Origin of the sequence: uncultured Microbulbifer sp. (assembly GCF_913055755.1) — a bacterium.
Classification (GTDB): domain Bacteria; phylum Pseudomonadota; class Gammaproteobacteria; order Pseudomonadales; family Cellvibrionaceae; genus Microbulbifer.
Window position 1 is genome coordinate 1 of the sequence record NZ_CAJXKH010000021.1, and the last position, 42,182, is coordinate 42,182.

The window sequence follows — 42,182 nt, forward strand, 5'->3', positions numbered from 1 at the left end:
TGGACCTGGATTCCATCGACCTGGGAGATCTGGAGCTGGGCGATGACCTGGCTGCGGGTGGCTCTGCGGATATGGCGCAGGCCAGCGAGGCCGAAGCGGACCTGGATTTCGACCTGGCGGTGGAAGAAGAACCCGCGGCTGCGCAGCCGGTTTCCGAACCCGCGGCAGCGCAGGGCGCTGAAGAAGGGGCGGAGTTTGAGGACCTGGGATTCAACCTGGAAAGCGATCTCGATTCCGAACTGAACCTGCTGGAAGGTAGTGACGAAGTCAGTACCAAGCTGGAACTGGCCCAGGCCTATCTGGATATGGGTGACAAAGACGGCGCCCGTGAAATCCTTGGTGAAGTGGTCGATGAGGCCGCCGGTGAACAGCAACAGCGGGCCAGGGATATGCTCGAGCGCATGGCCTGATATTTCCCAGCTGTCTACAACAACACTTTTGACCCCGCATAACTGCGGGGTCTTTTCTTTTCTGGCGCTGGCTCTCTAAGCTTGTTGGGGAGCTTTTTAGTTGTATGCCAGATGAATCTGCGACATCCATGAAAAAGTACGAATACAAACCCAACGGAGAAGTACCGCCGGGAGAGACCCTGCCCGAAGGGCTGCGGCGGGTGGCGCTCGGTGTGGAATATTGCGGTACCCGTATGCGGGGGTTCCAGAAGCAGAAGCACGATCGCCTCACCGTACAGGAAACCCTGGAACAGGCTCTGTCCAGAGTGGCGGCGGAACCGGTGACGCTGGTGTGTGCGGGGCGCACCGACGCCGGGGTGCACGCCACCGGTCAGGTGATTCATTTTGATACCCGCGCGGCGCGCCCCACCAAGGCGTGGGTCCAGGGGGTCAATACACAGATGCCCTTCGACGTGCGCGTGCACTGGGCACAGGAAGTGCCGCCCCAGTTTCACGCACGCTTTTCCGCGCAGCGTCGCACCTACCGCTACCTGATTCACAGTGCGCCCACCCGTTCCGCCCAGGCCGCCAGCGAGGTGACCTGGACCGAGCGCCATCTCGATCTCGATGCCATGCGTGCCGGCGCGGCACACCTGATCGGCGAACATGACTTCAGCAGTTTTCGCGCGGCCCAGTGCCAGGCGAAGTCGCCGGTGCGGCGCCTGATCCAGCTGGATATTGGCCGGGTAGGGCAGTTGATCGTGCTGGAAGTGAGCGCCACCGCTTTCCTGCACCACATGGTGCGTAATATCGCCGGAGTATTGATGGCGGTCGCCCGCGGTGATCACCCGCCGGAATGGGTGGGTGACGTACTGGCGGCGCGGGATCGCAGCGCGGCCAGTGTTACCGCGCCGCCGCATGGTCTCTATCTGGTCGACGTTCAGTACCCGGAAAGCATTGTGTTGCCGCAAACGGAGCCGGGCCCGTTGCTGGTGCCGCTGCCCCTGGGGGGCGTGGGGCGGGGTTGAGTCGCGACAGCGGCGAGGCCGCCGACTGCTGCGTTTCGTCAGCTTCGTCTATCTGCTAGTATCGCGGGCTCTCTGATCATCTCTGCTGTCGGGATCCCGGATTGCCGGCGCCCCGGTTGTGGAGGCCTGCCCGGTAGTTGCAGTGGCCGGCAAACCAGCGGTTGAAGGATTATGCGCGTAAAAATCTGCGGAATTACCCGAGTCGAAGACGCCCTGCTGGCGGTAGAGGCCGGTGCAGATGCGCTCGGTCTGGTGTTTTACCCTCCCAGCCCGCGCAATGTTTCCCCCGAGCAGGCAGTGGAAATTGCCCGCGCGGTGTCCCCGTTTGTGGTGCTGACCGGCCTGTTTGTGGATGCGCACCCACAACAGGTGGAGCAGGTGCTGGGGCAGGTGCCGCTGAACCTGCTGCAGTTTCACGGCAGCGAAACCGCCCCCTATTGCCGCCAGTTCCACCGCCCCTATATCAAGGCCCTGCGCATGAAGCCGGAGCTGGATCCGCTGGAGGCAATGGCAGCCTACGCCGATGCCCGTGGCGTTTTGCTGGACGCCTACCGCCCCGGGGTGCCCGGGGGCACCGGCGATACCTTCGACTGGCAGCGGGTGCCGCAGGGCGTTGATCGCCAGATTGTACTCGCCGGAGGGCTTACCCCGGACAATGTTGCACAGGCTGTGCGCAGCGCGCGGCCGGATGCGGTGGATGTCAGTGGTGGTGTCGAATCCGCGCCGGGGAAAAAAGACCCGCAAAAGGTGCGCGCATTCATCCGTGCGGCGCGCTCGGTAGCCGCGGAACAGAATTTACACAAGGAGTTTGAGCAGTGAGTAAACCTTCTTCGCCGATCGATTACGGTGCCTACCCGGATGCCCGCGGGCACTTCGGGCAGTTCGGTGGCCGCTTTGTTTCCGAGACTCTGATCAGTGCCCTCGACGAACTGCAGGCAATGTATGCGCGCCTGAAAGACGACCCGGAATTCCTCGCCGCATTTGATTACGACTTGGCCCACTATGTCGGCCGCCCGTCACCTTTGTATCTGGCGGAGCGATTGACAGCGGAGGCCGGCGGTGCCCGCATCTGGCTCAAGCGTGAAGACCTCAATCACACCGGCGCGCACAAGGTGAACAACACCGTGGGCCAGGCCCTGCTGGCCAAGCACAGCGGCAAGAGCCGGGTAATTGCAGAGACCGGTGCCGGCCAGCACGGCGTGGCTACCGCCACCGTCGCTGCCCGCCTGGGCCTGAAGTGCGCCGTTTACATGGGGGCCGAAGACGTAAAACGGCAGTCGCCAAATGTGTACCGCATGAAGCTGCTGGGCGCGGAGGTAATTCCGGTAGAGTCCGGCTCCAAGACGCTGAAAGATGCGATGAACGAAGCCATGCGCGACTGGGTAACCAATGTGGATGACACCTTCTACATTATCGGTACCGTCGCCGGCCCGCATCCGTATCCGCAGCTGGTGCGGGACTTCAACTCGGTGATCGGCCGCGAGGCCCGCCGCCAGAGCCTGGAGGAGTTCGGCCAATTGCCGGACGCGCTGGTTGCCTGTGTCGGCGGCGGCTCCAATGCCATCGGCCTGTTCCATCCGTTCCTCGGCGACGAGTCGGTGAAAATGTATGGCGTGGAAGCTGGCGGCGACGGCCTGGAAACCGGCCGCCACGCGGCTCCGCTGAACGACGGCGTGCCGGGCGTACTGCACGGCAACCGCACCTACCTGATGGAAGATGAAGACGGCCAGATTATCGAGACCCACTCGGTGTCTGCGGGTCTGGATTATCCGGGGGTAGGGCCCGAACACGCCTGGCTGAAAGACATCGGCCGGGTGGACTATGTCACCGCCAACGACGACGAAGCGCTGGCAGCCTTCCGCACCCTGACTCGCAGCGAGGGCATCATTCCCGCGCTGGAGTCCAGCCACGCCGTGGCCTATGGCCTCAAGCTGGCGGCGAGCATGTCGCCGGAGCAGAACATTGTGGTGAACCTGTCCGGTCGCGGCGACAAGGACATTTTTACGGTAGCGGCCATTGACGGCATCGAAGTGTAAGGAGCGGCATCGTGACACAACAACAGAACAGAATTGACCGTCGCTTTGCCCGGCTCCGCAGCGAAGGGCGCAAGGCGCTGGTGACCTATATCGTGGCCGGCGACGGCGGTCTTGAAAACACCGTGGACCTGATGCACCAGCTGGTGGCCAGCGGCTCCGACCTGATCGAGCTGGGGGTGCCGTTTTCCGACCCGATGGCGGAGGGGCCGGTGATCCAGAAGGGGCACGAGCGCGCGCTGGCCAACAAGGCCTCTCTGCGCAAATGTCTCGCCCTGGTTAAAGAGTTTCGCAGTAAAGATGCCGATACCCCGGTAATCCTGATGGGCTATGACAATCCCATCGAGCGAATGGGGGCAGAGGCTTTTGCAGATGGCCTGCAGGAGGCCGGGGCCGACGGCGCCCTGACCGTGGACCTGCCGGCGGAAGAGGCGGGCCCCCTGAACGAGATGCTGGAGGCGCGCAACCTGCGCAATATTTTCCTGCTGACGCCCACCACCAGCGACGAGCGCATCGCTGAAATTACCCGGCTGGCCAGCGGCTTTGTCTACTATGTATCTCTGAAAGGTGTCACCGGGGCAGGCCACCTGGACCTGGATTCCGTGCGCGAAAACCTCGCCCGCATCCGCCGCCATACCGACCTGCCGCTGTGTGTGGGATTCGGCATCAAGGACGGCGCCTCCGCCAAATCGGTCAGTGCCGATGGCGACGGTGCTGTGGTGGGCAGTGTGCTGGTGAGTGCGGTGGCCGAGGCGACGGATGGCGCCGCGGCCAAGGACCGGATAGGTGCCATTGTCAGTGAGATGCGCACCGCTCTGGATAGCTGAGTACAACCGTGCCTAGCCTGATGTTTTTGGCCAGAACGCCCTATTTGGCGGCTTGACTGGCCAAGAGCAATGTTTTTGAAAGTGGTTTAATTCGCGGTTTCAGAATTACTGGTCACTTAATATTTGCTTGGCTGCAGGGCGGTTTTTTCTCGCAGGTAAAAATTTGCAAGTAAATGCCCGCAACACGTAAGACGGTCACGCATCGGATATTGGAAACAGAATGAGCTGGTTAGAAAGAATTGTTCCCGCGGTAATTCGCACCGAGCGCCGTGCCGGCGCGAGCAAGGTTCCGGAAGGTGTATGGAAAAAGTGCGTCAAGTGCGACGCCCAGCTGTACCTGCCTGAGCTGGAGCGCAACCTGGAGGTATGCCCCAAGTGCGAACACCATTTCCGCATCGGCGCGCGCAAGCGTCTGGATATGTTCCTGGACGTCGAGCACCGCGAAGAGCTGGCTACCGACGTGGAGCCGGTGGATCGCCTCAAGTTCAAGGATGTTAAAAAGTACAAGGACCGCCTGACCCAGGCGCAGAAGGCCACCGGCGAGAAAGACGCGCTGGTTGCCATGCAGGGCCTGCTGGAAGGCAAGCCGCTGGTGGCGGTGGCTTTCGAGTTCGCTTTCCACGGTGGTTCCATGGGGTATGTGGTGGGTGAGAAGTTTACCCGTGCAGCCCAGCGCGCGCTGGATGAGAATATTCCGCTGGTCTGCTTCTCGGCGACCGGTGGTGCACGTATGCAGGAAGCGTTGATCTCCCTGATGCAGATGGCGAAGACCTCTGCGGTACTGGAGAAACTGCGTATGGCCGGTGTGCCGTATATCTCCATTATGACCGACCCGGTGTACGGTGGTGTTTCCGCATCGCTGGCGCTGCTGGGGGATATCAATGCCGCGGAGCCGGGCGCCCGCGCCGGTTTTGCCGGCCCCAATATCATCGAGCAGACCATCCGCCAGAAGCTGCCGAAGGGCTTCCAGCGCGCGGAATTCCTGCTGGAGCATGGCGCCATCGACATGATCATCCCGCGCCACGACATGCGGAATACGGTTGGTCGCCTGCTGGGTAAGCTCACCAATAGTTGATCTGTAGTCGCTCTGTTCACGTGGACCCGGTGGCGACCGTTGTGGCGGTACCGCTGCCGGGTGTGGTCTTGCGAGACACGGACTAGGCGTCCCCCCTCAACCCATCCCTGGGGGCTCTTCGAAAACATCCCTGTTTTCGAAGGTCTCGCAAGACCACCCCCGGCATCGGCACCTTCGCGTCACGCACGAACCGGTAAGTAAGCGCTGGCGCGGTTTAAGTGCTGCTTTTCTGCTGTTTCCTCTGATGCTTCGCGACTAGAATTCCCTCCATATTTCCAAAAGTTTGAATCTCCCCATGCGTGACCTTCAATCCTGGCTGGCCCGACTGGAGCAGCTGCACCCCACGGAAATTGAGCTGGGCCTCGAGCGGGTTTCCGCAGTGGCCCGCCAGCTGGATGTTACCGACCCCGCGCGGCGGGTGATTACCGTTGCCGGCACCAACGGCAAGGGCAGTTGTGTGCGCACCATGGAGGCGCTGCTGCGGGCCGGCGGCCACAGTACCGGTGCCTACAGTTCGCCACACCTGCTCGACTTCAATGAACGGGTGCGGATCGACGGCGAGGAGGTGAGCGATCAGCAGTTGATCGAGGCGTTTGCGGCGGTTGAGGCGGCGCGAGGTGAGATCAGCCTGACCTATTTCGAATTCACCACGCTGGCGGCGTTCTGGCTGTTCAAACAGGCAGAAGTCGAGTTCGCGCTGCTGGAAGTGGGGCTGGGTGGCCGGCTCGATGCGGTCAATCTGGTGGATGCGGATATCGCCATCATTACCAGTGTCGCAGTGGATCACGAGGCCTGGCTGGGTAGTGACCGGGAAGTGATCGGGCGGGAAAAAGCCGGCATTCTGCGGGCGGGCAAGACCTTCGTGTGTGCAGATCCACACCCGCCGGCATCGGTGGTGGATATTTCCCGTGAGCTCGACTGCGACAGCTACTACTTCGGGCACGAGTTTACACTGCAAAACCAGCACTATGAGCTCACTGCTGAACCCCGGCTGGCATTCGGTCTGCCCACCGTGCACCTGCCGCCACCCAGTGTTGCTGCGGCGATCACTGCATTGGCGCTGGCGGGCGAGTTGCCGGGAGCGGAGGAGATTTGTGAAATTCTGGAGAGCCTGCACATGCCCGGCCGCTGCCAGCAGCTGCGCTGGCGCGAGCGGGACCTGCTGCTGGATGTGGGGCACAATCCCGCCGCGGCGGAGTACCTGGCACAGTGGCTGCGCGCCCATCCGGTAGCGGGGCGCACCCTGGCTCTGATGGCCGCCATGGGCGACAAGGATATCGCCGGGCTCGTTGCCCCGCTGTCTGAACTGGTGGATCACTGGTATCCGGCGCTGTTGCCGGGTAACGAGCGCGCGGCAGACTGCCCGCAGCTGACCGGTGGGCTGGCTGCGGCTGGGGTGGCGCCGGAGCAGGTCGGCGCGGACTGTATCCCGGTCACAGAGCGCCTGGAGCAGGTATCGCGGGAGCTGGAAGCGGGCGACAGGTTGCTTGTCTTCGGTTCTTTCTTTACCGTTGCAGCAGTACTGGGCTTTATACGAGACAACAGTGATGGCCAGCCGGGATCCTGAATCTGCCGCTTACTCCTCCGGAGCGAAATCTCCGCGCCGCCTCAATGACGGCGTAAAACAGCGTATTGTCGGCGCACTGGTGCTGGCGGCGCTGGCGGTCATCTTCCTGCCGTCCCTGTTTGACCGCGAAGGGGTGCGCTATATCGACGTGACCAGCCAGATCCCGCCGGCCCCGGATATCGAGCCTATCGTCATCGCCGAGCCGACGCCGGTCGCGGATATCGAGCCAGCGCCGCCGGTCAACGAGGTTTTCCAGCCCGAGTTTGTCGAACAGTCTGGCACTGCGCCGGATCCCGATGCCCCCCTGAACAAGCCCGCGGAGCCGGTGGCGGAAGCGCAAGACCCGGAACCTGAAGCGCGGGCGGCGCCCAAACCGTCGCCACAGGTCGCGGCCAAGGAAGAGATCAAAACGGCCAAGCCTGCGGCAACCGACAAGGCCGAGCCGGCCAAATCGGCGCTGGACGAATACAACCTGCCTGAGGGCTGGGTGGTGCAGGTGGGCGCGTACCGCGAGGCCGCCAGTGCCGAGCGGATGCGCGCCAAATTGCTGGATGCCGGCTTTCGCGCCTATACCCGTGCGGTAGATACCCAGAACGGCCGCCTTGTTCGGGTGTTTGTGGGCCCCAAACTGGACAAGGCGGACGCCCAGTCAGACAAGGGCAAGCTGGACAAGTTGCTGAACGCCCAGACCCTGGTGCTGCGCTACAAAGCCTGATCGTGCTATTGAATGCCTGTGACTGCCCGGCCTGCGATATTGGGAAGCGGGTTGGGGAGAAAGATTCCGCCTAAAGTAACTGGTTTTGGTGAACTGCTTCACGGGCTCCGGTCGGTAAGTTAGAATGCGCGCTCTTCGCGGCGGCCGCCGCGTAGCAGGTAGGGTTGAATGAACTGGGCTGACTGGACCATCCTGGCAATTGTCGCCATTTCCACGCTGATCGGCTTGAGCCGAGGCTTCGTGCGCGAAGTCTTGTCGCTGCTTACCTGGGTGGCGGCGTTCGTGGTGGCGATGATGTTCCGCGACCAGCTGGCGCCACTGCTCTCCAACCTCGTCGATACACCTTCACTGCAGGCCATCGCCGCCTTTGCCATCCTGTTCATTTTCACTCTGCTGGCGGGAGCCGGCCTGAATATGACCCTGTCCGCCTTTGTTGAGGCCACCGGTCTGTCCGGTACGGACCGGGTGCTGGGGATGGTATTTGGATTGTTCCGCGGCTGCATCATCGTGATGGCGCTGCTGATCTTCGCCCCGGCGCTGGCGCCGGTGAATGAGGACAACTGGTGGCAGGAATCGAATCTGATTCCGCACTTTCTAGAATTTGAGGATCGCGCGCGCGAAGCGGCTGGCGCGATCAAGGATTTCTTCGCAGGTCAATTTGACTGATCCTCGGGCTGCGGGAGGCGGCGCCGGATCTCACTGTTATTGTTTCGAAACTGTCTCTATATGACTGGGGTTATCTGAAATATGTGTGGCATCGTTGGAATCGTAGGTAAGAGTGACGTCAATCTGCAGCTGTATGACGCGCTCACCCTGTTGCAGCACCGGGGCCAGGATGCCGCGGGTATCGTCACCTGTGACGGTGACCGCCTGAATCAGCAGAAGGCCAATGGCCTGGTGCGCGACGTGTTCCGCGCTCGCCATATGCAGCGCCTGACCGGCAACTTCGGTATCGGCCACGTGCGTTATCCCACGGCCGGCAGCTCCGGCCCGGCGCTGGCCCAGCCGTTCTACGTCAACTCCCCCTACGGCATCGCCATGGCCCACAATGGCAACCTCACCAACGTGAAAGAGGTGAGCGAAGAGATCTTCCAGCAGGACCTGCGCCACATCAACACCGACTCGGATTCCGAAGTCCTGCTCAACGTATTCGCCCACGAGCTGCACAAGCAGCACAAACTCCAGCCCAAGGCCGAAGATATCTTCACTGCCATGCGCGCGGTCCACAAGCGCGTGCGCGGCGGCTACGCCTGTGTGGCGATGATCGTCGGCTACGGCGTCGTCGCCTTCCGCGATCCCAACGGTATCCGCCCGCTGGTCTACGGCAAGCGCGACACCGACAAGGGCACCGAATACATGGTGGCTTCCGAGTCTGTAGCGCTGGACGTGCTGGGCTACACCCTGGTGCGCGATGTGGCGCCGGGCGAATGTATCTACATCGAACTGGATGGCACCGTGCACTCTGAGCAGTGTGCGGATAACCCGAAACTGACCCCGTGCATTTTCGAACACGTGTACTTTGCCCGCCCGGACTCCATCATGGACGGTGTTTCCGTACACAAGGCGCGCCTGCGTCAGGGCGAGCACCTGGCGGAAAAGATCCTGCGCGAGCGCCCGGACCACGATATCGATGTGGTCATCCCGATTCCGGATTCCTCCCGCTCCGCGGGCCAGATGGTGGCACACCGTCTGGGGGTCAAATTCCGCGAAGGTATGGTGAAGAACCGCTATATCGGCCGTACCTTCATCATGCCGGGCCAGAAGCAGCGCAAGAAGTCCGTGCGCCAGAAGCTGAACCCGATCGAGCTGGAGTTCCGCGGCAAGAATGTATTGCTGGTGGATGATTCGATTGTGCGCGGTACTACCTGTAAGCAGATTATCCAGATGGCCCGCGAGGCGGGTGCCAACAAGGTGTATTTCGCTTCTGCGGCACCGGCGGTGAAGTACCCGAATGTATACGGTATTGATATGCCGTCCGCTACCGAGCTGGTTGCACACGGTCGCACCACCGAGGAGGTGTGTGAGGAGATCGGTGCGGACTGGCTGATCTACCAGGATCTGGATGAGCTCATTATTTCTTCTGGTGAAGGCAATAGTGAGATCGAGGCATTTGATTGTTCAGTGTTTAATGGGGAGTACATCACCGGTGATGTCACCGAGGAGTACCTCAACAGCCTGCATGCGGCCCGCAATGACAATGCAAAAGCGAGTAAGGGCAACGAAAGCTCTCTCTGATCTTTTTTCCCGTTTCCATCTCTAATTTCGGCCCACCAATCGGTGGGCCGAAGTGTTTATGGCGCTGACGCTTCTGAAAGTGGGTGTCGGCCCCTCTGTCTTCAATTTGTAACGTCGTACTGCATACCTTTATTGCTCTTCGTTTCTGCTTTGTGTCGATTCTTCGGTTAAGATGACCGTTTCCAACACACTAACCCGGGACGGTTATTCCATGTTTGAAGACGACGGCTACGCACTGGAAACTCTGGCGGTACGTGCAGGCCAGAGCCGGTCGCAGGAGGGCGAGCACTCCGAGCCCATTTACACCACCTCCAGTTACGTCTTTCCCTCAGCGGCAGAAGCCGCCGCGCGCTTTTCCGGGGAATCCCCTGGCAACGTCTACTCGCGCTATACCAATCCCACCGTGCGCATGTTCGAGGAACGCATCGCCGCGATGGAAGGAGGGGAGGCTGCCGTCGCCACGTCCAGCGGCATGGCCGCCATCCTGAGCCTGTGCATGGCGCTGCTGAAAAGCGGTGACAAGGTCATCTGCTCCCGCAGCGTGTTCGGTACCACCACCGCACTGTTTACCCGTTACATGGTCAAGTTCGGGGTCAAGGTCTCCTTCGTCGACCTGACAGATATCCAGGCCTGGAAAGATGCCCTCGACGGCGAAACCAAGCTGCTGTTTATGGAAACCCCGTCTAACCCCCTGTGCGAAGTCGCGGACATCCGCGCCATGGCCGATCTCGCCCACAGTGCCGGCGCACAGCTGGTAGTGGACAACTGTTTTTGCACCCCGGCCCTGCAGCGCCCGCTGGAGCACGGCGCCGACATCGTCGTGCACTCCGCCACCAAATTCCTCGACGGCCAGGGCCGTTGCGTGGGTGGAGTCGTGGTAGGCAAGAAGGAAGTCATGGCCGAACTGGTGATCTTCCTGCGCACCTGTGGCCCCAGCATGAGCCCGTTCAACGCCTGGGTATTCCTCAAGGGGCTGGAAACCCTGAATCTGCGCATGCAAGCGCACTGTACCAACGCACTGGATGTCGCCTGGTGGCTGAACGAGCAACCGCAGGTGGAAAAGGTCAACTACGTCGGCCTGCCCAGCCATCCCAACCACCAGCTCGCCGCAGCACAGCAGAGTGGATTCGGTGCCGTGTTCAGCTTTGCAGTGAAAGGCGATCGGGCGGCGGCGTGGAAAGTGATCGACGCCTGCAAGATTTTTTCCGTCACCGCCAACCTCGGCGACGCCAAGAGCACCATCGTGCACCCGGCCACCACCACCCACGGTCGTCTGAGTGACGAGGAAAAGGTCCGTGCGGGCATCACCGAAAACCTGATCCGGGTTTCCGTCGGCCTTGAAAATGTTGAAGACCTGAAGGCGGATCTGGCGCGAGGCTTGTCGGTGCTCGCATAATGCGGTCACAATGGCGTGGAATATGGCTTGATGCGTAGTTCCGGCTTCCGCTGTGCCTATCATTAAAATCTAGTGGCCAATTTTTGAGCGTATTGCTCGATGCGCAGGTGCGAATCACCATCGCTAGCAGCGCCGCCCCGTAACCGGCCACTGGCAGTACTACTGCTCTGTGCGGCAGGTAAAGCCTAAAGCAGCAGTGGAAGAAAAACCGAGCAGTAATGGATTCGCCGTGCAAAAAGTTATTTCCGCCATCGTCGCCGATATCGGCAAGGTGCTTCTGGGCAAAGAGCACCAGGTAAAACTGGCGTTGGCCTGTCTGCTGGCCCGTGGCCATCTCCTGATTGAAGACCTGCCGGGCATGGGCAAGACCACCCTGGCCCACGCCCTCGCGCAGGTACTCGGGCTGTCCTACAACCGCGTGCAGTTCACCAGCGACATGCTGCCCGCCGACATCCTCGGGGTCAGTGTATTCGAGCGGGACAGCGGGCAATTCCGCTTCCACCAGGGGCCGGTATTCAGCCAGCTGCTGCTCGCCGACGAGATCAACCGCTCCTCCCCAAAAACCCAGAGCGCCCTGCTCGAAGCCATGGAAGAGCGCCAGGTCAGCATCGACGGCGAAACCCGCCAACTGCCCGAACCGTTTTTCGTCATCGCCACCCAGAACCCGCTGCAACAGTCCGGCACCTTCGTCTTGCCAGAATCCCAGCTCGACCGCTTCCTCATGCGCATCAGCCTCGGCTATCCCACCCGGGAAGCGGAACGGGCCCTGTTCCAGGGCGTTGATCCCCGCGCACAGCTTGCGCAGCTTAACCCGCGTATCAACAGTGGTGGTCTGAAAAAACTGCAGGCCCTGGTGGGCCAGGTGAAAGCTTCGGACTCACTGCTCGACTACCTTGAACGCCTGGTGCAGCACACCCGCCAGAGCCCGGAATGTGCGGTGGGGCTGTCGCCCCGCGGGGCGCTGGCACTGCTGCACGCCGCGCGCGCCTGGGCGCTGATTCACGGTCGCGGCCACCTGTTGCCGGAAGATCTGCAGGCAGTGCTGCCGGCAGTGGCCGGCCACCGGCTGCAAAGCGACGGTACCGACGGCGGGCAACTGGTGGAACGCATGATGCACCAGGTAGATATTATTGCGGCCTGACCTTATGTCACCGCAATCCCCCTCAATGAGTTTCAGTGCCCGCTGGCGACGCCGTTGGGCGCCGCTGCAGGAGCGCTGGCTCCGGCGGCGACTGCCAGCGGCCTCCAGTGTCACCCTGGATCACCGCAAACTCTTCGTACTGCCCACCGGCGTCGGCCTGGGGTTTCTGCTGGTGATTTTCCTGTTGTGGCTGCTCGGCACCAACTACGAAAACAATCTGGTATTCGCACTGGCGTTTCTGCTGGTGGGACTGTTCGTCGTGCTGCCGGTACACACCTTCGCCAACCTTTCCGGGCTGCGTTTGCGCCTGATGGAAGCGCAAACGGCATTTGCCGGGGATTACGCCCAGGCCAGAATCGCACTGGAGCGCACCGGCAAGCGCCTGCACGAGCGGGTCCGGATTGCCTGGCCGCCGGAAGAGGGCGTGACCGTGGATCTGGACGACACCAGCGAGCGTATCCGGGAAATCACAATCGCATTGCCGGTGGTTTGCCGCGGCCGTGTACCCGCGCCCCGGATTCGCGTCGAAAGCCGCTTTCCCCTGGGGCTGTTCAAATGCTGGAGCTGGGTGGACCTGGATGTGACCTTCCTGGTCTACCCGCAACCAAAGTCCGCCGGTCCGCTGCCCATCGGTGCCGCCGCAGGCGAGGGCGACCAGCAGCAGGTGAGCACGGCGGGGGGCGACGATTTTGCTGGCCTGAAAAATTACCAGCCCGGTGACTCCCTGCGCCACGTGGCGTGGAAGCAATTTGCCGGCGGGCGCGATCTGTACACCAAGGAATACGCCTCCGGCAGCGACGTGCGCCTGTGGCTCGACTGGGACCTGCTGGGTGGGCGGGATGTGGAAACCCGCCTCAGCAACCTGTGCGCCTGGGTGCTGGATGCCGAGCGCGCCCAGATCGCCTACGGGCTGCGCCTGCCGGGGCAGACCATCGCGCCCGGGCTGGGCAGTGCCCACCGGCAGCAGGTGCTGACGCAGCTGGCCCTGTTCCCTGTGCTGGGGATGGCGGGGGCGACACAGTGAGTGCGGCCCACAGCCAGTTGCAGTCGCTGCTGCCGCGGGAAAGCCTGTTGTGGATCTTTGCCGCACAGCTGGTGGTGCTGTTGCCCCAGTTTACCCATCTGCCCCTGTGGCTGGTGGGCGCCTGGTGCCTGGCAGTGTACTGGCGGCTGGAAGTCTTTTACGGTCGCCGGGAAATGCCCGGCAGACTGGTCAAGCTGCTGGCGGTAACCCTGGCGGTGGCGGGGCTGGCGCTCACCTACCGGCGCTGGTTTGCCCTCGAGCCCATGGTGGCACTGCTGGCGGTGTCTTTTACCCTGAAGAATATCGAGCTGGCGAGCCGCCGGGATGCGCTGCTGAGCCTGATGCTCGCCTATTTCCTCGCCGCCACCCTGTTTATCTTCGAGCAGACCATTCCCTACGCCCTGTACGGGATTTTCAGTGTGGTGATCATCACCGCCGCGCTGGCGGCGCAGCAGGGCAGGCGCTCCGCGCGCCCCGGGCGCGCGTTCGGGCTGTCGGCGAAATTGCTGGCGCAGGCGGTGCCGGTCATGCTACTGCTGTTCGTGGTGATTCCGCGTCTCGGACCGCTGTGGGCAGTGCCGCAAAATGCCGGCGGCGCCTCCACCGGTATCAGTGACTCCATGAGCCCGGGGGATTTCACCCGCCTGTCCAAATCCGGCAAACCCGCCCTGCGCATCACCTTCGATGGTCCGGTACCGCCGCCGGAGCAGCGCTACTGGCGCGGGTTGGTGTATACCCACTTCGACGGCCGCCGCTGGAGCGAGCCCGGTGCCGGCGACGGGGTGGTCCACTGGGGCCGGGGGCGCAGCGGCTTTCACGGGGGGGGCGGTGAAGACGCGCAGCCGCTGCCGGCGGTGGGGCCGCGCTACCGCTACCAGGTGATTCAGGAACCCAGCCACAGCCCGTGGCTGTTTGCCATGGCGAGACCCGAGTCGGATACCCGCGGCGTGCGCAAATCCGGCGACGACACCCTGTTTTACCGCAGCCCCCTGGCGAGCCGCTTTGCCTACGAGGTGCGCTCCTGGCCCCGCGACAGCCTGCCCGTGGACGTGGGCCTCGGCAGCCGGGCGTTGCAGCGCCACCTGCAGTTGCCGGAGCGGGGCAATGCCCGCGCGCGCCGCTGGGGCGCAGAATTGCGCGCTCGCGGGCTTGGCGCCGAACAGATTTCTGCCGAAGTCCTGAAACGTTTCAACAGCAGTTTTGTGTACACGCTGCGCCCGCCGCCCCTGGGGCAGGACTCGGTGGACGAATTCCTGTTTTCCACGCAACAGGGCTTTTGTGAGCATTTTGCCAGCAGTTATGTATTTACCATGCGCGCGGCCGGTGTGCCGGCGCGGGTCGTGGCGGGCTACCAGGGGGGCGAGTGGGTCGCGCGGGAGAAGTACCTGCTGGTGCGCCAGTACGACGCCCACGCCTGGGCGGAAATCTGGCTGCCGGAGCGGGGTTGGGTGAGGGTGGACCCCACCGCGGCGGTGGCGCCGCAGCGCATTCGCGACGGGCTGCAATCCGCAGCGGCGGATGAATTTATGCAGGACGCGCTGTTGCCGCTGCACAAGATCGCTTTTCTCAGCCGTCTGCAACTGCAGTGGGACATGATCAACTACCGCTGGTACCAGACGGTGGTGAGTTTCGACCAGGAGCGCCAGCAGGGCATGCTGCAGCGCCTGCTGGGGGAAATTTCTCCGACCCGGCTGGCACTTTTCATTGGGGCCCCGGTTATTGCCGGACTGCTGCTGTTATGGGGGTGGCTGAAACTGTCGAGCCGCGGACCGAAGCTGCCGGTACCCGGGCGGCTGTATCTGCGCTTCTGCCGGCGTATGGCGCGGGTGGGACTGGTTCGCCAGCCTGGCGAAACACCGGGGGAGTTTGCCCGCCGGGTGGAGCGGGAGTTTCCCCGCCTCGGCCCGATGGCTGAGAGAATCACCTCGGCCTACGAAAAGGCCGCCTACGGCGACGATCCCCGGGCGGAGCGGCAGTTGCGCCGTTTGCTGCGCGGGTTCTGGCCCCTGCGCATTGCCCGCTGAGTAACCCGCAAGCGCAACCGTATTCGCAACCGGGGGGCGTTCTGGGGGACGTTCTGTGGGACAATGGCGCCCCGATCGCACGTACAAGATTTTCCGGATTCTGTAATGGCATTTCCCGCACTGGTGGCACGGCTGCGAACATTCCTGCTCGGGTACAGTGGTACCTCCCTGGCCACCGGGCTACAGGTGGTATTGCTGCCCTGGATTGCGGTATCCCTGGTGGACCTGCCGGCACTGCAGCTGGGTTGGGTACAGGCGTCGGTGTTGTTGCCCAACCTGTTGTTCCTGCTGTTTGGTGGCGCCCTGGCGGATCGATTTGATTCCGCGCGGGTAGCGGCGCTTTCCTGTATCGGGTTGGCTCTGTGTCACGGGTTTCTGGCGTTTTTTCTGCTCTCCCATTTGCCCAGCCTTTCCCTGCTGCTGATCTACGGTATCAGCCTGGGCGTCTTTACCGCGTTTTTGCAGCCGGCGCGTGACAACCTGGTTCAGCGGTGCGCGCGGCAACCCAGGGGTGGCAGCGCACGCATCAATGAAAGCCGTGTGCAGCACACGGTGACCTGGATGATGCTGGCACAGTACGGCGGGCAGGCGGTGGGCATGCTGTTGGCGAGCCGCTTCGACCAATGGGGTGCAGAGGTATTGCTGCTGATCCAGGTGACGGTACTGTGTGTAGCGGCGGCGTTTTTCTTCAGCATGCGCCACCTGGGGCCGGCACCGCAATCCGCGCGGCAAAAATTGCCGTCGGCACTGGTGGAAGGTTTTGCCGAGCTGAAAAAGAGCCGCGCGATTTTCGAGCTGGTTTTGCTGGTGGGGTTTAACGGCCTGGTGCATATCGGCGTGTTTCTGGTGGTGCTGCCGCTGCTGGCGGAAGACTACGGCCGCGGCGCTGGCTACTATGCCACCCTGCAGATTGCGTTTATCGCCGGTACCGTGCTGGCCACGGTGGTAATGTTGCGGCGGGGGCAGGGCAACCGTCCCGGGCGCGGTGTCCTGATGTGCCTGCTGTACAGCGCGGCGTTGATGATCGCCATCAGCTTCGGTCCCACGCCCGTGGGGCTGATGATTCTGTGTGCCTGCTGGGGGGCGGTGGCAGCGGCATCCGCGGCCCTCGGCAAGGCAATTGTGCAATTGCTGGCGCCGGAGCAGGTGCGCAGCCGCATCATTTCCATCTACCAGTTGTCGCTGTTCGGTTCCGCCGCGGTGGGGGCTCTGGCGGCGGGGGTGATCAGTGAATTTGCCGCGCCACTCTCCACCCTGTGGTGGGCGGGAATATTCAGCCTCGCAGCCTTTGTGCTGGCCTGGTTCAGCGGCGCCCTGCGCCAACTGAGTTTCCATCAGTCCGAACAATCCGAAATCTCTGAGCACTGATTTACCATGCAATCTTCTCTGAACTGGCGCCGTCCAGAAATACTGCTGTTGTTACTGGCGCTCGCCATGCCGCTGTCATTTGGCGTGTGGCAAGCGTTGCTGAACAACTTTGTCATCGAGCGCGCGCAGTTTACCGGGGCGGAAATCGGGCTGTTGCAGAGTGTGCGCGAAATTCCCGGATTCCTCGCATTTACCGTGGTATTCGTGTTGCTGCTGGTGCGTGAACAGCGGCTGGCCTTTATCTCGCTGATTGCCACGGGGATCGGGGTGGCGGTTACCGGCTTTTTCCCCTCCACCCTGGGACTGCTGTGCACCACCTTGCTGATGTCCGTTGGCTTTCACTATTACGAGGCCCTGAAGACGTCCCTAGCCCTGCAGTGGCTGCCCAAGGAGAGTTCGGCCATCTGGCTCGGTAGAATCATGGCCGCGGGCTCATTCGCCTCGCTGGCGGCCTACGGTCTGGTATGGCTGACCTCGGACCTGCTGCAGCTGGATTACTTCTGGATCTACCTGCTGGGTGGCGGCGTTACGGTAGTGATCGTCGCGGCGTTATGGATCGCGTTTCCGGCGTTTCCGCAGCCCCATGCACAGCACAAGAAGCTGATTCTGCGCAAACGCTACTGGCTTTACTACGCACTGACTTTCATGAGCGGTGCACGGCGGCAGATTTTCGTGGTCTTCGCCGGATTTCTGATGGTGGAAAAGTTTGGCTATACGGTAGCCGAAGTGGCGCAGTTGTTTATCGTCAACCACCTGCTGAACCTGTACCTGGCGCCAAAGATCGGGCGCCTGATTGTCCGCTTTGGTGAGCGTTGGGCGCTGACTCTGGAGTATATCGGGTTGATCCTGGTATTTAGCGGCTATGCCCTGGTGGAGACCGCGACGGCTGCGGCGGCGCTGTATATCATCGACCACCTGTTTTTCTCCATGGCCATTGCCATCAAGACCTACTTCCAGAAAATTGTCGACGAGCGGGACATTGCCTCCTCTGCCGCGGTCAGCTTTACCATCAACCATATTGCCGCTGTGGTTATCCCGGTGTTGTTCGGGGTCTTGTGGCTGGTGTCACCTGCGGCGGTGTTCTGGTGCGGTGCGGCGATGGCAGTGGGCTCACTGTTGCTGGCTCAGAATATTCCGGTGCTGCCGGCGGCGGGTAACGAGGTCCGCTGGGGCAGGGTTCCGCGGGCGGAGCCTGCGGTGTAGGGCAGACGCGGGGCTTCCCGGGGATCCTGGAACGGCAGCGCTGCAGGGCAGTGCCAGAATAGATCCGGTTCAACAGAGCAGCGCGCAGAGAAGAGTGGGGGGAGAGTTTGGGATTTATCCGTGAAGTGCGTGCGTATCTGGGGATCGAGCGCAACACTACCAGTCACCGGGAAAAGTTGCTGTCGGCACTGGGCGCGGCGCTGGCTATCGTTGCGGTATTCTGGGCAACCCAGCGCACCCTGGCCGCGGGGCTGATCGATATTTCTACCAGTTATTTCATCATTGCCTCCATGGGCGCCAGTGCGGTGTTGCTGTTCGCGGTGCCCCACGGGGCACTCTCTCAGCCCTGGTCTCTGCTCGGCGGGCACCTGGTCTCGGCTGCGGTCGGGGTGCTGTGTCACAAATTGATCCCGTTGCAGTTGCTGGCGGCAGGTGCCGCGGTCGGCCTTGCAGTGGCTGCCATGTATTACCTGCGCTGTATCCACCCGCCCGGGGGGGCGACCGCGCTGACGGCGGTGACCGGAGGCGATGCGGTTTTCCAGCTGGGATTCGATTTTCTCCTGGTGCCGATCCTTACCAATGTACTGCTCATTCTGGCCGTCGCTATCGCCTTCAATAGCCTGTTTTCCTGGCGTCGTTACCCGGTGCATTTGGGACGGCGGAGCAAGCGGGTGGTGCACTCCGAGCCGTTGGTGCGGGAAACGGAAATTACCCAGGAAGATTTTGCCGCGGCAATCCAGGAACAGGACTCATTTGTCGACATTACCGCAGAGGGTTTGACCGAGTTGCTGGAGCTCGCCAAGCAGCATGCGGAGCGCAATGTGGTGCACCCGCGGGAAATCGTTGCCGGGCGTTGCTACAGCAACGGCAAATTGGGGCGCCTGTGGAGTGTGCGCCAGGTGGTGGACGAGTCCCGGGAGCCGCCGCCCGTTAAAGACCGGATCATCTACAAGGTACTGGCCGGCAACGGGGCCTTTGAGACGGATATTTGTATGCGCGACGAGTTTCGCCAGTGGGCGCGTTTTGAAGTTACTTTCAAGCAGGGACACTGGGTCAAATGTGCGGAAAGCATTGACGAGGAACACCCGGCCTGACACCTTTATTGCAAGCGCCGGGCCAGGGGCGGATATCTCCCATCAAGAGCGATTACTGATCCACAGGGTCTGGTAGGGATCCAGGGTCACCGAACTCAGCATATCCTCGAAGGTGGCGCCGCTGATCAGATCGCACCATTCATCGGTACCGATCAGGTTGATGGCATTCAGGGAAATGGTCTGCGGCTGATCGGAGATATTGTTGAGGCAGAAAATGCTCTGCCTGCGGTCCAGGCTCTGGCGCCAGAAGGCGAATACCTGCTCCCCCAGATGCAGGGTGAACTGTGTTGCATTGGGGTGGAAGGCCGGCTGGTCCCGACGCAACTGGATCAGCTGGCGCAACTTGTAGAATACCTCGTGGTGATGGGATTCCGGGTCTGCCAGTTTCGCATTCAGTTCCTGTTCCTGCCACTGGCGGCGGTTGATCGCGCGGTTGTGGCCGTGCTCCTTCATGCGCTCGTAGTCATTGGTGGTGCCGACCAGGCTGTGCAGGTAGAACGCGGGAATCCCCTCCAGGGCCAGCATGATGGCGTGGGCACAGAAGAATCGCTGCATTTGCCAGCTGTCTTCTCCGGCCGTGGTGCCCTTCAGTGCGTCGTACAGGGATATATTGATTTCATAGGGTTTGTTGCTGCCGTCGTCCAGGGTACGCCAGGAAATCTGCCCGCCGAAATTCTCCATGGTCTGGATCAGTGCTTCCTGTTCGTCGTCGTCCAGCAGTCCCTCTACCGGGCGCAGGCCGATACCGTCATGGGAAGCGATAAAATTGAAATATGTCGTGCCGTTCTGTGCCGGCGGCATGCTCATCAGCCAGCTTTTCAGGTGGCGGCAGTTACCGGACACCAGGGTGTTTACCAGTAGCGGTGGCAGCGAGAAGTTGTAGATGCAGTGGGCTTCATTGGCATTGCCGAAATAGGAAAGGTTTTCCCGGTTGGGAATATTGGTTTCGGTAATGATCACCGCATTGGGGTTGGCGTGTTCAATCAGGGTACGCAACAGGCGCACAATCTCGTGGGTCTCCTTGAGATTGATGCAGTTGCTGCCGGCGCGCTTCCAGATAAAGGCGACCGCATCCAGTCGGAAAATTCGCACACCCATATCCAGGTACAGGCGGATAATATCGACGAATTTTGCCAGCACCTTGGGATTGCGGAAATTCAGGTCGACCTGGTCGTGGCCGAAGGTGCACCAGACGTAGCGGGTGCCGTTGGGGGTGGTGGTGGGGCGCAGTAGCGGCGTAGTGCGCGGGCGCACCACCCGGCTCAGGTCTTCCTCCGGGTCCACTTCCAGGAAAAAGTCCCTGCCGGGGTCTGCCCCCTGCTGGTAGTTGCGGAACCATTCGTGCTGGGAGGAGCAGTGATTGATCACCAGGTCCGCCATCAGGTGGAAGTCGGTGCTGATCCGCAGAATATCGCTCCAGTCCCCCAGTGGTGGATCTACCTGCTTGTAGGCGGACACCGCAAAGCCATCGTCACTGGTATAGGGAAAGAACGGCAGGATATGCACGCTGTTGATCAGCATGGGAAAGTGGGTCTGCAGGAAGTGATGCAGGGTCTTGAGCGGCGGCTGGTCCTCGCTGAGGATGGTATTGCCGTAGGTGATTACGGCGATATCGGTCTGGTCCCAGAGGTTTTTGTGGGCGAGGGGGGTCTGGCAGTCCTCGTCCAGGCGCATGTTGATGATCAGCTCGTGAGCGATGGGCTGCAGTTCCTGGTCGGGATAGATCACCGCCAGGTGATCCACCACTTTCTGCTTGAGTACTTCTCTGATCGGTAAATCCGCCGAAGGACTGGTCACTGTGTCTCCCCTTGATGTCAGGCCGGATAGTTGTTTTGGTCCACTGTTAGCGATTGAATTCTTCGTAGTCCGCTTCCACCGCGTGCTTGAGTTGTTGCAGGAATCCCGGCTCCGCACTGGTTACCCGGTTCCAGCTGGGGATGAACGGGGTTTCCATGGGATTGTCCAGAAACGCCTGCCCGGCTTTTACCAGGTTGCTGGCGAATAATTCCACGGTCTGTTCTTCCTTGTGTATATCAAAATTCAGGCCATTTATGATGGCGTCATTGCGATAGGTCTCGACAAAATCCAGGGCAACGCGGAAATAAGTGGCCTTGATACTGCGGAAGGTCTCGGAAGAAAAGACGATGCCCTGGGTCGCCAGCTTGCGAAACAGGGATTTGGCAATATCGATAGACATTTTGGATAGCCCGCCGTGGTCGTCGTCGAAGGAGACATCCTGGTGCTTGTGGTCATAGGCGTGGGCGATATCCACCTGGCACAGGCGGTTGGTGGAATAGTTGCGGTGCATTTCCGACAGCACACCGATTTCCAGACCCCAGTCGCTGGGGATACGCAGGTCATTGATCACGTCGCGGCGGAAGGAAAACTCCCCGGCCAGGGAGTAGCGGAAGCTGTCCATATAATCCAGGTATTCGGTGTGGCCGTAGATTTTCATCAGGGTGCGAATCAGCGGTGTCACCAGTAACCGGCACACGCGGCCATTGATCTTGCCGCCAGCCACCCTGGAATAGTAGCCCTTGCAGAATTCGTAGCTGAAGTTGGGATTGGCAACCGGATAGAACAGCCGCGCCAGCAGCATACGGTCGTAGGTGACGATATCGCAGTCGTGCAGGGCGACCGCCTCGCCGCGGCCGGAAGCGAGGATATATCCCAGGCAGTACCACACATTGCGTCCCTTGCCCGCTTCCTTGGGCGCCAGCCCGTCGCGCTGCAATTGCGCATCCAGTTCCCGCAGCCGCGGACCGTCGTTCCAGAGTACGCGCACGTGCTGGGGCAGGACGCTGAATTGTCGCAGGGCGTCGCGGTATTGGGATTCATCTGCTCGGTCGAGGCCGATTACGATCTCGGAGAGATAGGGGACTTCCGCGAGTATTTCGAGAATACGCGGCAGTGCTTCACCCTCCAGCTCGGAATAGAGTGAAGGCAACAGCAGTGACATGGGACGCTGGCGGGAAAAACGCATCAGTTCCGCTTCCATGTCATCGAGGCTGCGATTGCAAAGATTGTGCAGGGTGGTAATGGCGCCGTTCTGGAAAAAATCAGTCACGGGATTATCCCTCTGTTGGAGTGCTAGCGAATATCTGCGGAAAAATTTCGCGGATGGCCTCGGCCCACCCTAGTGGTCCGAGATTGCGGGTGACAATAAGCCTGGGGTGGCCGCTCAGTGTGGGTGGTTTGTGTGCCGGCGAGCGGACGATGATGGCAATTTCTGCCACTTTGAGCATATCCAGGTCGTTGGGGCCGTCACCGCTGGCGACCAGGCTGCACGGGCGGCCACTGTATTGCTGGTAGGTTTTTTTCAGCAGCTGAATGGCCAGCCCCTTGTCGGTCTGACCAAGCAAATGCAGAAAACGGCCGCCCTGCAGGGTGGCAAAACCGGCGGCATTGGCGCGGGCGATAAAGGCCTGTTTCTGCAGTTCATTCCCCTGCCACAGCAGCGGTTCGGAGTAGCCTCGAGTCTGTGCCTGTTGCGCCTCTGCGGTTGTAAGCCCGGTAGCGGAAACGATTTCGTCGGTGGTGGCAGCGTGAAAGTTCAGGTAGGCGGCGGGGTGCTGTTGCTGGTCGCGTGCGAGGAATTCGAGTAATTGCGTGCGTTGCGCACCCGGTTCAAGAACCCAGTAATCGCCGGCTTCCCGTGCGGCATCCGGCTTGTGCGGAAAGTAGCCGCGGGGAATGAAAATGGCAGAACCATTTTCCACGATAAACGGGTGTCGATTGTCGAAGGATTTGCGCAGCGCCAGCATTTCGTCGCGGGTCTTGCTGCTGTTGAGGATAACCGGAATGCCGCTGTTTTCCAGCAGCTTTAGCGCTGCGTCGGCGTCGCTGTGCGAGTAGGTGAAGTGATCCAGCAAGGTGCCGTCCAGGTCACTTACGATAAGCCACTGTGTATTCTGTTGATCCTGAAACCGCCCCTGAAGCTGCTTTTTTTGCGTCATCGTACCCGCTATCTGTTTTTATCCATGGGGTGCCAAACTGCGCCCGTTTTCCTTATGTAATCCAAAAATAGTGCCAGTCCACCGGATTGTGAGCCACTACGGTGCTTGTAGAGGGGGATTTGGCGGCATTTTCCTCTCTTTGCTCAGGGGGACAGAAAATGTCCCGGCAAAGTGCATTGAAATGGGGAGCGAGTTGCGGCGCTGACCAGGCTCGGCACCATTATGGTGCGACCGGCTGGTCTGGCGGGGTCTAGGGGAGAGGTGGGGAGATGGGAAGGCGGGCTGCCGCTACTGGCCGGCAGCCCGTATTGCTCTAGTGACAGCAGGTCAGAGGGCCTGAACCCAGGTGCCGTCCTGCTGGCGGCAGGCGGTGCCTGCAGTGCGCCTGTCGTCACCGTGACCGAATACTTCGGTGGTGAAAGAGCGGCAGTACTGCTGTCCGCGCATTTCGATTTCACCGGGTGTAACGGCATATTGCTGGTTGCTCTGGGAGTCCTGCCAGGTAATGCGCTCGCCTTCCGGGGCGAATTCCAGGGCCTGGGCGACACACGCCTGATTGCGCTGGTCCATGCGGCGGCCGATTTCCCCGCCGACCAGAACCCCGGCAATGGCACCGCCAATGGTGGCCGCGGTATTGCCGCGCCCGTCGCCGATCTGGTGACCGATAACACCGCCGATCAGCCCTCCCAGTACACTGCCTACCTTGTCGCTGTTGCAGCGGGTGGCAGTGGTGCGGGGGGCGGGACGCCATTCGGGGCGGTATTCCGGTTCTGGCGCGCGCTGGTCAAACCAGGGCGGCAGTACCACTACCCGCACGGGCTCCTGATGGTGGTGATGGCGGTTGTCGGCATAGCGGCGGTTGTAGCACTTGCGCTCTTCCTTGTAGTCACCGTTGCGCTTCCACTTGCGTTCTACCCTGCAGTTGCCGTCCCAGTACTCTTCTTTGTACTCGCGGTTTTTATGGTGTTTTTTCCAGCCGCGGCCTTCCGGGGGATCGGCCTGTACGGCGGTAGCGAGACTGCCGCAAAACAGGGCGATGAGCAGGGAGGAGTAGATTTTCATAGCGGGTCACCTGATCCCATTCGAGTTGTTCTGATTCAATGGGGGCAGTGTATCGGCGCAGATCTGAACCGAAAGTGAATACGTCAAAGTTTTGGAATCTGGTGACCCGTTGGCAGTTGGAAATGGGCGGTTGCGGAAACCAAAAAAAGCCCGGTGAATGCTACACCGGGCTACGTGGTTATTTTTTATGCCGTATGGATGTTGGCGCTCCAGTTGGCGGCCGCTATCATCCTCAAAAACTGGCAGATGGGCTTTGGTTGCTGCCGGAACTGAAGGTGTTATTAGCCCCGTTCTGCCACTCTATACCGGCGCCGGCATTCTGCTCCTCGCGCTTGAGGCATTTCCATTCCACATCCGTATCTGTGGGCAGCGCTAGACTGCCGTTCCACGTGGGGTAGTTGGCAGGGGCGAGCTTGCGCGCCTGCGCGGGATTCCAGTTCCCCAGCTCATTGATATCGCCTACCACGTAAACGCTCTGTCCCCAATAGGTGTAACCGTTATTGCAGGTGAACGCGACATCGATGTTGCCACCGGAACTACTGGAGCCTCCACTGGAGCTGCTACTTGAACTGCCGCCGGAGCTACTGCCATTGCAGTCTGTACAAATGTCGCCGACCCGGGCACCAACGTGGATAGCCGATGCATTGTGGGAGGCAATGTCAAAGCCTGCGTCACCGCTGCTGTCCACGGTAATGGTGGAGCCGCTGCAGCTGCCGGTTGCGGAGTCGAAGTCGCCATGGATGATGTCGCAGTAGACGCCCGCCGGCATCCCGGTGTCGAATTGCCGGTTCAGGCTGCCGGATTCCATATTGATTGCCACAAACCCCAGTCCGCCGCGCCCCCAGGCCATTTGATGGTTGCCGTTATCCCAGTAATTAGATACACCGAAGTAGGCTGCGGTGTGATTGCGAAAGCCCACCATGTTGGCAATTTCCCGATGGCGGTGCTCGCACAGCCAGCCATTGCTGCAGCTGCTGGCGCCACTGGACGGCGGGCCCTGGTCGTGATCGCTCCAGTCGTAGCTGGACATTACCTTGGGGTAGCCATAGGGCCAGCCGAGCATAAACACATGGGCCATATTGTTGGCATTGTTGCCGTCTTTGTGGGTGATGATGTTTCCGGTGTTCTGCCGCTGGTTGTCGTGGTTGGCAACAAACACCACGGCATCATCACTGGGCAGCCAGCCGGACCAGGTGCCGATATTGCTGATCTCCCGCAGGGGGCCGCGCAGTTTGAAATAGTGCCCGAGGGTATTGGAGAAATTGAATTCCGTGACGTCGCCAATCCAGTTGTAGTCGGTGGTCTGTACTGGCTCGCCACCGGCACCAATTACTTCCTGGAAAATATACGGGTTGCCGGCAAGGCGACTCTTGATGCCGTTAATGTCCGCAGCGGGAATATGTTTGGCGGCGTCAATGCGGAAGCCGGCAACGCCCAGGCTGCTCAGGTCGTTGAGATAATCGGCAATTTTTTGCTGTACGTAATCCGATTCGGTTTTGAGGTCGTTCAGACCCACCAGGTCGCAGTTCTGGATCGACCAGGCATTGCCGTAATCAATATCGTCGGTACAGGTGTGGAAATCGTTTACACCGTAGGGCACTTCGGGGAAGTTGCGATCCCAGGCCGCCATATGGTTGATCACCGCATCCACATAGATATCGACGCCGGCGGCGTTGCAGCGTTTTACCATGTCGGCAAACTGCTGGCGACTCCCCGAGCGCCCCTCTATCTGGTAGCTCACCGGCTGGTAGCGAGTCCACCACTGGCTGCCACTGACGGATTTCTGCGGTGGAGAAACCTGGACCGCGGCATAACCCTTGGGCCCGAGTACGTTTTCGCATTCACTGGCAACGTCATCCCACTGCCATTCGAACAGGTGCACGAATGCCGTGCGTGGAACTTCGGCCAGTGACAGTCCTGGAGCCGTAAGCAGCAACGCGCCGATCATCGCTAATAAGTGACGCATGAATTTCACCTCGTTGGTTGGTCGTATATTTATTTTTTTGACCGAACACCGGAACAGGGAAATGTCTCCGGATACAACTGGGGACGGGAAATATTCGGTGCCGGCTTGCACCTGAACAACACACTTCTCAGGAGGGCTACTCCAGGTCGGGAGTAGGAAGCGGATGTTATGGAGAGGGGATCGGCCGCTCATCCTCCCTCAGGGGGGAGGAGCTGTGCCAGTGGGGGAGCCAGAGGCAAACAAGCGCCGTTTCAAGTGGGGAGGGGATCTGTTGCAGCAAAGTTCGTTTTGCTGCAACAGATCAAGTACGGGTTGATTACGGTGCCGTGCAGCCCATACAGCGTACATACAGTGCGCGGGGATCCTTGAATGTGCGCAGTTCCCGCAGTGGGTCCAGGGCCGGCTGCAGGCTGTTGAGCCAGGCACCCAGTGGCAGGTTTTGCTCGACACTGGCGGCGATGCGCGCGTCCACGTTGTCCGCCAGGGCGCGCATCAGCTTTTCACTGGTGGTCAGCTGGCGCTGGATTTCCACCACCTCATATTGGTCCAGTTTGGCCACCTGTGCGGCGTCGGCAATGGCTTCCTTGAGGTTGCCGAGCTCATCCACCAGACCCAGCTCCAGCGCCGCGCGCCCGGTCCAAACCTGGCCCTGGGCGATCTTGTGGACTTCCTGCGGGGTGCTGTTGCGGGCTGCCGCCACCAGCTGCAGGAATTGCGCGTAGGTATTTTCCACACCTTGCTGGATCAGGCTGGCAGCGGCTTCCGGCAGGGGGCGGTCCAGGCGCATGGTGCCGGCGAGTTCCGTGGTACCGATACCGTCGTTGTAGATGCCCAGGTGCTCGAGGGAATCCTCGAAGGTGGGGAAGGCACCGAATACGCCGATGGACCCGGTAATTGTGGAAGGGGAGGCCCAGATGCGGTCACCGCCGGCGGCAATCCAGTAGCCACCGGAAGCGGCCACGCTGCCCATGGAAATAATCACCGGGATGCCCGCTTCGCGGGTGGCCAGCAGCTCCTGGCGGATGGCCTCGGAGGCAAATGCGGAGCCGCCGGGGCTGTCGATACGCAGCACCAGCGCCTTGACCTTCTTGTTGCGGGCTTCCGCAATCAGGTCACCGAGGGTCTCGCTGCCAATCTGGCCGGCGGGGGCCTCGCCATCGACGATGGCGCCGGCGGCGGAAATCAGGCCGATTTTCGCGGTCTGGGTGCCGGGGTTGGGGATTTCGGTCAGTTTCTTGTGACGCAGGTAATCCATCGCGTTGATAAATTTGTAGGTGCTGTTGTCTGCCTCACTGATGCCGATGGACTGTTGCAGCTCGGCAACCGCTGCCCGGCGGCTCGCCAGGGTGTCGACAAATTTGTGCTCCAGTGCGGCCCTGGCCCAGCTGCCGCCCTCAGCGCGCAGGTTTTGCGGAAGATCGGCAATGAAACTGTCGATGCTGTTGGGGGGCAGGTTGCGCAGGCCGGTCACCTGTTCGGTGTATTCGTGCCACAGCCCGTGCAGCCAGCGCTGGTTGTTTTCCCGGGAAGCGGGAGACATATCGTCGCGGGTATAGGGCTCGATAAAATCCTTGTAATCGCCGACGCGGAACACATGGAAGTTGATCTTCAGTTTTTCCAGCGCACTCTTGTAGTAATTGCGATAGCTGCCGAAACCGGTCAACAGCAGCGACCCCATGGGGTTCAGGTAGATTTTCTCGGCGTGGCTGGCGAGGAAATACTGGGCCTGGGTGAAGTTGTCGCCGATGGCGTAGACCGGCTTGTTACTGGCCTTGAAGCGCTGCACCGCTTCACCCACTTCCTCCAGTTTGCTGAGGTTGGCGCCCACCAGGTAATCGAGTTCCAGCACCAGGGAGGAAATGCGATTGTCACTGGCGGCGGCGTCGATGGCGTCCACCAGGTCTTTCACCCGGGTTTCCGGTGGTGTCCGCGGGCCGCCCAGGAACGTGGGGATACCGGCGGGCTGGCTCAGCTCATCCACCAGGAAGCCGCCGGGAGCCACTTTCAGCGCGGCCCCCTGGGGCACGGTGATGCGTTCTTCGCCACCGAAAATGGCGGCGCCGATAAACACCAGAAGCAGCAGAAACAGCAGGTTGGTAAATACCCGGCGCAGCCAGGTGATGGCACCGCCGATGGCACCGAAAAAGCGGCGAATGAAACCTCGGTTATGGGTCGACTCTGTCAAACCAGGAACTCCTTGTTGAACGGTCTGGCGGGTTGTCTGTGTGCGGAAGCCTGTTCAGCCTCCGGCGGACTGGACTTTCACCTGCCAGCGACTGGTCATCATGGCAGAAACGAACAGGGTAAGGCTGAGTGCCGTCAGTACGCCATGCTGCCAGCCGCGTGTAGGCATCATTACATCGACAATCCCCGCGGTGATGTACAGCAGCAGGATAAAACACAGCCAGAGGTAGCTGCGGTGATTGCCTTTCAGCAGCCCCGGCAGCACCAGCAGCAGGGGGATCGTCTGCAGCAGCCACCACTTGATGGAGCCGCCGGGAAGAAACAGGTTCCAGACCGCAAACAGGAGCAGCAGGGCGATATAGCAGAACCAGTTGAGGCGCTTGGCCCGAGCCAGTTTACGCTGCAATGGGGCGATGTCCGCCTGCGCTTCACTCATCGCGGTCCTCCAGTTTGTGTGCCAGTTGGGCCAGGCGTTGCCCCTGTGCGCGACACAGGGTGATCTCGTCTTCGCTCAGCGCACCGTCGTTACCGCCGGCCCAGTGCGAGGCGCCGTAGGGCGTGCCACCGCTGCGGGTATGCATCAGTGCGGCCTCGGAATAGGGGATGCCGGCAATGACCATGCCGTGGTGCAACAGCGGCAGCATCATTGATATCAGCGTAGTTTCCTGTCCGCCGTGCAGGCTGCCGGTAGAGGTGAACACGGCGGCGGGTTTTCCACTGAGACTGCCGTCGAGCCACATGTCGCTGGTCTGGTCGAAAAAGTAGCGCAGTGGCGACGCCATATTGCCGAAGCGGGTCGGGCTGCCGAGGAGCAGCCCGGCGCAGTTGCGCAGGTCGTCTGCGGTGCAGTAGGGCGCCCCGGTATCCGCTACCGGTGGCAGGCTCGCTTCGGTGTCCGGCGACACCGGTGGCACGGTGCGCAGCCGGGCGCTGAGGCCGGCGGATTCGACACCGCGGGCCATCTCGGCGGCCATGCGCGCGGTGGCACCGTTGCGGCTGTAGTACAGAATCAGGATGTAACTTTCTGTGTCCCCCACCATTTACAGCAGCTCCAGAACATTTTCCGGTGGGCGGCCGAGCACCGCGCGATCGCCTTTGACCACGATCGGGCGTTCAATCAGCCTGGGGTGGGCGTGCATGGCGTCGATCAGCTGGTCCTCGGACAGGGACGGGTCTTTCAGGTCCAGCGCCTTGAATTCGTCCTCGCCCTTGCGCAGCAGGTCGCGGGCGCTGATGCCGAGTTTTTGCAGCAGGGCTTTCAGAGTGGCTGAGTCCGGGGGCGTTTCCAGATAAAGAACCACTTCCGGTTCAATCTGGTTTTCCTGCAGCAGCTGCAGGGTCTGGCGGGATTTTGAACAGCGGGGATTGTGATAGATCGTCCACATTCGGGCAGTATCCTGTTAAGGTTTGGCGTATTCTAACAGCCTGCCGTGACTCGTCTACGCTGGGGTATGGGGTATTTAGCCGGCGAAAAAACGCGCACAGGAAGCCGTTCTGTGGCGCGGGTTACACTGGCTGGTTTATATCAAGAGAAGACCCATGACTGAAATGGTGCACCGCTGGCGTCGTTTTATTACTTCATTGTGGACGCTGTTTAACGAAAAGAACTGCCGCCAGAGTGCCGCTGCACTCACCTATATGACCCTGTTTGCCATAGTGCCACTGGTGACGGTGAGCTATGCGATGCTGTCCCTGTTTCCGGATTTTGCCGGCCTGCAGAGCAAGATCCAGCAGCAGATCTTTGCGCATTTCGTGCCGGAAAGCGGGCGCGAGGTGCAGGAATACATCAGCAACTTTTCTTCCCAGGCCCAGCGGCTTACCGGTCTCGGTATCGGCTTCCTGCTGATCACGGCGGGGCTGACGCTGCGCAATATTGAAGTCACTTTCAATGCAATCTGGGATATTCCCCGCGGCCGCCGCGGCGTTTCCAGTTTCCTGCTGTACTGGGCCATCCTCAGTCTGGGGCCGATCCTGCTGGGTGCCGGCATGGCGGCGAGCACCTATCTGTTTTCTCAGAAGTTTATCGTGCAGAACGACAGTCTCGGGGTGATGCCCATAGTGCTGCGGGTGCTGCCGTGGATGCTGACCGCTACCGCCTTCACCCTGTTGTTTATCGCGGTGCCCAACTGCCGCGTGCCACTGCGCCACGGGGTAGTCGGGGGTGTGGTTACCGCGTTTGTATTCGAAGCGGCGAAGGTGCTGTTCGGGGTCGCCGTCGCGCGCACTTCGGTGCAGGCCATCTACGGTGCTTTTGCGTTTGTGCCGCTGTTTCTTATCTGGATCTTCCTGATGTGGATGATTGTGCTTGCGGGCTGCGTGCTGGTGCGCACGCTCTCGGCCTATCACGCCGCTGCTCAGGGGCGGAATTACTCCGATCTGGTGGCGACGATGCTGTTGATGTGGAAATTTTTCAGCCAGTATCAGAAGGGCCTGCCGGTGCGCGACCAGGATATTTCCCGCGCGGGTATCCGCCCGAGCCAGTGGCGGCGCATCCGCCAGGTACTGCAGGATCGCAACGTCATCACCCAGACCGACCGCAACGATTATGTTCTGGTGCGGGACCTGGATTCCGTCACCATCGAGCAGATGACGGAATGGTTGCACCCGGCACCGGTACCTGAGCACGGGCATCGCGAGCTGGAAAGCCGTCCCTGGTACCGGGAAATGTCCGCGCGCTTCAGCGAATCTCGCGTGCTCTCCCACGAACAAATGTCGCAATCCCTGGGGGAGTTGTTCCGGGCCTCCATGGCCGAGGAACGCGGGCAGGGGACGGACTCGGAGGAACCTGAGGAAAAGACCCCCGACAGCAAGGGGCGCAGTGGCAGAAAACCGGCGAGAAAGAGTAGCGCAAAGAAAAATGACAAGTCAGACAAGAGCAGCAAAGCCGCGGGTAAAGACAGTCGCAGTCTGGCTGTGGTTGGCCCTGGCGATAACAAGCGGGTGTGACTTTTCCGGCCCAGCCGCTACCTCGCCGGAAGGGCAGTTAACCGATCTCAACGGCGAGCCGGTAATTCCACGCGGGCGCATGATGCTGGTGAACTACTGGGCGGAGTGGTGCACACCCTGCCGCGAGGAAATCCCCGAGCTCAACACCTTCCAGCGCAACAACCGGGAACAGGTGCTGGTGCTGGGGATCAACTTCGATCAGTTGCCGCCGGAGCAGGTGCGCGCGCAGGCAGACAAGATGGGCATTGAATTCCCGGTGCTGGCCAGGGAACCTGCACAGCGCTGGGGACAGCCGCGCCCCCAGGTGCTGCCATCCACCCTGATCATTGACGGGGAGGGCAACTGGCTCGGTACTCTTGTCGGTCCTCAGTCCGAGGACAGTCTCAGGGAGGCCGTGTTGCGGTTTTCCCGGGCAGCGAACCCGGAATAGGGGGTTCCCCCGGGGTTCAGCGAAGATTCAGGCTCCCCTCGATACAGTGCTCCCATCGGTCGCCAGACCAGAGAAATCCACGCTGGAGTACCAGCGGGTCACAGGGAGAACAGAGATGGCTAAGCAGCACAAATTCCGCATCTTCAAGCCGCTGGCATTCGCCGGCCTGACTGCGGCCCTGGTGGGGCTCAGCGCCGGCGCTGCCGCTGGCGAAAGCGGTTACTACGCAGGTGACGGTTTCGATTACGCCATAGTGACCGGCGTTACCCCCATCTATAACGATGTCCAGGTGGTTGAGCCCCGCACCCGCTGCTGGGATCAACCGGTGACCTACCAGCAGGCATCTCCTGCGGGCACCATTATCGGCGGCCTGATCGGCGCCGCGGTCGGTCGCAATGCGGCCAAGGGGCGCGGCCACCACCGCCGCTACCACGACCATGGACGCAAGGCGGCGGGCACCGTTGCCGGTGCTGCGGTGGGCGCGATGATCGGCAGTGCCATCAGCCGCAGCAATGCGCCGGTGCAGCACGGTACCCAGCAGCAGTGCCAGGTGGTGGAGGAGGTAACCACCCGTCGGGAACTGATTGGTTATGACGTAAACTACCGCTACAACGGTCAGGAGTTCCTGACTCGCACTGACCGCCATCCAGGCGATAGAATCCGGGTACGCGTGGACGTGACACCGGTCTGGTAATCCCGAGCAGATTGTCACCGGCACTTTGAATTGACAGGAGCAGTAACGTGAAACTCACCGGCGCCATCGTTTTTGTGGTCGCATTGCTTACGAGCCTGGTTGCGGTACCGACACAGGCGCGGGCTGAACGGGCCCAGCCTTTTCCGCAGCGGGTTCTCCTGAGTGGCGACTCCAGGAGTGCAGCGCTACACGGCGCTTACCGGGTGCAGAAAAAGAATGGCATCTCCCGCGACCAGGCCGCGGCACTGGTCAAGCGCAAGTACGGTGGCAAGATCCTGGCAATTCAGGAAACCAATAAAGACGGCAGGGCCATGTACCGGGTAAAGGGGCTTTCGGAAAAGAGCCAGGTATACGTGGTCTACGTGGATAAACAGAGCGGTCGCATTTCCCGCTGAACCGCCGACGTCCCGCTTTTGCGGGGCACAGCTTGAGGAACAACTATGCGCGCACTGCTGGTAGAAGACGAACAGGTCCTGCGCGAGCAACTGGCCGCGTCCCTGCGCAAGGCAGGTTACACCGTCGACGAGGCGCCGGATGGCGAAGAGGCCCTGTACCTGGGACGCGAATACGCTTACGACGTGGCGGTAATGGATCTGGGACTGCCGAAAATTGATGGTATCCAGGTGATCGAAACCCTGCGCAAGGAATCGCGGCATTTTCCCATCCTGATCCTCACCGCCCGCGGCCACTGGCAGGAGCGGGTGCGCGGCCTGGAAGCGGGTGGCGACGACTATCTGGTAAAACCCTTCCACAACGAAGAGCTGCTGGCACGGCTGAATGCACTGGTGCGGCGCTCCGCCGGGTTTTCCTCCCCCACCATCAGCGCCGGCCCGATCAGCCTGGATACCAGCGCCCAGCGGGTGATTGTCTCTGACAGCGAGCTGGAGCTGACCTCGTTCGAATACAAGGTGCTGGAATACCTGATGCTGCACCCGGACGAGGTGGTGTCCAAAACCACACTCACCGAGCATATCTACGAGCAGGACTGCGACCGCGACAGCAATGTGATCGAGGTGTTTATCGGCCGCCTGCGCAAAAAGCTCGACGCGGCCGGTGGTATCAAGCCTATCGAGACCCTGCGTGGGCGCGGCTACCGCTTCCGGCCCGCGGACTGACCCTTGCTGTCCCGCTGGCTGCACTCCCTTTCCGGCCGTCTGTCGCTGATGGCCACGCTAGTACTGCTGGTATTTCTGGTGGTGCTGTCCAGTGTGCTCGAACGGGCCTACCGCACCTCGCTGGACGAGGCCAAGGCCCGCGAGCTGCAGTTGCATATCTACACCCTGCTGGCGTATGCGGAGCCGGAAGGGGACAGCCTGCGGCTGCCGCCGAATCTGCCGGAGCAGCGCTTCAACCAGCCGGATTCGGGCCTGATCGGCGCGGTGATGGATGCCCGCGGGCGGGTAATCTGGCGCTCCCAGTCGGCACTCAGCCTGCCCAATTTTTCCGAGATGCCACTGCCGCTGCCCCTGCGCCAGGGGCAGCAGGTCTTTGCCGAGGTGCGCCTGCCGGATATGCCCACGCCCTTCAGCAGTTTCCGCCAGGGCGTCGCCTGGGGGCTGGACAGCGAAGTGCAGTTTACCTTTGTGGTGCTGGAAGATGCGGCGCCGCTGCAGGCGCAGGTACATCAGTTCAGCAGTACCCTGTGGCGCTGGCTGGGGCTGGGCTCCCTGGCGCTGATCGCGGTGCAGCTGCTGGTATTGCGCTGGGGGCTGGCACCGCTGCGTTCGGTGGCGCGGGCGCTGCAACAGATGCAGCAGGGCGGCAGCGACACACTGCAGGGAAATTTCCCCCGCGAGCTGGTGCCGCTCACCGACAACCTCAACCTGCTGATTGAAAACGAACGCCGCCAGCGGGAAAAGACCCGGCACACGCTGGCGGATCTCGCCCATAGCCTGAAAACACCGCTCGCGGTATTGAAGGGCCTGGACCCGGCTGCTGACCCCAAGGGTACCCAGGGCATTCTGGCGGAACAGGTGCAGCGGATGGACAGCATTATCAGCTACCAGTTGCAGCGGGCGGTAGCCAGCTCCCCCAAATCGATCCTGCGCGGCGTTGCGGTCAAGCCGCTGGCAGAAAAGATTCTCACCGCACTGGACAAGGTTTACCGGGACAAGTCGGTGAATGCCGAGTTGCTGTGCGATGACTCGGTGCTGTTCTACGGCGACGAGGGCGACCTGATGGAAATGCTCGGCAACCTGCTGGACAACGGCTACAAATACGGCGGCGGCAGGTTACTGGCGGAGATCGAAAACACCGGCGAGCAGCGCGGGCTGGAAATCCGGGTGGCGGACGATGGCCCGGGCCTGACCCAGGAGCAGTGGCAGAAGGTGGTGCAGCGGGGCGTACGTGCGGACGAGCAACAGCAGGGGCAGGGAATCGGCCTGGCGGTGGTGGTGGATATCGTGGAAAACTATCACGGTACCATCGGCGTGCGTGCCTCGGAGTGGGGCGGTGCGGAAATCTACATTCGACTTTAAATACGCATCATCAAATAAAAATAATTCAGACTGAATAGGAGCGGCTTAAATGTTGCGTCAAGGATTGCGCTTACTGCTAACAGCGTGTGTTGCGTTGTTTGCGGTTGCCTCGCTGGGAAAAAACGCGAATGACAACAGCAAAAACATTTCACCCTGGCCCGGCGGTGCCGAGGTAGCGGTCGTCCTGACCTATGACGACGCGCTGGATTCCCACCTGGATATTGCCATTCCCCAGTTGAACGCCCACAAACTGCCCGGCACTTTTTACCTGAGTGGTGCCAGGCCATCGATCCGGGCGCGGCTGGCGGAATGGCGCAGTGCCGCCGCGGCCGGCCACGAACTCGGCAACCATATGCTCTACCACCCGTGTCGCAAATCGCTCGCCGGGCGCGACTGGGTAAAGCCGTGGCAGGACCTGGATCACTACACGCTGGAACAGTTTGTCGACGAGCTGCAGACCACCAACAGCCTGCTGGCTGCCATCGACGGCGAGCGCACGCGCAGCTTCGCCTATCCCTGCGGGGACATGCAGGCGGGCGGCGAAGATATTGTTGCCAGCCTCAAGCGCCATGCGGTTGCCGCCCGCTTCGGTTCGGCGGACGGCCAGCACGCTATCGACGATGGAAACTTCTATCAGCTGGAATCTTTTGACGCCCTGGGCAAAAGTGGTGACGAACTGATTGCCGTGGTGGAGGCCGCCCGCGCTGAAAACAGCCTGGTGGGCTTTATGTTTCACGGGGTTGGTGGCGATTACCTGACGACTTCCGCAGAAGCCCATCGTGTATTGCTGGATTACCTGGCGGCGCACCCGGATGTGTACTGGGTGGCGACGGTAAGGGACGCGGTGGCGCAGTTGCAGCGCTTCCAGGGCGGACAGCAGCGGAAATCAGAACCGCTGGCGTCGACCGCCCGGGAAAACTGAACCGTTATTTCAGAACCAATCCTGTTTCATATCGAATGGCAGGGAATTGCCGGTCTGCAGCAGGTGGATCTGCGGGGTGATTTCCGGCAGCTCCCACTTGATATAGAAGCGCGCCGCCTGCAGTTTGCCGCGATAGAAATTGCGCTCTTCGCCCGACAGCTCTTCCTCTGATTGCAGTTGCCGATCGGCAATCTGCGCCTGGCGCAGCCAGATCCAGGCCACCACCACGCGTCCGAAAACATCCAGGTACAGGGTGGCATTGGCCAGCCCCTTGTCGGGGTTTTCTGCCATCTGCTTCAGCAGGCATTCGCTGACCCCGTTTAGTTGATTGAGGGCATCCTTGAGCGCACCGGCCAGGGGGTGCAATGTGGATACGTCGCTGCAGAGGCGGATGGTGTTTTCGATTTCCTCCACCAGTATGCGGTAATTGGCGAGCCCGTTTGCGGGTACCTTGCGCCCCAACAGGTCCAGGCCCTGGATGCCTTCGGTGCCCTCGTGGATTGGATTCAGGCGGTTGTCGCGGTAGAGCTGTTCCAGTGGATACTCGCGGATATAGCCGGAACCGCCCAGTACCTGGATCGCCAGGTCATTGGCTTTCAGGCAGTAGCGCGAGGGCCAGGATTTCACGATGGGGGTGAGCAGGTCCAGCAGGTCTGCCGCGCGCTGGCGCTCCGGTTGTGACGGCGCCGTGTGGGTATCTTCGTGCAGTGAAGAAGCATACAGGCACAGGGCGAGGCCACCCTCCACATAGCTCTTCTGCATCAGCAGCATGCGGCGCACATCCGCGTGCTCGATAATTGCCACCTGTTTCGATTGCGGGTCGCGATTTGATGGATGGCGTCCCTGGGGCCGCTCTTTCGCATACTGCAGCGCGTGCTGGTAGCCGCGATAGCCCAGTACAGCCGCGCCGCTGCCGACGCCGATTCGAGCCTCGTTCATCATCTGGAACATGTATGCCAGGCCGCAATGGGGCTCGCCCACCAGGTAGCCCACCGCACCGCCTGCCTCGCCAAAACTCAGTACCGTGGAGGTGGTATTGCGGTAGCCCATTTTGTGCAGCAGCCCGGCGAGCCTGACGTCATTGCGCCGCGCCGGAGTTCCGTCCGCAGCCGGCAGTATCTTCGGCACCAGGAACAGGGAGATACCCTTTACCCCGGCGGGGGCACCCTGGATCCGCGCCAGCACCATGTGCACGATGTTTTCCGTCAGCGACTGGTCGCCACCGGAGATAAACATCTTCTGGCCGCTGATGCGGTAGCTGCCGTCTTCTGCGGGGGTGGCGGTGGTGCGGATGTCTGCCAGTGCGGAGCCCTGGTCCGGTTCCGTCAGCGCCATGGTGCCGGCGTAGCGGCCGTCCATCATCGGCGGCAGATAGCGTTGTTTCAGTGTATTACTGGCAAAGGCGTGGACCAGGCGGGCGGCGCCCAGAGTGAGGAACGGGTAGCCCGCGGAGCTCACATTGGCGGCGCTGATATAGGCCATGGCGGTGCGCAGAATGACTTCCGGCATTTGCATGCCGCCTTCTGCAAAGTCGTATCCCGCGGCGAGAAAGCCCGCTTCGGCGAAGGCATTCCAGGCCTGCTGGGTCTCTTCGATCAGGCTTACCTTTTCACCGTCAAACGTCGGCTCGCAGGCATCACCCTTGGTGTAGTGGTTGGCAAAAAATTTGTCGGCGATGGTTTTCGCGGTATTCAGGGTCGCGTTGAAAATTTCCCGCGAATGTTCCTGGTAGCGGGGCCGTTCCAGTAGCTGTTCCGCATTTAAAAATTCGTAGAGCAGGAACTCGATATCCCTGTCTCTCAGCAGCCCAATATGCTCGGTCCCGCTCACTATTACCTCCTCACCCGACTCGCTCGGTTTGTGATGTACTTTTTCTGGTTGAGCGAGCCTAGGGTGAGCGCGGGAAGGGGTCAATGATCTATCAGGTAATGGCAACAGCCACTATTCAGTGGCTGTTTGCGTTTCCTCTGCGGTAGCGCCTTCACGCCCCGGTATAACTGCCTCCCACAGGCTGTCGGCCAGCTGCTGGGGGGTGTTGCGGCGGCCGTTGGCAATCCAGTACACGATGGCATCGGCCACATCCGGCCACAGGATCCGCACCCCGCTGGGGTCCTGGTCCAGCCAGTGGCCGATGGTGTCTGCATTGATCCTCGCGGCCACCCTGGCCAGCTGCAGTTCCTGCAGTGCCATGGCATTGGCTTCCTGCTCGAACTGGCCCTGGAGCGGGCGGGTCAGGATTGGTTTGCCGAGGGTCAGGGTTTCCGCAATCAGTTCAAAGCCGCTGTTGCAGATCACCGCGCGGGACCTGGCCACGTCACCGCGGAAGCCGCCGACCGAGGGCGCCTTGAGGATGATGTTATCGGCGTGGGGCAGGTCCAGCGGCAGGCCGTAGACCAGAAACTTGTGCGGCAGCCTGGCCAGTTCCCGCAGCAGGGGGGCCGCGTGTTCGAATGGCAGATACACCAGTACGTGTCCGCTGGATTCGCCGTCGCCCTGTGCTTCCGAAAGATGGGGTTGCGCGATGGGTGGCAGAATCGGATGGCCGAAGTGGTACCAGTGCATCCCCAGGCTCACCTCCACCGGTGCAAATACTTTCATGATGGCGCGCGCGGTCCAGCCGAAAGCGGGGCGGGGAATATCGTGTGCAAACGCATACTGGTGGCCGAGCCCCAGGCTCGGCCGATTGCGCTTGCGCGCGGCCCAGGCGCACACCGGTTCAAAATCACTGATGACCAGGTCGAATTCCTCCACCGGCAACTCGCGAATATCCTTCAACAGGCGGCGGACATTCAGCTGGCGGGTGGTGGCCAGCTGGTCGATCTTGCCCTCCTTGTGCACGAAGGTCAGCCCCTCGCGCCACCAGTAATCCCCGAAATCTTCCATCGCGAACAGCTTTTCCGGCGGGCGGCCGGTGAACAGCCACTGCACTTCCAATTCCGAGTATTTTTGCAGCGCGCGGGCCATTTCGCGGGCGCGGGAAATATGGCCGTTACCAGTGCCCTGGACGCCGTACAGAATTTTCAAAGTGATACTCCAGTGATCATTATTGGCTGGATAAGAATGGCAAACCGGTTACAGCAGGAAGCCGCTGACCGCAAATCCGACGCTGGTGCCCAGTAAAGCGCCGGCACATACATCGGTAGGATAGTGCACGCCCAGACCGACACGGGAGGTGCCCACGCCGGCAGCCCAGAAGTACCCCAGCGCCCACAGCGGATTCAGGCACTGGCTCAGCACGGTGACAAACAGGAAGGCGCCAGAGGTGTGTCCCGAGGGCAGGCTGAAGCGGTCATTGGCGATGATGATCGAGCGCAGTCCGGGGATGGATTGCGGGGGGCGCGCCCGCTTGGTGGTGTTCTTGATGGTCCAGTAGAGGGACCGTTCGAGGGCGAAAGCGGCACCGCAGGTATAGAGAAACTGCATCGCCGCGGCGGTGTTTACCAGTGCTACCAGCAGCGGCGACAGCAGGTAGAGCCAGCCATCCGCTGAGCGGGAAAGCAGCAGGTAGTTCCTGCGGGAGGCTGGCCGCGTCGCCCGTTCCGCCATGCGCAGAACCAGTGACACATCTACCGTTTTTAAAGTGATAGGTAAGCTTCTCATGTAGCTTAAGCTACGAAGCCAATATTGCGCTCACTTGAACAAAATGTGTCAGATCCGTGAATTCTGACGGCGGGGATCGCCAGCCAGGTGGCCGGCGCATCTTGTCTGGGCGGGGCGGGTGTCAGTCGATACTGAATTTGAAGGTGCCGGAGCCGGGCAGTTGCTCCACCAGCTGGTGACCACAAAGTTTCGACGGCGTGAAATAACCACCGGGACCCGTGTAGTTCAGCAAAAACTGCATGACCGCCAGGGAGCCGTGCACGGTAACGTCATAGCCGTTGGCGGTGGTGATGCGGCCTATCCGGCGTTCGCCGCGGCGGTCGTTGCGCACTTCTCCCCACACCCAGGTCTGCTGCTCCGCACGCTGGTTTGCGCTGGGGCCGCGCACATTTTTGTCCACCTTGCCCTTGAGCCAGTTCTGCACCCAGTTCATCCGCAGCAGCCAGCGGAACTTGTTCAGGCCCTGCATCTTCTTTGCCCGTCGCGGGCTCATGGGGATGTACACCTCGATATTCGGAATCTCGGTGGAGTAGTAGGCGGTGGCCACGTCGCCCCAGGGAATGGCCACAGCAAATTTCTCGCCGCGGCCGAAGTTGATTTCCCGGGTGCGCTCGCCGTGGGGAATAACCTCGATCTTGCCGTTGCGGCGCACGGCACCGCCCACACCCAGGCTCTCGATACTGGTTTTGGCGGTGCCGGGGCTGAGGCCGGAATCGGAGTCGAATCCCAGGGTCAGGTGGGTGGCACTGGGCATTTCCCTGTGCAGCGCCGCCGCCATGCAGTCCGTGGGAATCACATCAAATCCGGTGCCCGGGCACAATACCACACCGGCGGCTTTGGCTTCCGCGGCCAGGTCGTTGGCCTGGATATACACGGACATCTCGCCGGTGATGTCCTGGTAGTGGGTGCCGCTGGCAATACAGGCGCGCATCATGGGTTCCGCCGTCGCCGAAAATGGACCGGCACAGTGGATGACCACCGCCACATCCTGCAGGGCGCGGGCCAGTGCATCCTGGTCGTCCAGGCTGACGGCGATGGCGGGCAGTCCCAGCTCACTCGCCAGGGGTTGCAGTTTGCTGGCGCTGCGGCCGGACAGGATGGGTTTCAGGCCCTTGGCCACCGCCTGGCGCGCAATCAGCTCGCCGGTATAGCCGTAGGCACCGTAAATCATGATCTGTTCGTTGTTCACCGGAATTCCTTGTTGTTTTTGCTCTGTCGTCGGTGGGCGGGTGTTGTGTGTCAGTCGAGCGCCTTTTCCAGCGCGAAGCGGGGGATGGTCTGTCCGTCTTTGTCGACGGTTTCCGCAAACATGGCCAGGGGGCGCGCCCAGACGCCGAACTCATCATACAGAGCCCGGTAGATGGCCAGTTGTTCCCCGGTTTCACTGTGGGTGGCAATTTCCATCAAGTGGTAGAGATTGCCCTTGTAGTGGCGATAGATGCCTCTTTGCATGGGATGCCTCGAATGGAGCCTTGCAGAACCGGTGAGGCCTGTCAGGCCAAGTGGTAAGGGGAGAGCTGGATCTGGGAAATACGTTGCCCGTGCAGCACCGCAACGCCGCTGTAGCGTCGTTCGCCGGTCGAGGTGAACTCGAACTCGTACTGGCGGTGCAGGCGCACCTGGCCGCTGCGGTCACGCTTCAGGCGCGTGCGCGACAGCATCACGGTGTCGTCCAGCAGTTGTACGCCGGTTTCCGCGCAGTGTGCCTTTACAATCCGGCGCACCCGGTCCTTCGCCGCCATGCCGGACCAGAGGTACCAGCCGCCAAGAAGTAGCAGGAACACCCAGATCAGATCGCCCAGTGAGTAATACATAACGCCTACAGTTGCTATCATCCAACCGCGCAAGAATACCACCAGAGGAGGGAGTATGCCCGGCACGATTCTCATTACCGGCTGTAATCGCGGTATCGGCCTGGAGTTGACACGGCAATTCAGCGCCGATGGCTGGCAGGTGATCGCCACCTGCCGCAATCCGGCGGCGGCCTGGGAGCTGAGTGAGCTCGCGACAGAGCGGGGGAATATCGAAGTCCATGCACTGGATGTCACCGATTACGGGCAAATGGCGGACTTGGCACAGCAGCTGGACGACAAGCCGCTGGATATCCTGCTGAGCAATGCCGGCTACTACGGCCCCAAGGGAGTCGGTTTCGGCAATGTGGATGTGGAAGAGTGGCGCAAGGTGCTGGAAATCAACACCATCGCGCCCTACAAGCTGGTGGAGACTTTCCGCCCTCACTTGCTGGCGGGCTCCGGCAAGGTGGTGGGTATCATTAGCAGCAAGGTGGGAAGCATCGCCGACAACAGTTCCGGAGGGGGGTATATCTACCGCTCCTCCAAAACAGCGGTGAACCAGGTGGTAAAAAGCCTGTCCGTGGACCTGGCGGAGGAGGGGATCGCGGTGCTTGCCCTGCATCCGGGCTGGGTGCAGACCGAGATGGGCGGCCCCAATGCGCTGATTTCCACCACCGAGAGCGTGAATGGACTAAAAAAACTGCTAACCGAAGCTGATTCCCGGTGCAGCGGCCACTTCTACAATTACGATGGTTCAAAGATTCCCTGGTAATCCGCCAGCATTTCGGGGCCGACCTGGATCAGTTGTTCCTTTCTGGATTTGGGCCAGCGTTTGATCTGCACCTCCAGCTTGAGCGCATCGGACTTGCTGCGCATTGGGCACTGGAATGCCAGAGTCAGCGGCCCGCGCCCGCGCAGGGCCTTGGCCGCCTTGGGACCACCGCTGGCGTGCTCCGCGAAGCGGCGCGCCACGTCCCGGGTGACACCGGTGTACAGGCTGCCACTGCGGGTGCGGATCAGATAGACAAACCAG

The 42,182-nt window shown here is 61.2% G+C and carries 41 protein-coding genes; 25 read left to right on the forward strand and 16 right to left on the reverse strand.

Going from position 1 to position 42,182, the window contains the following annotated elements; translation table 11 throughout:
- From QZ511_RS05690 to QZ511_RS05770, 17 genes are all read left to right on the forward strand, one after another.
- The coding region (locus tag QZ511_RS05690) for a FimV/HubP family polar landmark protein (protein WP_295800266.1) at nt 1-410 on the forward strand (410 nt) is incomplete at its 5' end.
- A 128-nt stretch (nt 411-538) separates the two neighbouring features.
- Complete coding sequence (truA, locus tag QZ511_RS05695; RefSeq protein ID WP_295800362.1) at nt 539-1,417, forward strand: tRNA pseudouridine(38-40) synthase TruA; 879 nt, start codon at nt 539-541, stop codon at nt 1,415-1,417.
- A gap of 171 nt (nt 1,418-1,588) precedes the next feature.
- Nucleotides 1,589-2,236 carry a phosphoribosylanthranilate isomerase gene (locus QZ511_RS05700; protein ID WP_295800269.1) on the forward strand — a complete coding sequence of 216 codons (648 nt, stop codon included), beginning with the start codon at nt 1,589-1,591 and terminating at the stop codon, nt 2,234-2,236.
- Entirely contained in the window at nt 2,233-3,453 is a 1,221-nt protein-coding gene (gene trpB, locus QZ511_RS05705) for a tryptophan synthase subunit beta (RefSeq protein ID WP_295800272.1), read from the forward strand. The genes QZ511_RS05700 and trpB overlap by 4 nt, the downstream gene beginning before the upstream one ends.
- A gap of 11 nt (nt 3,454-3,464) precedes the next feature.
- Nucleotides 3,465-4,277, forward strand: coding sequence for a tryptophan synthase subunit alpha (gene trpA, locus QZ511_RS05710; protein WP_295800275.1), 813 nt, complete (start codon nt 3,465-3,467; stop codon nt 4,275-4,277).
- Nucleotides 4,278-4,497: 220 nt separating this feature from the next.
- Entirely contained in the window at nt 4,498-5,352 is an 855-nt protein-coding gene (accD, locus tag QZ511_RS05715) for an acetyl-CoA carboxylase, carboxyltransferase subunit beta (RefSeq protein ID WP_295800279.1), read from the forward strand.
- A 295-nt stretch (nt 5,353-5,647) separates the two neighbouring features.
- Complete coding sequence (gene folC, locus QZ511_RS05720; RefSeq protein ID WP_295800282.1) at nt 5,648-6,919, forward strand: bifunctional tetrahydrofolate synthase/dihydrofolate synthase; 1,272 nt, start codon at nt 5,648-5,650, stop codon at nt 6,917-6,919.
- Nucleotides 6,900-7,634 (forward strand): SPOR domain-containing protein, encoded by a 735-nt coding sequence (locus QZ511_RS05725; protein ID WP_295800284.1) that lies wholly within the window; start codon nt 6,900-6,902, stop codon nt 7,632-7,634. The genes folC and QZ511_RS05725 overlap by 20 nt, the downstream gene beginning before the upstream one ends.
- A 168-nt stretch (nt 7,635-7,802) precedes the next feature.
- Entirely contained in the window at nt 7,803-8,300 is a 498-nt protein-coding gene (locus QZ511_RS05730; protein WP_295800286.1) for a CvpA family protein, read from the forward strand.
- A gap of 81 nt (nt 8,301-8,381) precedes the next feature.
- Nucleotides 8,382-9,869, forward strand: coding sequence for an amidophosphoribosyltransferase (purF, locus tag QZ511_RS05735; RefSeq protein ID WP_295800288.1), 1,488 nt, complete (start codon nt 8,382-8,384; stop codon nt 9,867-9,869).
- A 211-nt stretch (nt 9,870-10,080) separates the two neighbouring features.
- Nucleotides 10,081-11,265, forward strand: coding sequence for an O-succinylhomoserine sulfhydrylase (locus QZ511_RS05740; protein ID WP_295800366.1), 1,185 nt, complete (start codon nt 10,081-10,083; stop codon nt 11,263-11,265).
- A gap of 229 nt (nt 11,266-11,494) precedes the next feature.
- Nucleotides 11,495-12,406, forward strand: a complete 912-nt coding sequence (locus QZ511_RS05745) for an AAA family ATPase (RefSeq protein ID WP_295800291.1) — start codon at nt 11,495-11,497, stop codon at nt 12,404-12,406.
- Between the two features lie 25 nt (nt 12,407-12,431).
- Nucleotides 12,432-13,430 carry a DUF58 domain-containing protein gene (locus QZ511_RS05750; RefSeq protein ID WP_295800292.1) on the forward strand — a complete coding sequence of 333 codons (999 nt, stop codon included), beginning with the start codon at nt 12,432-12,434 and terminating at the stop codon, nt 13,428-13,430.
- A complete protein-coding gene (locus tag QZ511_RS05755) occupies nt 13,427-15,454 on the forward strand; it encodes a DUF3488 and transglutaminase-like domain-containing protein (RefSeq protein WP_295800294.1) in 2,028 nt (675 codons plus the stop codon). The genes QZ511_RS05750 and QZ511_RS05755 overlap by 4 nt, the downstream gene beginning before the upstream one ends.
- Before the next feature lie 105 nt (nt 15,455-15,559).
- The gene (locus QZ511_RS05760; protein ID WP_295800297.1) at nt 15,560-16,822 is read left to right on the forward strand and encodes an MFS transporter; all 1,263 of its coding nucleotides are present in this window, start codon (nt 15,560-15,562) and stop codon (nt 16,820-16,822) included.
- A gap of 6 nt (nt 16,823-16,828) precedes the next feature.
- Nucleotides 16,829-18,025 (forward strand): MFS transporter, encoded by a 1,197-nt coding sequence (locus tag QZ511_RS05765; RefSeq protein ID WP_295800299.1) that lies wholly within the window; start codon nt 16,829-16,831, stop codon nt 18,023-18,025.
- A 107-nt stretch (nt 18,026-18,132) separates the two neighbouring features.
- A complete protein-coding gene (locus tag QZ511_RS05770; RefSeq protein WP_295800300.1) occupies nt 18,133-19,119 on the forward strand; it encodes an HPP family protein in 987 nt (328 codons plus the stop codon).
- A 42-nt stretch (nt 19,120-19,161) separates the two neighbouring features.
- Here the strand turns inward: QZ511_RS05770 and QZ511_RS05775 are convergent, their stop codons facing one another.
- From QZ511_RS05775 to arsC, 9 genes are all read right to left on the reverse strand, one after another.
- Nucleotides 19,162-20,916 (reverse strand): sugar phosphorylase, encoded by a 1,755-nt coding sequence (locus QZ511_RS05775; RefSeq protein WP_295800304.1) that lies wholly within the window; start codon nt 20,914-20,916, stop codon nt 19,162-19,164.
- Between the two features lie 46 nt (nt 20,917-20,962).
- The gene (locus tag QZ511_RS05780) at nt 20,963-22,186 is read right to left on the reverse strand and encodes a glycosyl transferase (protein WP_295800306.1); all 1,224 of its coding nucleotides are present in this window, start codon (nt 22,184-22,186) and stop codon (nt 20,963-20,965) included.
- Between the two features lie 4 nt (nt 22,187-22,190).
- A complete protein-coding gene (locus tag QZ511_RS05785; protein WP_295800309.1) occupies nt 22,191-23,075 on the reverse strand; it encodes a mannosyl-3-phosphoglycerate phosphatase in 885 nt (294 codons plus the stop codon).
- A 327-nt stretch (nt 23,076-23,402) separates the two neighbouring features.
- Nucleotides 23,403-24,137, reverse strand: a complete 735-nt coding sequence (locus QZ511_RS05790) for a glycine zipper 2TM domain-containing protein (RefSeq protein ID WP_295800311.1) — start codon at nt 24,135-24,137, stop codon at nt 23,403-23,405.
- A 232-nt stretch (nt 24,138-24,369) separates the two neighbouring features.
- Complete coding sequence (locus QZ511_RS05795) at nt 24,370-26,103, reverse strand: carbohydrate-binding module family 20 domain-containing protein (RefSeq protein ID WP_295800314.1); 1,734 nt, start codon at nt 26,101-26,103, stop codon at nt 24,370-24,372.
- A 316-nt stretch (nt 26,104-26,419) separates the two neighbouring features.
- Nucleotides 26,420-28,288 (reverse strand): signal peptide peptidase SppA, encoded by a 1,869-nt coding sequence (gene sppA, locus QZ511_RS05800; protein ID WP_295800315.1) that lies wholly within the window; start codon nt 28,286-28,288, stop codon nt 26,420-26,422.
- A 54-nt stretch (nt 28,289-28,342) separates the two neighbouring features.
- The gene (locus tag QZ511_RS05805) at nt 28,343-28,723 is read right to left on the reverse strand and encodes a DUF2069 domain-containing protein (RefSeq protein ID WP_295800317.1); all 381 of its coding nucleotides are present in this window, start codon (nt 28,721-28,723) and stop codon (nt 28,343-28,345) included.
- Complete coding sequence (gene wrbA / locus QZ511_RS05810) at nt 28,716-29,327, reverse strand: NAD(P)H:quinone oxidoreductase (RefSeq protein ID WP_295800320.1); 612 nt, start codon at nt 29,325-29,327, stop codon at nt 28,716-28,718. The genes QZ511_RS05805 and wrbA overlap by 8 nt, the downstream gene beginning before the upstream one ends.
- On the reverse strand, nt 29,328-29,672 hold the full coding sequence (arsC, locus tag QZ511_RS05815) for an arsenate reductase (glutaredoxin) (RefSeq protein ID WP_295800322.1): 345 nt from the start codon (nt 29,670-29,672) through the stop codon (nt 29,328-29,330).
- A gap of 154 nt (nt 29,673-29,826) precedes the next feature.
- Between arsC and QZ511_RS05820 the strand changes: the two genes are divergently transcribed.
- The 7 genes from QZ511_RS05820 to QZ511_RS05850 all read left to right on the forward strand — a co-directional run bounded on the left by QZ511_RS05820 (nt 29,827) and on the right by QZ511_RS05850 (nt 35,756).
- Complete coding sequence (locus tag QZ511_RS05820) at nt 29,827-31,233, forward strand: YihY family inner membrane protein (protein WP_295800324.1); 1,407 nt, start codon at nt 29,827-29,829, stop codon at nt 31,231-31,233.
- Nucleotides 31,145-31,663 (forward strand): TlpA disulfide reductase family protein, encoded by a 519-nt coding sequence (locus QZ511_RS05825; protein ID WP_295800326.1) that lies wholly within the window; start codon nt 31,145-31,147, stop codon nt 31,661-31,663. Before QZ511_RS05820 ends, QZ511_RS05825 begins: the two co-directional genes overlap by 89 nt.
- 115 nt (nt 31,664-31,778) lie before the next feature.
- Nucleotides 31,779-32,357, forward strand: a complete 579-nt coding sequence (locus QZ511_RS05830; protein WP_295800329.1) for a hypothetical protein — start codon at nt 31,779-31,781, stop codon at nt 32,355-32,357.
- 47 nt (nt 32,358-32,404) lie between these two features.
- Nucleotides 32,405-32,752, forward strand: coding sequence for a PepSY domain-containing protein (locus QZ511_RS05835; protein WP_295800331.1), 348 nt, complete (start codon nt 32,405-32,407; stop codon nt 32,750-32,752).
- Between the two features lie 45 nt (nt 32,753-32,797).
- A complete protein-coding gene (locus QZ511_RS05840; protein WP_295800332.1) occupies nt 32,798-33,472 on the forward strand; it encodes a response regulator transcription factor in 675 nt (224 codons plus the stop codon).
- Between the two features lie 3 nt (nt 33,473-33,475).
- Nucleotides 33,476-34,834, forward strand: coding sequence for an ATP-binding protein (locus QZ511_RS05845; protein ID WP_295800334.1), 1,359 nt, complete (start codon nt 33,476-33,478; stop codon nt 34,832-34,834).
- Between the two features lie 49 nt (nt 34,835-34,883).
- Entirely contained in the window at nt 34,884-35,756 is an 873-nt protein-coding gene (locus QZ511_RS05850; protein WP_295800337.1) for a polysaccharide deacetylase family protein, read from the forward strand.
- Between the two features lie 9 nt (nt 35,757-35,765).
- Here QZ511_RS05850 and QZ511_RS05855 read toward each other — a convergent pair whose 3' ends face one another.
- From QZ511_RS05855 to QZ511_RS05880, 6 genes are all read right to left on the reverse strand, one after another.
- Nucleotides 35,766-37,586, reverse strand: coding sequence for an acyl-CoA dehydrogenase (locus QZ511_RS05855; protein WP_295800340.1), 1,821 nt, complete (start codon nt 37,584-37,586; stop codon nt 35,766-35,768).
- Nucleotides 37,587-37,697: 111 nt separating this feature from the next.
- Nucleotides 37,698-38,780: a glycosyltransferase family protein gene (locus QZ511_RS05860; RefSeq protein ID WP_295800342.1), complete on the reverse strand. Its 1,083-nt coding sequence runs from the start codon at nt 38,778-38,780 to the stop codon at nt 37,698-37,700.
- Between the two features lie 48 nt (nt 38,781-38,828).
- Nucleotides 38,829-39,356 carry a phosphatase PAP2 family protein gene (locus QZ511_RS05865; RefSeq protein ID WP_295800345.1) on the reverse strand — a complete coding sequence of 176 codons (528 nt, stop codon included), beginning with the start codon at nt 39,354-39,356 and terminating at the stop codon, nt 38,829-38,831.
- Nucleotides 39,357-39,477: 121 nt separating this feature from the next.
- A complete protein-coding gene (locus QZ511_RS05870; RefSeq protein WP_295800348.1) occupies nt 39,478-40,545 on the reverse strand; it encodes a saccharopine dehydrogenase NADP-binding domain-containing protein in 1,068 nt (355 codons plus the stop codon).
- A gap of 50 nt (nt 40,546-40,595) precedes the next feature.
- A complete protein-coding gene (locus QZ511_RS05875; RefSeq protein WP_295800351.1) occupies nt 40,596-40,808 on the reverse strand; it encodes a DUF1653 domain-containing protein in 213 nt (70 codons plus the stop codon).
- A 41-nt stretch (nt 40,809-40,849) separates the two neighbouring features.
- Nucleotides 40,850-41,170 carry a DUF3301 domain-containing protein gene (locus tag QZ511_RS05880; protein WP_295800354.1) on the reverse strand — a complete coding sequence of 107 codons (321 nt, stop codon included), beginning with the start codon at nt 41,168-41,170 and terminating at the stop codon, nt 40,850-40,852.
- 55 nt (nt 41,171-41,225) lie between these two features.
- Between QZ511_RS05880 and QZ511_RS05885 the strand changes: the two genes are divergently transcribed.
- Nucleotides 41,226-41,921: an SDR family oxidoreductase gene (locus QZ511_RS05885; protein WP_295800356.1), complete on the forward strand. Its 696-nt coding sequence runs from the start codon at nt 41,226-41,228 to the stop codon at nt 41,919-41,921.
- Here the strand turns inward: QZ511_RS05885 and QZ511_RS05890 are convergent.
- Nucleotides 41,894-42,182: GIY-YIG nuclease family protein (locus QZ511_RS05890; RefSeq protein WP_295800359.1), on the reverse strand; the 289-nt coding region annotated here is incomplete at its 5' end. The genes QZ511_RS05885 and QZ511_RS05890 overlap by 28 nt on opposite strands.

Coding starts and splice junctions, on each gene's coding strand:
- QZ511_RS05865 (WP_295800345.1), bottom strand. CDS start 39,356: ATGAGAAGCTTACCTATCACTTTAAAAACGGTAGATGTGTCACTGGTT.
- QZ511_RS05875 (WP_295800351.1), bottom strand. CDS start 40,808: ATGCAAAGAGGCATCTATCGCCACTACAAGGGCAATCTCTACCACTTG.
- QZ511_RS05805 (WP_295800317.1), bottom strand. CDS start 28,723: ATGAGTGAAGCGCAGGCGGACATCGCCCCATTGCAGCGTAAACTGGCT.
- QZ511_RS05790 (WP_295800311.1), bottom strand. CDS start 24,137: ATGAAAATCTACTCCTCCCTGCTCATCGCCCTGTTTTGCGGCAGTCTC.
- arsC (WP_295800322.1), bottom strand. CDS start 29,672: ATGTGGACGATCTATCACAATCCCCGCTGTTCAAAATCCCGCCAGACC.
- QZ511_RS05765 (WP_295800299.1), top strand. CDS start 16,829: ATGCAATCTTCTCTGAACTGGCGCCGTCCAGAAATACTGCTGTTGTTA.
- QZ511_RS05880 (WP_295800354.1), bottom strand. CDS start 41,170: ATGTATTACTCACTGGGCGATCTGATCTGGGTGTTCCTGCTACTTCTT.
- QZ511_RS05830 (WP_295800329.1), top strand. CDS start 31,779: ATGGCTAAGCAGCACAAATTCCGCATCTTCAAGCCGCTGGCATTCGCC.
- QZ511_RS05795 (WP_295800314.1), bottom strand. CDS start 26,103: ATGCGTCACTTATTAGCGATGATCGGCGCGTTGCTGCTTACGGCTCCA.
- QZ511_RS05760 (WP_295800297.1), top strand. CDS start 15,560: ATGGCATTTCCCGCACTGGTGGCACGGCTGCGAACATTCCTGCTCGGG.
- purF (WP_295800288.1), top strand. CDS start 8,382: ATGTGTGGCATCGTTGGAATCGTAGGTAAGAGTGACGTCAATCTGCAG.
- QZ511_RS05820 (WP_295800324.1), top strand. CDS start 29,827: ATGACTGAAATGGTGCACCGCTGGCGTCGTTTTATTACTTCATTGTGG.
- wrbA (WP_295800320.1), bottom strand. CDS start 29,327: ATGGTGGGGGACACAGAAAGTTACATCCTGATTCTGTACTACAGCCGC.
- QZ511_RS05840 (WP_295800332.1), top strand. CDS start 32,798: ATGCGCGCACTGCTGGTAGAAGACGAACAGGTCCTGCGCGAGCAACTG.
- QZ511_RS05700 (WP_295800269.1), top strand. CDS start 1,589: ATGCGCGTAAAAATCTGCGGAATTACCCGAGTCGAAGACGCCCTGCTG.
- folC (WP_295800282.1), top strand. CDS start 5,648: ATGCGTGACCTTCAATCCTGGCTGGCCCGACTGGAGCAGCTGCACCCC.
- accD (WP_295800279.1), top strand. CDS start 4,498: ATGAGCTGGTTAGAAAGAATTGTTCCCGCGGTAATTCGCACCGAGCGC.
- QZ511_RS05850 (WP_295800337.1), top strand. CDS start 34,884: ATGTTGCGTCAAGGATTGCGCTTACTGCTAACAGCGTGTGTTGCGTTG.
- QZ511_RS05740 (WP_295800366.1), top strand. CDS start 10,081: ATGTTTGAAGACGACGGCTACGCACTGGAAACTCTGGCGGTACGTGCA.
- QZ511_RS05730 (WP_295800286.1), top strand. CDS start 7,803: ATGAACTGGGCTGACTGGACCATCCTGGCAATTGTCGCCATTTCCACG.
- truA (WP_295800362.1), top strand. CDS start 539: ATGAAAAAGTACGAATACAAACCCAACGGAGAAGTACCGCCGGGAGAG.
- QZ511_RS05885 (WP_295800356.1), top strand. CDS start 41,226: ATGCCCGGCACGATTCTCATTACCGGCTGTAATCGCGGTATCGGCCTG.
- QZ511_RS05725 (WP_295800284.1), top strand. CDS start 6,900: ATGGCCAGCCGGGATCCTGAATCTGCCGCTTACTCCTCCGGAGCGAAA.
- QZ511_RS05825 (WP_295800326.1), top strand. CDS start 31,145: ATGACAAGTCAGACAAGAGCAGCAAAGCCGCGGGTAAAGACAGTCGCA.
- QZ511_RS05785 (WP_295800309.1), bottom strand. CDS start 23,075: ATGACGCAAAAAAAGCAGCTTCAGGGGCGGTTTCAGGATCAACAGAAT.
- QZ511_RS05750 (WP_295800292.1), top strand. CDS start 12,432: ATGAGTTTCAGTGCCCGCTGGCGACGCCGTTGGGCGCCGCTGCAGGAG.